The organism is Ruegeria sp. CE9 (assembly GCF_056537425.1).
Window position 1 is genome coordinate 1 of sequence record NZ_JBQFRO010000008.1, and the last position, 57,529, is coordinate 57,529.

General features: G+C 57.4%; 52 protein-coding genes and 1 tRNA gene (1 of these 53 cut by a window edge). 30 read left to right on the top strand and 23 right to left on the bottom strand.

What is annotated here, in order from left to right; translation table 11 throughout:
- Positions 1-14 precede the first annotated feature (14 nt).
- A tRNA-Met gene (locus ACR0B3_RS15220) sits at positions 15-91 on the top strand.
- Positions 92-396: 305 nt separating this feature from the next.
- Complete coding sequence (locus ACR0B3_RS15225; RefSeq protein ID WP_480809836.1) at positions 397-3,234, top strand: hypothetical protein; 2,838 nt, start codon at positions 397-399, stop codon at positions 3,232-3,234.
- On the opposite strand, the gene ACR0B3_RS15230 is transcribed toward ACR0B3_RS15225, so the two are convergent.
- From ACR0B3_RS15230 to iolD, 8 genes are all read right to left on the bottom strand, one after another.
- Positions 3,227-4,573 carry a phosphatase PAP2 family protein gene (locus ACR0B3_RS15230; protein ID WP_480809837.1) on the bottom strand — a complete coding sequence of 449 codons (1,347 nt, stop codon included), beginning with the start codon at positions 4,571-4,573 and terminating at the stop codon, positions 3,227-3,229. The two genes, ACR0B3_RS15225 and ACR0B3_RS15230, sit on opposite strands and share 8 nt — an antisense overlap.
- A gap of 55 nt (positions 4,574-4,628) precedes the next feature.
- Positions 4,629-6,512, bottom strand: a complete 1,884-nt coding sequence (locus tag ACR0B3_RS15235; protein ID WP_480809838.1) for an adenylate/guanylate cyclase domain-containing protein — start codon at positions 6,510-6,512, stop codon at positions 4,629-4,631.
- Between the two features lie 1,247 nt (positions 6,513-7,759).
- Positions 7,760-8,749 carry an inositol 2-dehydrogenase gene (iolG, locus tag ACR0B3_RS15240; protein WP_480809839.1) on the bottom strand — a complete coding sequence of 330 codons (990 nt, stop codon included), beginning with the start codon at positions 8,747-8,749 and terminating at the stop codon, positions 7,760-7,762.
- 1 nt (position 8,750) lies between these two features.
- A complete protein-coding gene (locus tag ACR0B3_RS15245) occupies positions 8,751-9,581 on the bottom strand; it encodes a class II fructose-bisphosphate aldolase (RefSeq protein ID WP_480809840.1) in 831 nt (276 codons plus the stop codon).
- The gene (locus ACR0B3_RS15250) at positions 9,578-10,435 is read right to left on the bottom strand and encodes a 5-deoxy-glucuronate isomerase (RefSeq protein ID WP_480809841.1); all 858 of its coding nucleotides are present in this window, start codon (positions 10,433-10,435) and stop codon (positions 9,578-9,580) included. The genes ACR0B3_RS15245 and ACR0B3_RS15250 overlap by 4 nt, the downstream gene beginning before the upstream one ends.
- 12 nt (positions 10,436-10,447) lie before the next feature.
- Positions 10,448-11,425 carry a 5-dehydro-2-deoxygluconokinase gene (gene iolC, locus ACR0B3_RS15255; protein WP_480809842.1) on the bottom strand — a complete coding sequence of 326 codons (978 nt, stop codon included), beginning with the start codon at positions 11,423-11,425 and terminating at the stop codon, positions 10,448-10,450.
- Positions 11,422-12,261, bottom strand: coding sequence for a phytanoyl-CoA dioxygenase family protein (locus ACR0B3_RS15260; RefSeq protein WP_480809843.1), 840 nt, complete (start codon positions 12,259-12,261; stop codon positions 11,422-11,424). The genes iolC and ACR0B3_RS15260 overlap by 4 nt, the downstream gene beginning before the upstream one ends.
- Positions 12,261-14,129, bottom strand: coding sequence for a 3D-(3,5/4)-trihydroxycyclohexane-1,2-dione acylhydrolase (decyclizing) (gene iolD / locus ACR0B3_RS15265; RefSeq protein WP_480809844.1), 1,869 nt, complete (start codon positions 14,127-14,129; stop codon positions 12,261-12,263). Before iolD ends, ACR0B3_RS15260 begins: the two co-directional genes overlap by 1 nt.
- A gap of 129 nt (positions 14,130-14,258) precedes the next feature.
- Between iolD and ACR0B3_RS15270 the strand changes: the two genes are divergently transcribed.
- Genes ACR0B3_RS15270 through ACR0B3_RS15280 form a run of 3 tightly spaced genes read left to right on the top strand, consistent with a single transcriptional unit; the run spans position 14,259 to position 17,422 of the window.
- Positions 14,259-15,362 carry a Gfo/Idh/MocA family protein gene (locus ACR0B3_RS15270; RefSeq protein WP_480809845.1) on the top strand — a complete coding sequence of 368 codons (1,104 nt, stop codon included), beginning with the start codon at positions 14,259-14,261 and terminating at the stop codon, positions 15,360-15,362.
- A gap of 19 nt (positions 15,363-15,381) precedes the next feature.
- Entirely contained in the window at positions 15,382-16,275 is an 894-nt protein-coding gene (locus tag ACR0B3_RS15275) for a TIM barrel protein (protein WP_480809846.1), read from the top strand.
- A gap of 13 nt (positions 16,276-16,288) precedes the next feature.
- Positions 16,289-17,422, top strand: coding sequence for a Gfo/Idh/MocA family protein (locus ACR0B3_RS15280; RefSeq protein WP_480809847.1), 1,134 nt, complete (start codon positions 16,289-16,291; stop codon positions 17,420-17,422).
- 2 nt (positions 17,423-17,424) lie between these two features.
- On the opposite strand, the gene ACR0B3_RS15285 is transcribed toward ACR0B3_RS15280, so the two are convergent.
- Positions 17,425-18,423: a LacI family DNA-binding transcriptional regulator gene (locus ACR0B3_RS15285; RefSeq protein WP_480809848.1), complete on the bottom strand. Its 999-nt coding sequence runs from the start codon at positions 18,421-18,423 to the stop codon at positions 17,425-17,427.
- Positions 18,424-18,610: 187 nt separating this feature from the next.
- Between ACR0B3_RS15285 and ACR0B3_RS15290 the strand changes: the two genes are divergently transcribed.
- From ACR0B3_RS15290 to ACR0B3_RS15300, 3 genes are all read left to right on the top strand, one after another.
- The gene (locus tag ACR0B3_RS15290; protein ID WP_170587586.1) at positions 18,611-19,561 is read left to right on the top strand and encodes a sugar ABC transporter substrate-binding protein; all 951 of its coding nucleotides are present in this window, start codon (positions 18,611-18,613) and stop codon (positions 19,559-19,561) included.
- An 87-nt stretch (positions 19,562-19,648) separates the two neighbouring features.
- Complete coding sequence (locus ACR0B3_RS15295) at positions 19,649-20,773, top strand: ABC transporter permease (RefSeq protein ID WP_170693400.1); 1,125 nt, start codon at positions 19,649-19,651, stop codon at positions 20,771-20,773.
- Position 20,774: 1 nt separating this feature from the next.
- Complete coding sequence (locus ACR0B3_RS15300) at positions 20,775-21,563, top strand: ATP-binding cassette domain-containing protein (protein WP_480809849.1); 789 nt, start codon at positions 20,775-20,777, stop codon at positions 21,561-21,563.
- A 36-nt stretch (positions 21,564-21,599) separates the two neighbouring features.
- Here ACR0B3_RS15300 and ACR0B3_RS15305 read toward each other — a convergent pair whose 3' ends face one another.
- From ACR0B3_RS15305 to ACR0B3_RS15325, 5 genes are read right to left on the bottom strand one after another with little or no spacing between them, the layout of a single operon-like run.
- Positions 21,600-22,142: a DUF3833 domain-containing protein gene (locus ACR0B3_RS15305; protein ID WP_480809850.1), complete on the bottom strand. Its 543-nt coding sequence runs from the start codon at positions 22,140-22,142 to the stop codon at positions 21,600-21,602.
- The gene (locus ACR0B3_RS15310) at positions 22,139-22,756 is read right to left on the bottom strand and encodes a DUF3833 domain-containing protein (protein WP_480809851.1); all 618 of its coding nucleotides are present in this window, start codon (positions 22,754-22,756) and stop codon (positions 22,139-22,141) included. The genes ACR0B3_RS15305 and ACR0B3_RS15310 overlap by 4 nt, the downstream gene beginning before the upstream one ends.
- On the bottom strand, positions 22,753-23,976 hold the full coding sequence (locus tag ACR0B3_RS15315) for an MFS transporter (protein WP_480809852.1): 1,224 nt from the start codon (positions 23,974-23,976) through the stop codon (positions 22,753-22,755). Before ACR0B3_RS15315 ends, ACR0B3_RS15310 begins: the two co-directional genes overlap by 4 nt.
- The gene (locus ACR0B3_RS15320; protein ID WP_480809853.1) at positions 23,976-24,515 is read right to left on the bottom strand and encodes a hypothetical protein; all 540 of its coding nucleotides are present in this window, start codon (positions 24,513-24,515) and stop codon (positions 23,976-23,978) included. Before ACR0B3_RS15320 ends, ACR0B3_RS15315 begins: the two co-directional genes overlap by 1 nt.
- The gene (locus ACR0B3_RS15325; RefSeq protein ID WP_480809854.1) at positions 24,472-25,800 is read right to left on the bottom strand and encodes an NAD(P)/FAD-dependent oxidoreductase; all 1,329 of its coding nucleotides are present in this window, start codon (positions 25,798-25,800) and stop codon (positions 24,472-24,474) included. The genes ACR0B3_RS15320 and ACR0B3_RS15325 overlap by 44 nt, the downstream gene beginning before the upstream one ends.
- Positions 25,801-25,984: 184 nt before the next feature.
- On the opposite strand from ACR0B3_RS15325, the gene ACR0B3_RS15330 reads away from it, so the two are divergent.
- Complete coding sequence (locus ACR0B3_RS15330) at positions 25,985-26,710, top strand: SDR family NAD(P)-dependent oxidoreductase (RefSeq protein WP_480809855.1); 726 nt, start codon at positions 25,985-25,987, stop codon at positions 26,708-26,710.
- Positions 26,711-26,712: 2 nt separating this feature from the next.
- On the opposite strand, the gene ACR0B3_RS15335 is transcribed toward ACR0B3_RS15330, so the two are convergent.
- Complete coding sequence (locus tag ACR0B3_RS15335) at positions 26,713-27,000, bottom strand: I78 family peptidase inhibitor (protein ID WP_480809856.1); 288 nt, start codon at positions 26,998-27,000, stop codon at positions 26,713-26,715.
- Positions 27,001-27,129: 129 nt separating this feature from the next.
- Here ACR0B3_RS15335 and ACR0B3_RS15340 point away from each other — a divergent pair, with 129 nt between their 5' ends.
- On the top strand, positions 27,130-28,242 hold the full coding sequence (locus ACR0B3_RS15340; RefSeq protein WP_480809857.1) for an S-(hydroxymethyl)glutathione dehydrogenase/class III alcohol dehydrogenase: 1,113 nt from the start codon (positions 27,130-27,132) through the stop codon (positions 28,240-28,242).
- A gap of 54 nt (positions 28,243-28,296) precedes the next feature.
- On the opposite strand, the gene ACR0B3_RS15345 is transcribed toward ACR0B3_RS15340, so the two are convergent.
- Positions 28,297-29,235: a DMT family transporter gene (locus ACR0B3_RS15345; protein WP_480809858.1), complete on the bottom strand. Its 939-nt coding sequence runs from the start codon at positions 29,233-29,235 to the stop codon at positions 28,297-28,299.
- A gap of 196 nt (positions 29,236-29,431) precedes the next feature.
- On the opposite strand from ACR0B3_RS15345, the gene ACR0B3_RS15350 reads away from it, so the two are divergent.
- On the top strand, positions 29,432-29,899 hold the full coding sequence (locus ACR0B3_RS15350; protein WP_480809859.1) for a DUF1203 domain-containing protein: 468 nt from the start codon (positions 29,432-29,434) through the stop codon (positions 29,897-29,899).
- Here the strand turns inward: ACR0B3_RS15350 and ACR0B3_RS15355 are convergent.
- Complete coding sequence (locus ACR0B3_RS15355; RefSeq protein ID WP_480809989.1) at positions 29,896-30,888, bottom strand: ABC transporter ATP-binding protein; 993 nt, start codon at positions 30,886-30,888, stop codon at positions 29,896-29,898. The two genes, ACR0B3_RS15350 and ACR0B3_RS15355, sit on opposite strands and share 4 nt — an antisense overlap.
- A gap of 87 nt (positions 30,889-30,975) precedes the next feature.
- Here ACR0B3_RS15355 and ACR0B3_RS15360 point away from each other — a divergent pair, with 87 nt between their 5' ends.
- The 3 genes from ACR0B3_RS15360 (at position 30,976) to polA (ending at position 34,777) form a co-directional block, all read left to right on the top strand.
- Complete coding sequence (locus ACR0B3_RS15360; RefSeq protein ID WP_480809860.1) at positions 30,976-31,161, top strand: zinc-finger domain-containing protein; 186 nt, start codon at positions 30,976-30,978, stop codon at positions 31,159-31,161.
- Positions 31,162-31,206: 45 nt separating this feature from the next.
- Entirely contained in the window at positions 31,207-31,869 is a 663-nt protein-coding gene (locus ACR0B3_RS15365; RefSeq protein WP_480809861.1) for a YrbL family protein, read from the top strand.
- Between the two features lie 103 nt (positions 31,870-31,972).
- Positions 31,973-34,777 carry a DNA polymerase I gene (gene polA / locus ACR0B3_RS15370; RefSeq protein ID WP_480809862.1) on the top strand — a complete coding sequence of 935 codons (2,805 nt, stop codon included), beginning with the start codon at positions 31,973-31,975 and terminating at the stop codon, positions 34,775-34,777.
- A 45-nt stretch (positions 34,778-34,822) separates the two neighbouring features.
- Here the strand turns inward: polA and ACR0B3_RS15375 are convergent, their stop codons facing one another.
- Positions 34,823-35,053, bottom strand: a complete 231-nt coding sequence (locus tag ACR0B3_RS15375; protein WP_480809863.1) for a DUF2798 domain-containing protein — start codon at positions 35,051-35,053, stop codon at positions 34,823-34,825.
- A 73-nt stretch (positions 35,054-35,126) separates the two neighbouring features.
- Positions 35,127-35,882, bottom strand: coding sequence for a hydroxypyruvate isomerase family protein (locus tag ACR0B3_RS15380; protein WP_480809864.1), 756 nt, complete (start codon positions 35,880-35,882; stop codon positions 35,127-35,129).
- A gap of 179 nt (positions 35,883-36,061) precedes the next feature.
- Here ACR0B3_RS15380 and ACR0B3_RS15385 point away from each other — a divergent pair, with 179 nt between their 5' ends.
- On the top strand, positions 36,062-36,997 hold the full coding sequence (locus ACR0B3_RS15385) for a DMT family transporter (protein ID WP_480809865.1): 936 nt from the start codon (positions 36,062-36,064) through the stop codon (positions 36,995-36,997).
- Here ACR0B3_RS15385 and ACR0B3_RS15390 read toward each other — a convergent pair.
- Positions 36,994-37,572, bottom strand: coding sequence for a DUF1285 domain-containing protein (locus tag ACR0B3_RS15390; protein WP_480809866.1), 579 nt, complete (start codon positions 37,570-37,572; stop codon positions 36,994-36,996). The two genes, ACR0B3_RS15385 and ACR0B3_RS15390, sit on opposite strands and share 4 nt — an antisense overlap.
- Positions 37,573-37,636: 64 nt before the next feature.
- Between ACR0B3_RS15390 and ACR0B3_RS15395 the strand changes: the two genes are divergently transcribed.
- The 6 genes from ACR0B3_RS15395 to ACR0B3_RS15420 all read left to right on the top strand — a co-directional run bounded on the left by ACR0B3_RS15395 (position 37,637) and on the right by ACR0B3_RS15420 (position 47,050).
- A complete protein-coding gene (locus tag ACR0B3_RS15395; RefSeq protein ID WP_480809867.1) occupies positions 37,637-38,644 on the top strand; it encodes an AAA family ATPase in 1,008 nt (335 codons plus the stop codon).
- Complete coding sequence (locus tag ACR0B3_RS15400) at positions 38,641-39,516, top strand: DUF58 domain-containing protein (RefSeq protein WP_480809868.1); 876 nt, start codon at positions 38,641-38,643, stop codon at positions 39,514-39,516. Before ACR0B3_RS15395 ends, ACR0B3_RS15400 begins: the two co-directional genes overlap by 4 nt.
- The gene (locus ACR0B3_RS15405; protein WP_480809869.1) at positions 39,513-42,275 is read left to right on the top strand and encodes a DUF4159 domain-containing protein; all 2,763 of its coding nucleotides are present in this window, start codon (positions 39,513-39,515) and stop codon (positions 42,273-42,275) included. The genes ACR0B3_RS15400 and ACR0B3_RS15405 overlap by 4 nt, the downstream gene beginning before the upstream one ends.
- Positions 42,272-44,314, top strand: coding sequence for a hypothetical protein (locus ACR0B3_RS15410; protein ID WP_480809870.1), 2,043 nt, complete (start codon positions 42,272-42,274; stop codon positions 44,312-44,314). Before ACR0B3_RS15405 ends, ACR0B3_RS15410 begins: the two co-directional genes overlap by 4 nt.
- A gap of 66 nt (positions 44,315-44,380) precedes the next feature.
- A complete protein-coding gene (locus tag ACR0B3_RS15415) occupies positions 44,381-46,594 on the top strand; it encodes a response regulator (RefSeq protein ID WP_480809871.1) in 2,214 nt (737 codons plus the stop codon).
- A gap of 9 nt (positions 46,595-46,603) precedes the next feature.
- Positions 46,604-47,050, top strand: coding sequence for a VOC family protein (locus tag ACR0B3_RS15420; protein ID WP_480809872.1), 447 nt, complete (start codon positions 46,604-46,606; stop codon positions 47,048-47,050).
- Here the strand turns inward: ACR0B3_RS15420 and yaaA are convergent.
- The 3 genes from yaaA to ACR0B3_RS15435 all read right to left on the bottom strand — a co-directional run bounded on the left by yaaA (position 47,041) and on the right by ACR0B3_RS15435 (position 50,250).
- A complete protein-coding gene (gene yaaA / locus ACR0B3_RS15425) occupies positions 47,041-47,811 on the bottom strand; it encodes a peroxide stress protein YaaA (protein ID WP_480809873.1) in 771 nt (256 codons plus the stop codon). The two genes, ACR0B3_RS15420 and yaaA, sit on opposite strands and share 10 nt — an antisense overlap.
- A 33-nt stretch (positions 47,812-47,844) precedes the next feature.
- On the bottom strand, positions 47,845-49,884 hold the full coding sequence (gene recQ / locus ACR0B3_RS15430) for a DNA helicase RecQ (RefSeq protein WP_480809874.1): 2,040 nt from the start codon (positions 49,882-49,884) through the stop codon (positions 47,845-47,847).
- 78 nt (positions 49,885-49,962) lie between these two features.
- Positions 49,963-50,250 (bottom strand): YggT family protein, encoded by a 288-nt coding sequence (locus ACR0B3_RS15435; protein ID WP_117871642.1) that lies wholly within the window; start codon positions 50,248-50,250, stop codon positions 49,963-49,965.
- Positions 50,251-50,380: 130 nt separating this feature from the next.
- Between ACR0B3_RS15435 and ACR0B3_RS15440 the strand changes: the two genes are divergently transcribed.
- The 9 genes from ACR0B3_RS15440 to idi all read left to right on the top strand — a co-directional run.
- Positions 50,381-51,748, top strand: coding sequence for an MFS transporter (locus ACR0B3_RS15440; RefSeq protein WP_480809875.1), 1,368 nt, complete (start codon positions 50,381-50,383; stop codon positions 51,746-51,748).
- The gene (gene mepA, locus ACR0B3_RS15445; protein WP_480809876.1) at positions 51,745-52,608 is read left to right on the top strand and encodes a penicillin-insensitive murein endopeptidase; all 864 of its coding nucleotides are present in this window, start codon (positions 51,745-51,747) and stop codon (positions 52,606-52,608) included. Before ACR0B3_RS15440 ends, mepA begins: the two co-directional genes overlap by 4 nt.
- Positions 52,581-53,465 carry an esterase-like activity of phytase family protein gene (locus ACR0B3_RS15450; RefSeq protein ID WP_480809877.1) on the top strand — a complete coding sequence of 295 codons (885 nt, stop codon included), beginning with the start codon at positions 52,581-52,583 and terminating at the stop codon, positions 53,463-53,465. The genes mepA and ACR0B3_RS15450 overlap by 28 nt, the downstream gene beginning before the upstream one ends.
- A 91-nt stretch (positions 53,466-53,556) precedes the next feature.
- Entirely contained in the window at positions 53,557-54,204 is a 648-nt protein-coding gene (locus tag ACR0B3_RS15455) for a queuosine precursor transporter (RefSeq protein WP_480809878.1), read from the top strand.
- A gap of 264 nt (positions 54,205-54,468) precedes the next feature.
- Complete coding sequence (arfB, locus tag ACR0B3_RS15460; RefSeq protein ID WP_480809879.1) at positions 54,469-54,888, top strand: alternative ribosome rescue aminoacyl-tRNA hydrolase ArfB; 420 nt, start codon at positions 54,469-54,471, stop codon at positions 54,886-54,888.
- A gap of 60 nt (positions 54,889-54,948) precedes the next feature.
- Positions 54,949-55,695 carry an SDR family oxidoreductase gene (locus ACR0B3_RS15465; protein ID WP_480809880.1) on the top strand — a complete coding sequence of 249 codons (747 nt, stop codon included), beginning with the start codon at positions 54,949-54,951 and terminating at the stop codon, positions 55,693-55,695.
- Positions 55,696-55,777: 82 nt separating this feature from the next.
- Positions 55,778-56,791 carry a P1 family peptidase gene (locus tag ACR0B3_RS15470; RefSeq protein ID WP_480809881.1) on the top strand — a complete coding sequence of 338 codons (1,014 nt, stop codon included), beginning with the start codon at positions 55,778-55,780 and terminating at the stop codon, positions 56,789-56,791.
- Between the two features lie 114 nt (positions 56,792-56,905).
- Positions 56,906-57,319: a c-type cytochrome gene (locus ACR0B3_RS15475; protein ID WP_480809882.1), complete on the top strand. Its 414-nt coding sequence runs from the start codon at positions 56,906-56,908 to the stop codon at positions 57,317-57,319.
- A gap of 145 nt (positions 57,320-57,464) precedes the next feature.
- A protein-coding gene (gene idi, locus ACR0B3_RS15480; RefSeq protein WP_480809883.1) for an isopentenyl-diphosphate Delta-isomerase crosses the window boundary here: on the top strand, positions 57,465-57,529 show its 5' portion. It continues 478 nt past the right edge of the window; 65 of the gene's 543 nt are visible here — the first part of the coding sequence; the start codon lies at positions 57,465-57,467; its stop codon lies beyond the right edge, outside the window.

A 57,529-nucleotide genomic window follows, 5' to 3' on the forward strand; every position in this document is an offset into this window, starting at 1 on the left:
CCAACGCTAAGTGTCGCGGGATGGAGCAGCCCGGTAGCTCGTCAGGCTCATAACCTGAAGGTCGTAGGTTCAAATCCTACTCCCGCAACCAAATCCCAAACAAAACGTTCGATCTACAAACAGTCCACTGGATCAATGGTTTAACGTAGTCAACTCAGCAGAAGCATCACTGCGAGCAACAAAATTTTAATCCCTAATCACCGACTTCAAATGAGAGCAGCAGCTGTCTACCGCGTTGCGGTGTTGAGTTGGAACCATAAACTTCTGGTGGTGCTCGTCGGATTTCCGAGCCAGCCCATTGGCCAACTTACTATCGGAAACTCAAAATTTCGGCTACTTTAGATGTGCGTGCCCCATCTCGATCCAACCTGTTTCTGAAGGAAAGGGAGCATAGTTTTGTCTATTGATTTTCCAAATTGGCCGCCGGAACCTTACAACTCAGGCAGTTGGCCACCACCGTGGCTAAGATTTGAGCGCGAGTATCCAAATTCGCAACGGCGCTCACGACTAATATCGCATTCCGATGCGCCGTATATCGCCATCGCAACGGATGAAGAGACTGATCGGGAAACACTTGGAGCTATTGCTTCGGACTATTTGGATAAAGTTGAAGATTATCTAACAAGTCATGGGCAATCGTTGAATTGGCCTGAAGGCTGGGGCGGAAATCAGTTCAATGACAACGCCAACGCTGGAAGCTGGGACTTGGTACACTGGCTGGATATCTGGCCTCCGGTTGATAGTGGTTCGAATGACAACCCACCTCAAATTGCGTCTTGGAACCTGTCTCGTAATGAACTCCACGGTTTGCCAGCAACAATTGTCATGGTGGCGACGGAGTTCATAAATGATCAGGGGGAACCTGCCGAATTCTCAATCGGTGTCAGCGTTCCTATGCTGGTTGAGAAAACTGATGGCGGTAAACTCCGTGTCATCATTCGCTCGTTCACAGCAGAATACCCGGTTGTATCGCATCAGAGTTGGTCGACCGTGGATGCCAAGGCTGCTTTTCCGTCTCGAGAGGAACGCCAGATCGAACTTGGGGCGCTTACTAATGATTTGGTAAACTACCCATCTGATATCTTGAATCAAATTGGGGCCGCGGCTTCCGTTGAACCGAGATCCATTGATCTAGAGCAAATCTTTGTCTTGTCCGATGTTGACCCGGATTTTCTGGAAGAACCGGTTGTGATCGAAACAGTTTCGAAAGCGCTTGGGTCAATCGAGCGATTTCCAAATCGCTTGAGCTATTCGGTGACCAACAAGATCAAGGCGATACCAATTGGCGGTGCGCAACAGCGACAATTCCACTTCGAATTGTTATCCACTGAATCCTGCCCACTGATCACCCATATAGGTGAGGGCGAAGCAAAATTTTGGACTCAAGTTCCGCCTGCTTCGAAACTACCTTTTGATCCTACAAATCCCGCATTGCCTTACGATTGGGATCGAAGGCGACCCACTCGTACAGATGATTTCCTCAATCGCTTCAGAGAGTTGGGGAAACTGACGAACGGAGTTGAATTGACGCTGGAAGATATGGGGTTTCGTGTTCGCCGATGTCCAGATTTTGTTCCGGGAGACCAGGATGGACTTGGCAATCCCGGACCGACCAAAGTTTTGAGACTATCTGCGAACAAGGAGATTCTACTTCGAAGTAATGAGTATTCAGCGTTACTTGCCTACGTTAACTGCGTTGAATTTTTCGAATTGTTGAGATCGTTTGGAATTATCTTGGACGATTTCGTTGTTCGGGCAGAAAGGGACATCCAGATCTTTTATCGGTACGGTATTGCTCCGGGACCTGGCAAAGATGGGCGAACGGTGAACGCACAGGTCGCTTATGACTGCAAATCTGATGCTGCGACGCTGCCGACAATTCGAATGAACCTCGCTCTGGCGGAACTAACGCGTTGGGACCGGCCATTGAACAGCGACGGAGAGCGTACCTGGGCGCAACCCCTCGGCCTCGCGACTGACAAGCGCTGGATGCTTCATGAGTTTGGGCATTATTTGTTGGCTGCGCGTCTTGGGAAGCTTGAGTTTGATTTTGCGCACAGCGCCGGTGACGCAATGGCCGCTATTGTTTGTGATCCGGAGTCCAGGCTGGCTGACCCGCGAAATGGTGTCGCTGAAAGCTATCGTGGAATCACATTCCCATTTGTGTTTTCGACGCGTCGCCACGACAGATCCCCCACGTTAGGTTGGGCGTGGTACGGAGAGTTGAACCGGTCTGTTATTGAATCGCCGCCAACTGGTTGTGACGACCTGAAGGGTTATTTGACAGAACAAATTCTTTCGACAACGCTCTTCCGGCTTTATCGTGCGCTGGGTGGAGACTCGATGGATGCGGACGCACCGGATGTTTACCTGCGCCAACGTGCCTCCTTTCTGACGATGTACTTGTTGGTAAGGGCAATTCAATCATTCGGGCAATCGCCATCTAGGGCAGAAATGCTGGAGCTTGCGATTGAGCAAATTGACCGTTTGCAGGCTGGAGTGATCGAAATGCCTCCTATCCCGGACCTACCAAACAATCTACCCCAACCGGATGGTTGGAAAGGTGGCATGGTCCACAAAGTGGTTCGATGGTCATTCGAAACGCAAGGCATGTTTGTCGAAAACCTTGAAGAGACACACAACGGCATGGGCAAAGCGCCTGACGTCGATGTCTATGTCGAAGATTCTCGCCCGCTTAGAGAGATGGTGAACGGAAGTTGGTTCAATTACGGCGTAGGCAGTTATTGTCCGGTCTCGCTAGATTGGCGTGATGATGCGCAATGGATAATGCCGGATGAGGTGATTTTCGGGAATCGTGGATCGGTCACTGCTGAGGGTTGCAAGCTTCGCCGGTGGTATGGGGTGGTATTTAATCCAGAAGAGGATTGGGGCCTTTCCTCCATTATTATCTGGCTTCCGCTCTTTTCACAGGAAGACATTTTGCCGGACATTGGAGCAGGCGACAGGCGGGTTCTGCCGTTCAACGATGAGGGCGAAGCCCTGGCTGAGATTGAGCAGATAGTGAACGCCGACCGGCCGCAAGGTAGCACAGCATATGGTCTGGCACTTTATGAAATCACCTGTCCAGACGATCGCGCTAATACAGATCCGCTGCAAAGCCTTGGGGTGGCTGTCGGGACAACACCCAGCAACCTACCCAAAACACCCCGAGCGTTGACCGATCTCGTAACTAATGACAACAATCTTGGGTTGCGGGTTATTCAGTTTATATGACTTCCGGCACAGGATCACTGTCCCATGGCGTAGGCCATTCGACTTTTGACGCCTCCAGCACCGTCATCAACGTCGGACAATCGATACCCGCTATTGGATTTCCATCGACGTCTGTGTCGTTGGCTCTGTCAAACAGGGCATCCCAAATACCTGCAGCCAGATGGCGACTGGCCGTACTGTCGGTCGGGTAGTGCACGCCAATACGTTCTCGGTTCACTGCTATTCGATGCGCAATTGAGAGCAGTGGTGACTTTATGGGCGCGGTCCCGCGCAAGTCACTCCATCTTGGTTTCCGAAGCAGGTGCCCATCCTCCGGACTTGGAACAATATCCGCACCATCAATTGAAACTTTATCTTTCAGCACACCGTAGCGATAATAAATTCCCGGTATTTCAAGCAAAAGAAGCGAAATGAAATGCGCAAGAAATGAATGTCCGCTTGGGAATGCCGGATGTGCGGGTGGGCCGAACGGTACAGTTAGGCCGGGGCGGAGGATCGATGGTCGCACTCTTTTGTAATATGCTTTGTAAGCCATGTAGATCACGTTACCGATTGCCAGCCCGACGTTTATCAGGTCGAGCGTATTGGGGTGATCAAACGAATTGATGCCCAGAAAATGAATGAGATAATCCGGTAGACCATCTGCCTGGACGTCGCTTTCCACAAGATAGTTCCACCGATCGTCCTCCATATAGATTTTAAGTTTCTCCAACTCGCCCTTGATAAAAAGGAACGCGGCCAAATTCTCGGCGGCTGTATTTCCGGGTTGCCATTTCAGGTCGTTTGCTTCCAGCCAACGCAGCTTAATCGGGTCGATACCTGGCGGGATGCGGCCAGGGGAAATCGGTAACCATTTCCCGAATTGCCCAGCGATCTCGAGGGCTGCGAGCGTCCCGGGCTCACTCCGGTCAGCGGCGCGCAGCCACTCACCCAATTGTGGATCAAACGGAAGTGTCCAGAAACGCAAATCCGGATCCCAGTCGGCGGTCGTCCATTCCAGCGGGTCACTATTAGGTTGGTAGGGATTGATTATGAATTCGAGCGGAAATGGAGTTTCACCGGAATTGTCCGGTGTGAAGTTAAGCGACCAAGGCAATAGCGCCAGTTCAATGGGAGTAGCATAGTAGCTGCGGATAAAGCCGATGCCACCGTCGGCTCCGACCGGGATCGCCCCCATGCCCATGCCCATGCCGTTACCCATGCCCATGCCCATGCCGTTACCCATGCCCATGCCCATGCCGTTACCCATGCCCATGCCCATGCCGCGACCCATGCCCATGCCCATGCCACTACCCATGCCACTACCCATTCCGTTGGCTGTGTCCTTTCTAGAAGTCATTGGAAATCCCCCTATCGAATAATATGGACTTGAGATTTCGTCGGCTCAAAGTCCTCTAACGCGGCAAACCCGCAATAAATAACCCACTTTTTAGGGCTAATTTGTCTTCTCTACGTACAAATGGATACCACGAAACAAACCGATCCACCGAGAAATCTTTGTCGAGCCTTAGAATCTCGGCACCAACGGCCCGCGCCCTTTCCTCTTGACCGTTCATTGCAAGACTGGCCGCCAGAATTCTCAAGGTCGCAATAAAGCGAGAGTTGACCTGACGCGCCTTCTGCAACCAGGAAATTGCTTCAGCATAATTTCCCGAGGAAAACTCGGCGATTCCAACCCCGGTCCACCAAGTAAAATTCAAGGTATCAAACGGGCTTAGTTTAAATGCATTCTGAAATCGGGGTATCGCCTCGTCTCTTCGGCCTAAATACGACAATGTCACTCCACTGGTCGCCCAGCCGAGTGCATTATTCTGATCGAGGGACAGGGCCAGATCAAACATCGACATCGCTTGATGCGGATCACCCTCAATGAGGCTTGTCAGATGCCCAGCGACCACTTGGCAGAAAGGATCATCAGGATCCAATGCGATGGAATGTCTGGCATGCTCAACAGCCAGCCGTTTGTCGCGTTCAGGATTGTCAGAGCGCTCCTCGCCAACGAGGTAATTCAATCGCCAAGCGGAGTAAGCATAGGCCCTGGCATAGGTAGGATCCAGTTCCATAGCCCTTTGCAGCGCTATTCCGGATTGATGATATCCCTCATCCGTGAATCGATATAGTTCTGATGCAGCCTTGAGAACGCAGTCATACGCATCAAGGCTGTGGGTAGAACGATTTCGAACGCGTTCAATTCCATGCGCGTTCAGACGGGGCTCGAATGAACCGACAACTGAGGCAACTATTGTGTCTTGAAAATCGAATAGATCTTCGGCGGTCCCGTCGAACGACTCGGACCAGATTGATCGGTTCAAGGCAACATCAACCAACTCCGCTGTAATCCGAAGCCGATTGCCCTGTCGGCGTACGCTTCCATCCATTACATAGTTTACGCCCAACTGCGCCGCGATCTCCTGGAGATCAATCGAGCGTTTGGCGAAACGCAATGTGGAGGCGCGGGCGATTACGTGAAATGCATGGCTGCGGGATAGGCCGCTGATAATGTCTTCGGTGATCCCTGATCCAAAATACTCTTCCATTTCATGTCCAGAAGACGCGCGAAACGGCAAGACGGCCACTGTAGGTCGCGATGTCCATTCAATGAAAGGTTGGTGCAGGCTCGCGCTTTCTGAGGAAGAAGATTCCAATGGCACGACCTGAAACAAGTGAATAATTCGATTGATGTTTTTTAGCCGTGGCGTCCCAATATCTCTGAAGCGGACGTTGATCTTACTGCCTGCCAGCTCTCGAACCAGCCCTGTCGCAACAATTTGACCCGGCGCTGCAGCGTCATGAATACGTGAGGCAATGTTGACGCCGTCACCCAATATGTTTCCGTGGCTCACCAAAACATCTTCGACATTTACTGCAATCCTTAGTTGCAGATTTTCACGTGTGCCCCTTTGCGCTTCTGGATGTGGTTTCTTCTGAGCGTCGACAGCCCATTTCAAGGCAGCAACCACACTGCTGAATTCAACGAGGATCGCGTCTCCGACAGTTTCGACCAATCGGCCATCATATTGCTTAAGCAATGGCAGCAGCAACTCTTCTCTGAGCGATTTCCACTGGTTGCTTGTCCAAACATCGTCTTCTGCCATTAGGCGGGAAAAACCGGCAACATCTGCGAACGCGACAACTGCAAGCCTGCGCGTTTCAGAAACTGGAGTTTCGTTTTCATTCGCCATTAAAGGTCTTTCTGAAGAATCCTGTTCTCTGTTTGGGGATGTTAACCTGAAAGCAGAGTAACGGTTGGATTGTCTTCGGTCTATTGCCTCATCCAATGATGAGAGTCCTCAAGCGCCTCTGATATGAGCGAAATGGTTCTATCACTGAACATTTCGGCTTGTCCGACTTCGTGTTCAGTCATGAGATCAATCAGCCTAGGGTGGAGGATAGCCTCAACTATACGCGCCATGGCAGTGCGATCCGCGTTGACCAGGGTGCTGCCGCGAATGCAAGTGGCCGCTGATTCTGGGATTGGATGCCCCGAACCAGACATTGCTGCTAGTTTCAGCAAAGGTCGTTGCGCCCTCCTGAAACCAGCGCCAAGCCATAGCTGACAACAAGGTTGCATGCTTGGCGCAGTTAAGTATCAAGCGAAAGGCAGAGACCGGAGAGGTACCATCGCAGCGGAGCAATTAATCAGCGAAGAACAACACAGTGGACCACGGGCTCAGCACATCTCAATAGTAGGTGATTACCGATAGCCAAGCGCAAGCGAATAAACGACGAGAATTTGGCGATGCAGTTGAGCAACAGGTCAAGCCGTATTTCTGACTATGTTGGCTTCGAAAGCACATTGAAAATGATGTTTAAGCAATCTAGCGCTTCCGCGAGAGCAAGTTTCCGCTAAGTAAACGCGCGCGCACTTTCAGCACTATCAATCTTGATCTATGTCGAGCAAAGCAAATCGGTGAGGATCAAAATGAAACTCAGTGCATTGGAAATCGTTTGCGTCGTTTTGGCCAGCGCTGTGGCAGTTGCGGGATTTGCTGGTGCTGTAAGCGCGCTCGTCTCGGCAATTTGATACCTAGGGTAACGCCAACAGAGCTAGCTGCAACGTGTTACGCCCTTGCAGTTTTTGTTAGAATGTAAGTCGATAATCATTCTTCTAAGCAGTTGTAATAATTAGAAAAACCTTACTAGATTCGTGCTGCTGACTATTTAGTGTACTGGCCCCGTGCTTAGTGAAACGGCCCTGAGGTAGTTTCGTTCTACACAACATAGGTCGATGCCTTGAAGGTATGGTTCCACCTGGCAGAGGGGTTGGTGAGGGGGTCAAGACCAACCCCTCTGTAGGGGGAATAACGGATCAGTGAAAGTGGCCCGTTGAATACAAGCTAAACGATCCCGACCAACGCGCATATTGGGGGTTCCCCGTAGTCGGAATTTAATCTTTCCGACATATTCCGGACACGTGATGCATTTATTGAAAACGAGCGGCGCGCCTAGAAGATGTCTGATGATTTCTTGAGGGGGTACGAGTTTGGCGCGTCGTACCTTGACCCTCATTCAATTTCCCAAAGCATTATATGAGGCTGATAGCAGCGCCTTGTTTCAAGGATGCATCTGCTGCATCGGCCAGAACCTGCGCGCGCAGCCCATCGATGATACTGGGTGCAAGCTGTTCTGATCCGGACACGGCGGCAACGAAGTGGGCCATCTCGGCCTGATAGGCGCCCTCATAACGTTCAAGAAAGAAATGCTGCGCGGGCGCTTTGCGAAAACCCGAAGGAGTCGCGACTTCAACCACATTTTCCAGCATGTTTTCAGCCCGCAACATGCCCTTTTCACCATGCACCTCGATGCGCTGATCATAGCCGTAGCTGGCGCGGCGCGAGTTGGAGATCTGGCAGATCTTGCCGCTGGCGGTGGTCAGGGTGACGGCTGCTGTGTCGACGTCTCCGGCCTTGCCGATCTCGGGATCGACCAGCGATGATCCGACGGCATAGACGCTGACCGGTTCTTCGCCCAGCAAGAACCGCGCCATATCCAGATCGTGGATCATCATATCGCGGAACAACCCGCCCGAGCTTTCGATATAGCTGATGGGTGGCGGCGAGGGGTCGCGGGACAGGATGGTGACAATCTCGACCGCGCCGATCTCGCCTGCCGCAATGCGGGACTGGATGTTGGCAAAGCTGGGATCGAAACGGCGGTTGAAGGCCGTCATGAAGGGCACGCCGGTGGCCTCGATCACTTTGACGCAGTCGCGGATGCGGTCGGCGGACATGTCAACCGGTTTCTCGCAAAAGATCGCTTTGCCTGCCTTGGCCGCTTTGTGGATCAGGTCGTAATGGGTGTCGGTGGGGGTGCCGATGACCACCGCGTCGACATCAGCGCTGTCGATCATTTCTTCTGCCGACAGAACCATCGCGCCCGTTTTGGCGGCCAGCATCTGCGCGGGCTCTTCGAAGGCGTCCGCCACGGCTGCGACACGTGCGCCGTCGATTTGCCCGATGGACCGTGCATGGACCTGGCCAATGCGACCACAGCCCAGTAATCCGATATTCAGCATCTCATGCCCCTTTGAAGGCTTGTAGAACCCGGCGGGTCGCCTCGACCACCGGCTCGTGTGTATCTTTCAGTATTTGAACGCGGTCGAACCTGTCCGGATCGGCATTCACGGCCGTTCGCAGGGCATTCCCAAAGGCCATCCGCAGTTCGGTTCCGATGTTGAATTTGCAGATCTTCGATCCGCGCGCCAGAGCAGTACGCTGCGCGACGGGTACGCCCGAACCGCCGTGGATCACCAGAGGTATCTCGGTCACAGCTTCGATGGCGCGGATGCGGGCCTCGTCCAGGCCGCCTTCTTTGTTCTGTTGCAGATGGACATTGCCGACCGAGATCGCCATCGCGTCGACGCCGGTTTCCCGGGCGAATTGCGCGGCCTCATCCGGATCGGTTCCGTCCGAACCTTCGCCGCCGGAATAGCCAACAAAACCGATTTCTCCTTCGCAAGAGACACCGGCAGAATGGGCCATTTCGGCAATCGCTGCGGTCTCGGCGATGTTCTGCGCCAAAGGCTTTCGCGAGCCGTCGAACATGACCGATGTGAAACCGCTGTCGATGGCGATGCGGCAGTCTTCATGGGTGTAGCCATGGTCCAGATGGGCCACGACCGGAACGCTGGCCCCCTCGGCCAGATGGCGGAACATCTTGCCCAGAATCGGCAGCGGCGTGTGTTCGCGACAGGATGGGCCGGCTTGCAGGATGATGGGCACGTCTTCGGCTTCGGCGGCGGCCACATAGGCGCGCATATCCTCCCAGCCCAGCGTCACCAGCCCGGCCACGGCGTAGCCGTCGCGCAGCGCCGGCTGCAGCACGTCCGATAATGTCACAAGGCTCATTTGAACTTGGCCACCATATCCATGATGCCGGGGATCGTATGCAGCTGATCTGCATGGGTCGGCTGGAAATACTGCTTCAGCGAGCGTTGGCTGAGACCACCGAGAATGGTGAAATAGTACATCTCGTACCCGGGCAGCACGGCACAGGGGTGATAGCCCTTGTCGATCATAATCGTTGAGCCATCCATGATGTGATAGGCGTCGCCCGGTTTGTTATCCTCGCGTTGCAGCATCTGGATGCCTGAGCCGTAATTGGGCCGGAAGCGGAAATTGTAGGTTTCGTCATGGCGGGTCTCGATCATCTCGCCATCGTCACCGTTGCGATCAGTGTCGTGCTTGTGGCTGGGGAACCCGGACCAGCCGCCCTGACCGACCGTGAACAGCTCGGACACCAATAGACGCCCGACTTTGTCATGGTGATTTGCACCCAGGATGTGCTTGATCTTGCGATGGGTCTTGGTGTCGTCCGAGCCATACTGCACTAGGTCAAGCTCGGGTACGCGAACGTCGAAGGGTTCCAGCACACGGTCGAACTTTGCACCTGCAATGAAGGTTTCGGTTTCGTCCGTCACGCAGGTGATGCGAACCTTGGCTCCAACCGGAACGTAAACGCCTTCGGGGTCGCCATCCCAGACATCAATGGTGCGGTTGCCGAGATTGGTGAACTCGGCGCCATCCACGTCTACATCCACAGTTCCGGTGGCGGGAACAATGCAGGTCTCGTACCCCGGCACGGCATATTCGAACACTTCGCCCTTTTTCAGTTTGACGATGTTGAAATAGTTTAGCGGCACCAGATCATGTTCGGCATCAACGATGGGTTTGTTCTGGTTGTCATGGGGCGCGATATGCATCTGCGTCTCCTTTCAGGTATCCGTTGGGCCCGGGTGCCGAGCCAGAAAATCGTCAAGCTGAGGGGTCGTTGGCATGGCTCCGGCGCAACCGGGTTTCGACACGACGATCGACGCGCAGGCCGAGCCGCGCAGCACTGCATCGCGCAGGTCATGCCCTGCAGCGATCGAGGCCAAGAGACCAGCCAGGAAACTGTCGCCTGCGCCATTGGGCTTTACGGCGGTCACCGGGTAGATGCCGGTGCGAATTTCTTGCCCCTCGGTTAATGTGATGGCCCCTTCGTGGCCCATCTTGTAGATCACCATTTTGCCGTTGGCGGCAAGTTCGCGGGCTTTGTCCAAACCCTTGTCGATTCCCCCAGCCATAAAGCCGAATTCTTCGTCATTGCCGACGATCAGATCGCTTTCGTGGCCCGCGCGGGTCAAGACTTCTGAGGCGACTTCGGGCGACGGCCAGCTATAGGGCCGATAATCGATGTCAAAGATCACCGGCAACCCGGCGGCGCGTGCGTTTTCAAACGCGCGGAACGTGGCCGAGCGGGAAGGCTCGGCTGCAAACACCGTACCCGCCGTTATCAGGCCCGAGAACGCGCTGAAATCGACCGCGTCCATATCCGCCTCGGTCACTTGAAAATCGGCAGCGCCATTGCGGTAGATAACGTTCTGAAAATCCTCGATGCAGCTTTCATAGACGGCCAGAGAGGTTCGCGCTTCACCCCCCACAGCGCGGATATACCGTGTCTCCACGCCATAATCCCGCAGCCGGTTCACGCAGAACCGCCCCACAGCATCATCAGAGACCGAGGTGACCAGCGCCGCTTGTGACCCGAGTTTTACCAGTCCGGCGCAGATATTGGCGCTCGACCCGCCCAGATCGGCGCGAAACACTTGTGCATCCTCGCTTTTCGTCCCGACCGGATCGGCAAACATGTCCATGCCTGCCCGACCAAAAACAGCAAAGCGGTTGCCTTTTATGCCTTCGATGAGTGTCACTTGCGCCCCTCGGTATTGCCTGCCCGTGCAGCGTCCAAAACCTCGGGGTAGGGATAGTTCAGACCCAGCAATTGCCGCAGGTCGGAGCTGGCCTGATCAATAAATTCCTGAGGCAAGGCTGCAGGCATGTCTTCCATCGGTTTGACCCATTTGGGCAGGTATTGGATCAGAATCGCGCTGCGGTCGTGATCTGCATTGTTCGGCATCGCGCAATGCCAGGTCACGCCATAAAACAAGGCGACATCGCCGGGCTCGCCCGTCATGCGTTCGCATTTGTCGTAGAAATTGTCTTCGGGTGTGGGATACCGCAGCTCTTTTTGCGACCCCGGAACATAGCCGGTCGCGCCGCTTTCCTCGGTGAACGGGTCCAGCAGGATCGAGACCTGTGCATTCATCGGAAAGGATCCGTTCAGACCCACAGGATGTGTTTCGGGGCTGTGAAAATCCCAATAGGGATAATCGACATGTGGCTCTTGCCCGGGGCCACCCGGCAGCAGGCGGTTGGCGGCGATCGAGCCCATGATGAACTCGGTCCCAAGAAACTTGCGTAAGACTTTCATCAGAACCGGATGCGCGGCCATGCGGGAAAACACATCGCCCTTCGCCAGCAGGTTCCAGACCCTCCGCTGCAGGTTCAATTTACCGTCTTCCTCGGCAGCACCTTGAAAATGCGTCACCTTCTCGGCCGCTTCTTCGGAATGCTCCATGATGATGGCGCGCGCCTCGGCGATCTCCTCGGGCGAGAAGAGGCCCGAGATGGCAACGGCTCCGCCGCCATTCAGCAGTTCATCGACGATAACGTCAGGATCAGCGGTTTCTGCGGTGAACCGTTTCATCAGATGCCCTTACGCTGCTTTTCACGAGTGGTTTCCCACTCGACATGCGCATCGCGGACCTTCTCGTCGGCAGAGGTGTGGGGTGTGCCAACCTCCCACCACGTATGGCCTTCGGTGGTCCAGCCTTCGTAGGCGTCCACATCCATCACGATCACATAAGTCTTGTCGCTGGCCTTGGCGCGCGCGAACGCCTCAGCCAGCTCCGCCGGATTTGCGACCTTTTCGCTGGTCGCCCCCATCGAGGCCGCGTGGGCCGCGAAATCAACGCCAAAGGCTTCGGGGATGGTCGGGCAGTCTGCCAGCAGGTTGTTGAAGCTTTCATTGCCGGTGTTGTTCTGCAGCTTGTTGATGACCGCAAAGCCGCCATTGTCCAGCACCAGAACGATCAGCTTCTTACGGCTCAGAACCGAGGAGTAGATATCCGAGTTCAGCATCAGGTAAGAGCCGTCACCGCAAAAAGTGATCGTGTCCTTCTCGGACTCGCGCTCGGATTGGGCAATGCGCGCGCCCCAAGCGCCTGCGATCTCGTAGCCCATGCAGGAAAAGCCAAACTCGACATCGACTGTGCCGATATCCAGGGTGCGCCAATTGGCAGTGACCTCGGCGGGCAAACCTCCGGCAGCGGCGACTACACGGTCGCGCGGGTCGCAAAGCTCGTTCACAACGCCGATGGCTTGCGCGTAAGAACTCGGACGATTCCCGTACGCGACATTCTCGGCCACATAGGCATCCCATTTACGCCGTTCGTCCTTCGCCAGAGATACCCAATCGGATGGCGCAGTGTAATCAATCGCCTGTGTTAGAGCCTGTATTGACAGTTTTGCATCCCCGACAACCGGCAATGACATATGCTTGCCCGCATCATGTCGCGCGGCGTTGATCGAGATGAACTGGGCGTCCTTGGAAAAGGCCGTCCATGATCCTGTCGTGAAATCCTGCAGTCGGGTTCCAATGGCAACGATCACATCGGCCTGTTCCGCAATCGCGTTGGCACTGTCCGATCCAGTGACGCCGATCGGGCCAATGTTCAGCGGATGGGTCGCCAGCATATTCGCGCGGCCAGCGATGGTTTCGACCACCGGAATCTGGTGCTTTTCAACTAATTCGGTCAGTTCAGCCGCGGCTTGCGAATATTGCACACCGCCACCTGCGATGATCATAGGGCGTTTCGCACCGGCCAGAGCGGTTGCCGCATCGGCAATCTCATCCGCATCGGGCGACTGGCGGCGAATGCGGTGCACTTTTTTCTCGAAGAACTTCACCGGGTAGTCATAGGTCCAACCCTGCACATCTTGCGGCAACCCGAGGAACGCAGGCCCGCAATCGCCGGGATCCAGCATAGTCGCAACGGCGGCGGGCAGAGACTGAATCACCTGCGCCGGATGGGTGATGCGGTCCCAATAGCGGCTGACCGGTTTGAACGCGTCATTCAGGCCGAAGGTCGGATCGTTGAAATTCTCCATCTGCTGTAGAACAGGATCGGGCAGGCGGGTGATGAAGGTATCCCCGCACAGCATCAGCATCGGTAGGCGGTTGGCATGGGCCAGTCCAGCAGCCGTCAGCAGATTCGCGGTGCCAGGCCCCGCACTGGCAGTGCAGAACATGAATCGCTGACGTAGCCATTGCTTGGCATAGCCCGAAGCGGCGAATCCCATGCTTTGTTCGTTCTGCCCACGATACAGCGGCAGCTCATCCCGCACTGTGTTCAGGGCTTCACCCAGGCAGGTCACGTTGCCATGGCCAAAAATCCCGAAACCCCCGCCACATAGGCGATATTCTTGCCCGTCGATCTCGATGAACTGGTTCGACAGCCAGCGAATGATCGCCTGCGCTGTTGTCAGGTAAACAGTGTCGTGTTGCGCGGACATGTCTGCGGGCTCCTTTAGGAAAATTGCGGTGCTGTGCCGAATGCAGCTTGCGAGAGTCCTATTCTCACGATACAAGTTTTGCAACCGGTTGCAAATGGTTTTCAAGAAAAAGCGGAGGAGGGCGTCGGAATGGCAGAAATCGGCATTGGCATTCTGGGCGGCGGATATATGGGCAAGGCCCATGCGGTGGCGATGTCCTCGGTCGGTGCTGTGTTCAACACCGCGTTGCGCCCGCGTCTTGAGATGGTGTGCGCCTCTTTGCCAGACAGCGCCGAGCGATACCGCAAGGCTTATGGCTTCGCGCGTTCGACCGATGATTGGCGGGTGCTGGTGAATGATCCCAAGGTCGAGGCCATTGTCATTGCAACACCTCAGGAGACCCATCGTGAGATTGCGTTGGCCGCGTTTGCGCTGGGCAAGCCTGTACTATGCGAAAAACCTCTGGGCGCATCGATGGAAGATGGCGCTGCAATGGTGGCCGCTGCCGCTGAGTCCGGCCTGCCGAATATGGTTGGCTTCAACTACATTCGTACGCCTGCCACACAATTCGCCCGCCAGCTGATCGCGGATGGAGAGATTGGTGATGTCACTTGGTTCCGGGGTGAACATACGGAAGATTTCTATGCCGACCCGTACGCACCGGCCACGTGGCGCACCACGGGTATGTCTAACGGTACGATGGGTGATCTGGCACCACATATGATCAACGCCGCAATCGCCCTGATCGGCCCGATCACGCGCGTCATGGCCGAGGTTGAAACCGTTCATGTAGCGCGACCCGGTGGGGAGGTTGACAATGACGACCACGCCCAAATGATGGTGCGGTTTGACAGCGGCGCCATGGGGTCGATGTATTTCAGCCGCATCGCAACCGGGCGCAAGATGGGTTACGCCTATGAGATCAACGGCACCAAAGGCGCGATCCGCTTCGATCAGGAAGATCAAAACGCCCTGTGGCTTTATCGTATGGAGGGCCCGGAGGCCGAGCGCGGGTTCCGCAAAATCCTGACCGGTCCGGCCCACCCGGACTATGAGCCCTTCTGTCAGGGCCCCGGCCACGGCACCGGATATCAGGATCAGATCATCATCGAAGCGCGTGATTTCCTGCACGCGATCGAGACAGGCAAACCGGTTTGGCCAACCTTCAATGACGGGCATGAGGTCAACCGGATCGTCGCGGCAGCGTTGGCATCGGCGGCGGCGGAAAGCTGGAAAAACATCGAAGATTTCTGAGCATCGGAGACAAGACAAGATGAGCATCAGAATTGGCAATGCGCCCTGTTCATGGGGCGTGGAATTTGCGGAGGACCCGCGCAATCCGCATTGGAAATCCGTCCTCAGCGAATGTGCTGAGGCCGGGTATAAGGGCATTGAACTTGGTCCCGTGGGCTTCATGCCTGAGGACCCCGCGGCTCTGGCCGATGCGCTGGCCGAGCATGATCTGGAGTTGATCGGCGGCGTGGTGTTCCGCAATTATCACAACCCCGACGATTGGGAGGATGTGCTGGACGCCACCCACCGCACCGCGCGCGCGTTGAAGGCACACGGAGCGCAGCACCTGGTTCTGATCGACGCAATCTCTCCGCGCCGGGCACCTACAGCGGGCCGCGTTGACGAGGCCGAGCAGATGGACAAGGCAGAATGGACCGCCTATCGCGACCGTATCGCCGACAGCGCGCGTATCGGGTCCGAAGAATACGGGCTGACCGTTGGGATGCACGCTCATGCAGCGGGCTTTATGGATTTTGAGCCGGAACTCATTCGACTTCTGGATGAAGTGGATGAAAACCTGCTGAAAATCTGCTTTGACACAGGCCATCATTCCTATGCCGGTTTCGACCCCGTGAATTTCATGCAGCGTTACGTCGACCGGATCTCGTACATGCACTTCAAAGATATCTCGCCGACGGTAAAGGCGGATGTCATCGCCAACCGAACGGGCTTCTACGATGCCTGCGGGCAGGGGATTTTCTGCAATCTGGGTGAGGGAGATGTTGATTTCCCAACCGTGCGGCAGGTGCTGATGGATGCAGGTTTCACCGGCTGGTGCACGGTAGAACAGGATTGCGACCCGACGCTTGACCCCGACCCGGTTGGTGATGCGCGAATAAACCGTGAATACCTTGAATCCATTGGTTTCAGTTGAGGAGGTCCAAACCATGACCAAGCTGAGATGGGGCATGATTGGCGGCGGCGAAGGCAGCCAGATCGGACCCGCGCACCGGCTGGGTGCGCTGGCAGACGGGCACTTTGAATTCACAGCTGGGGCGCTTGATCATAGGCCCGATGTTGGTCGCGAATACGCGCAGCGATTGGGTATCGCGGCAAACCGGGCTTATGGCGACTGGACCGAGATGCTGGCCGGAGAGCGCAACCGCGAGGACCGGATTGATCTGGTCACAGTCGCCACTCCAAACGCAACGCATTTCGAGATCACCAAGGCTTTCCTTGAGGCCGGGTTCAACGTGCTGTGCGAAAAGCCAATGACCATGACCGTGGAAGAGGGTGAAGAGATCGTCAAAGTCGCCGAGAAATCCGGGAAGATTTGCGCGGTCAACTACTGCTATTCCGCCTATCCTATGGTGCGGCAGGCCCGTGCGATGGTGCGCGCTGGTGAGATTGGCAAAATCCGTCTGGTCGTTACCAATTTCAGCCACGGCCATCATGGAGATGCCACTGATGCCGACAATCCCCGAGTCCGCTGGCGCTATGATCCGGCGATGGCAGGCGTGTCCGGGCAGTTCGCCGATTGTGGCATCCACGCGATGCACATGGCTGGGTTCATTGCGGATGATGAGGTTGAGACCCTGTCTGCAGATTTCGCTTCCACCATCGGAAGCCGCGAGCTGGAAGATGACGCCATGGTCAATTTCCGAACGCAAAAAGGCGCAGTGGGCAGACTGTGGACATCGTCTGTCGCCATCGGTCGGCAGCACGGGTTCGACATTCAGGTGTTTGGCGAAACCGGTGGCTTGCGCTGGGCGTCCGAGCAGCCAAATCAGTTGATCTATACCCCCGTTGGCGGTCGCATGCAGATCATCGAAAAAGGTGAGGGCGGTTTGCACGAAGAGGCTCAGCGCCTAAGCCGCGTTGCGATTGCACATCCCGAAGGGTTCCCGCTGGCGGTTGCGAATATCTATTGTGATTTGGCAGATGCGATTGCTGGCGAACCCCGCGACGGGTTGCCCAACGCCGCAGACGGTGTGCGGTCGATGGCGGCGGTCCATACAGCCGTTGAGTCCGCAAAACAGGGCAGCGCGTGGATGGACGCGCGTCCGCCAATGTTCCGTTAACACTAGGGGGTGGGGCGTAATGTGCCCCGCTCAACCACCGAGCAGGGGAAGATCCGCGCCTCTGGATATCGATCAGGCTCGTTCAAAGTCGCCACCATCAACTCGATCGAGGAGCTGACGATTTGCCGGATCGGCTGGTGGATGGTTGTGAGGTCAATATTTTCCCACCGCGCCATTTCCATATCGTTCAGGCCGATCAGGCCAATATCCTCGGGCACCTTCAGGCCGCTGTCACGAACGGCCGACAAAGCGCCGATCGACAGCACGTCATCGCCGCAGAAATACGCCTGCGCGGGTTCCGATTTTAGCAAACGCAACATTTCGCGGCGTCCTGCATCAAAGGAATAGGCGTCGGCAAAGGAATACGATGTTCGGATGCTGGGGTGCTTCGACATCTCGGACATGAAGCCAGAATACCGGTCCTGGGTCGAAGTAGCGGCCTCGGGCCCGCCCAGAAACGCAATGTTTTCATAACCGCGTGCGACGAGTTGTTGCGCCGCCATCCGTCCACATTCGGTGTTGTCGATTCCGACCACATGGACTTGAGGTGAAGATGAATAGCGCCCGAAACTGTGAACTACCGGCACACCTGCATCGCGGAATGCCTTGGAGAACCCGGGTGGCAGTGTTGAAGAGGCCACGACCACCCCATCCACTGAATACTGGCGCAACATCCGCACCGAATTGGCCGGGTCGATCTCATCCGTCAGATTGACCAGCAAGGGGCGAAGGCCCCGATCCTGCAGGCCCCTGGTAAAAAGGTCGAAAACTTCAAGAAAGATCGGGTTGTGGAAGTTGTTCGAGACCAGCCCGATCAGCTTGGTCCGCCCGGTCGTCAGTGAAGAGGCCAGCGCGTTCGGGCTGTATCCCAGTTCATGCGCGGCCTTCTCAACCTTGCGGCGCATTTTGTCGGAAACCGAGGCCCCATCGGTGAAAGTGCGCGATACAGCGGACCGGGAAACACCCGCGCGTTCTGCAACCTCTTTCAATGTGACAGCCATATTTCGTCCGACCTTTCTGAATTCTGTGGCAGTCCTTTTACCGATATTCTTTGGTAGATACAGTATGAAACACATCTGATATCTTTTGCAACCGGTTGCAAAATGTGAGCAGATATGCTCTAACTCGAGTCGGAGAGGTGCAAAGGACAACCTCAATCCGCGATAACATGAGTTTTGGGAGGACATCATGACTTCACTGACGAAGAAGCTGGCGCTGGCGGCGGTGGTTGCTGCGACGCCGCTGATCGCAGCCACAAGCGCTGCGGCGGAAGGTGAGAAATATATTCTGGTCAGCCACGCACCGGACAGCGACAGTTGGTGGAATACCATCAAGAACGGCATCGCGCTGGCGGGTGAGCAGATGGGTGTTGAGGTCGAATACCGCAATCCACCCACTGGCGATCTGGCTGACATGGCGCGGATCATTGATCAGGCAGCGGCGTCGGGGCCGAACGGGATTATCACTACATTGGCGGACTACGATGTGCTGAGCGGTCCGATCAAATCAGCCGTGGATGCGGGCGTGGATGTGATCATCATGAATACCGGCAGCCCGGATCAAGCCCGCGAAGTTGGCGCGCTGATGTATGTGGGTCAGCCTGAATATGATGCCGGTTTCGCGGCAGGCCAGCGCGCCAAGGGTGATGGCATCGGCTCGTTCCTGTGTGTGAACCACTATATCGTTCAGCCTTCCAGCCAGGAACGGTGCCAAGGCTTTGCAGACGGTCTCGGCATTGAGCTGGGCGATCAGATGATCGATGCCGGTCAGGACCCTGCCGAAATCAAAAACCGCGTGCTGGCCTATCTGTCAGCGAATCCGGACACGGATGCGGTTCTGACACTGGGGCCGACCTCGGCTGATCCGACCATACTGGCGCTGGAAGAAAACGGCATGGCCGGCGACATCTATTTCGGCACCTTCGATCTGGGTGGTGAGATCGTCAAAGGCATCAAGTCCGGCGTGATCCAGTGGGGCATTGACCAGCAGCCCTTCCTGCAGGCCTACCTGCCGGTTGTTGTGATGGCGAACTATCATCGCTATGGCGTACTGCCCGGCAACAACATCAACTCGGGCCCTGGTTTCGTAACTGCTGATGGTCTGACCAAGATCGAAGAATTCGCCGGCGAGTACCGCTAATTCTTGTAACGCGGGCGCCTTGTTAGATAGGCGCCCGCTGACAGCTTTCTGACTCAAAATCACTGCTTAATTCGGAGGGGCGTTCTAATGAGCGAGTCTGCTCAAAACACGGCTGTAACCGACGAACGGATCAAAGAGATTTCACCACTGCGCAAGGCCTTGATTCGGCCTGAACTTGGCGGGATGGTCGGCACCGTTGCCGTCTTCACTTTCTTCCTTTTGTTCGCTTTCGACAGCGGCATGTTTAACGCACAGGGCATGATGAACTGGTCAGTTGTCTCGGCGCAGTTTATGATCATTGCCGTGGGTGCCTGCCTTCTGATGATCGCGGGTGAGTTTGACCTGTCAGTCGGGTCGATGATCGGCTTTTCGGGCATGATGATCGCTATTTTCTCGGTCACGCTGGCGTGGCCGGTCTGGATGGCCATTATCGTCACGTTTGCAATGGCGGTGGCAATTGGTGCGCTGAACGGCTGGATCGTGATCCGGACGGGTTTGCCCAGTTTCATCGTAACGCTGGCCTTCCTGTTCATCCTCCGCGGCTTCACCATCTTCCTGCCGCAGGTGATCGAGCGCAAAACTATCATTGGCGGCGTGAAGGACGCGGCCGAAGGGGATTGGCTAGCGCCGATCTTCGGCGGAAAAATCCTGCAAGGCCTGTTCCAGTGGATGGGTGATGCGGGGATCATTGCCGTGTTCGAACGTGGCACCCGCGCCGGACAGCCGGTGGTGGACGGTGTGCCGATGCTGATCGTCTGGGCGATCGCACTGATCATCTTTGGTCACGTGCTGCTGACTAAAACGCGGTTCGGCAACTGGATCTTCGCCTCGGGCGGGGATGCCGAGGCGGCACGCAACTCGGGTGTGCCTGTGAACCGGGTCAAGATACTGATGTTCATGTTCACGGCCTTCTGCGCCACCGTCTTTGCAGTCTGTCAGGTGATGGAGTTCGGATCGGCGGGTGCCGACCGGGGCCTGCTGAAAGAGTTCGAGGCGATCATCGCCGTGGTCATCGGCGGCGCGCTTCTGACCGGAGGATACGGCTCGGTACTTGGAGCGGCGCTGGGCGCGTTGATCTTTGGCGTGGTGCAACAGGGGTTGTTCTTTGCCGGTGTCGAAAGCTCGCTGTTCCGAGTGTTCCTGGGCGTGATCCTGCTGGGGGCTGTGATCCTCAACACATATATCCGCCGCATCATCACGGGAGAGCGTTGATATGAATCCCGAACATGAACCCATCATCCAGATGAAAAACATCGAAAAGCACTTCGGCAGCGTGATCGCGCTGGCGGGTGTCTCGGTGGACGTGTTTCCCGGTGAATGCCACTGCCTTCTCGGCGACAACGGTGCGGGCAAGTCGACCTTCATCAAAACCATGTCGGGCGTGCACCAGCCGACACACGGAGAGATTCTGTTCGAAGGCCACCCCATGCATTTCGCCGACCCGCGTGATGCCATCGAGGCCGGGATTGCAACCGTGCACCAGCATCTGGCCATGATCCCGCTGATGTCGGTCTCGCGCAACTTCTTCATGGGCAATGAGCCGGTAAAGAAGGTCGGACCTCTTCACTTCTTTGATCATGACTATGCCAACAAGGTCACGATGGAAGAAATGCGCAAAATGGGCATCAACCTGCGCGGACCGGATCAGGCGGTGGGCACCCTGTCAGGTGGTGAACGCCAGACGGTTGCTATCGCACGGGCGGTGCATTTTGGGGCCAAGGTTTTGATCCTGGACGAGCCGACCTCTGCCCTTGGTGTGCGTCAGACGGCCAATGTGTTGGCGACCATCGACAAGGTGCGCAAGCAGGGCATCGCGGTTGTCTTCATCACCCATAACGTTCGCCATGCCCTGGCGGTGGGGGATCGGTTCACGGTTCTGAACCGGGGTCAAACGCTGGGAACCGCGCAGCGTGGCCAGATAACTCCAGAAGAATTGCAGGACCTGATGGCCGGTGGTCAGGAAATGGTCGAGCTTGAGGGCAGCCTGGGCGGAACCGTTTAATATCCTTGCACCCCGCTGGCCACGCCGGTGGGGTGACTACCTTTTCTCAAAATACAGAATGACCTCACCCAGCCGCACGCCAAAGCGCGAGACATAGGCACGGTTCAGCAGCCGGTCATCTGACAAGAGCCACATCCAGTCATCGAAATTCACCCGCATGGTGCCATCTTTGACTGGCAGGTCGATCTTGTATTTCCAGTTGAACGTATCGCCCCGCTCAATCCCCGTGGCCTCACCCAACACGCCCGGTGCCGTACCGGTCCAGGTGTCCTCACTGGTCTTAGTCAGCGTCCAGATGCGCTGTTCTGTGGCGCCGTCGTCATACACGAAATCCTCAACCAGTGTGAGCGTTTTACCATTCCATGTCCCGTCAATATCGACCTTAAAGCGGCGCGGGACGTTGCCCAGAGCATCCTGAAACTGACCATAGGCGACAGTTTTGCCTTCAAAGAACTCTTCAAGGTTCAACTGGCGATCGGACAGGAACGTCTTGGGGATGCGCGGTTTGGCCGAGCAGGCGGCCAACACCGCGAGCCCTGCGACGGCGACTACCGCGATCAGAGTGCGGCGGGCAATCATTGCAGAGGCCTCAGTTCAGAGTCTGTATCGTGGCCATTTGCTCCGTGCAGATGGGCCGTTTTGACTTCGGGCGCGGGGCGCATTGTGGCGACCAGTTCAGCGACCTTGATACCGAACTTGCGCATCTCGGACCGGTTCATGATCGCTCCGTTTTCTGTCAGGTACATCCAGTCGGTTACATCCAGCGTATGCCCGCCCGCATCTTCAGGCAAAATAATCCGATAAGTCAGCTTAACGGTCGCGCCCGAGATTTCCCCTTTGCCCTCGCCGACAATGTCGTCTGCTGTCGCGATGAACGTGTTGCCGGTGCCCAGCGTCAGATACCATTTGCGGGTCATCTGTTTGCCGTTGGAATAGGTAAAGTATTCGGACAGCGTGCCGGTATTGCCATCCCATTCACCTACCATGCGTGCGACAAAGCTGTTCGACATCTTGCCGTTGGGACCATAGATCAGCCCCTCTGACAGGATCTCTCCGTTCAGGTTCTTTTTCAGCGAAAACTCTGGCCCGGTTCCGCTGTAGTCGGAGGGAGATTGCGAGCGGAAGCTGAGGAACCGGTTCTTCACAGCAAACAGCGCGAAGAGAGCGAGCAGACAGATCAGGAGCGTTGTCATTTGGCGGAGACCTCCGTCGGGAGCGTCAGGACCATGCCAAACGCTCCGAGTTTCAAGATGCAGGGCAGCACCGCATAGGCGAGGGTGAGCGTGTTCAAAGCCTCAGCCGAATTGGCTTGTCCTGGCGTAAAGCCGCTGCGTTCCAGCAGGGGTAGTGTAAAAAAGGCAGCCAGCGCGAGCCCCAGCTTGCCAGCGAAGGACCAGATACCGAACGCGGCTGAGGCGTTGAGTCCCGCGCGGGTCAGAACGACCGAGAACATCGCTGGCAGCACCACCATGTCCGCGCCCAAAGCAGCGCCGGATGCAAGGCAGATAAGGGCGAACCCCGCCAAATTACCGGGCGCCAGTAGGGCGGCGCCAACAAATCCAAGAATGGCCAGCGGCATTGCGATTATCAGAGTCTGTTTCGGGCCAATTCGGTTGCTGAGTTTTGCCCAGAACGGAACGCTGAGCCCGGCGCTAAGGAAGAACAAGATCAGCAGTGGCCCGGCTTTGCCCGGGAGCTGCAGACGATCTTCGACGAAGAATAGAAACAGGGTCGAAGTGATGGCGACGGGCAAGCTGTTAACTAGTGCCAGCGCGAGCAGACGCAGTGCTCCGGCTTGTCCTAGCCCTGCAAAGGATAACCCTTGCCCGGTGATCGGGGTGCGTTGCCATATCGGCAGCGTGACGGCCAGAGTCACAACGGACAAAACGCCAAGAAACAGCCCAAACGCTGGATACCCTTGGGCGCTAGCTCCCAACGTAACGAACAATGCGGGGGCGGCGGCGGCGATGATCACACCGGTCAGTTGCCCGCCTTCGCGAAAGGCCGCCAGTGTCATCAGTTCTTTGGCGCTGGCTTGTTTGGCTAAAGTGGCGCTGCGGCCATAGAGCAGGATGGTCCCAAGGCTGTAGGCCGAGAATAACAGGATCAGAATAAACACTAATGCAGCGATACTTGCCCCGTTCGGCAAACCAAATAAAAGGGGGAACCCAATCGCCAGACCCAGCGCAGCGGCGGCGGCAAACAGCATCTGCCCTCTGGGCCAGCGATCAATCGCCCAGCCGATCAACGGGTCCTGCACCAGATCGATCAGCCGAATGACCAGCAGTACGGTCCCGATCACCCCCAGCCCGATGCCGAGGTTCACAGCGGCAAAACGCGGCAGGTGGATGTAAAGCGGAATACCCGCAGCAGCCAGCATCAACGCATAGAGACTGACACGGGGGTACAGCATCACTGCCCCTTCAACTGCTGTGTGAATGAGGCGGATCGTGTGTTGTCGCCCAGAAAGATCGACATGAAGCTGCGGGTGATGCCAGGATTGGTCAGGGTGCAGGTTTTGTTTCCATTGCGCCAGAAACTGACACTGTTGGGGCCCTGCGCGATAGCCAGATAGCTGTCGCCCTTGCTGACCGCCTGAAAACAGGTCTGTAACTGAGCTTCTGTCGGCGCGGGATTGTCCTGCCGGGCCATCTCTTCCAGCGTCGACTCGACCAGCGCTTTCTGTTTCAGGTTCTTTCGGTAGGTCAGTTGCAGGCCGAAATTCTCGTTCCAGCTGAATGCCGCACCGCCGGGAGTGTAGAGCTTGGCGTCGTAAAGCGGCAACCCCAGAAACCTGAAGGTCGAGCTGCCGCGCAGCTCAGGATCGCTGATCGCATCGGACAGGGGCGAGGCCGCCAGCCCGCCGGGGAGCAGCAACGCCAATGACAGCAACGCAGCGCGACAGGTTTTATGCACTGGCCGAAACAGCGAGGTCCGTATCCGGGATACCATTGTCAGCTCCGATGATCTGCGGGGTGCCGGTGAGGCGCTCGACAACATGCATCGCGCTGGCAATCCCGTCTTCGTGGAAACCATGCCGGTTATACGCCCCCGCAAACCAGGTCCGGTTCTGCCCCTGCATCTCGCGAATTTGCCCTTGTGCACGCAGGGCGGCTTTGTCGAATACCGGATGGGCGAATTCGACCTCGTCATAGATTTTATCCGAGGGAATGTCGGATGAGGCGTTCAGAGACACAAACAGCGGGTCGGAGTCGGGGATATTCTGAAGCCGGTTCATCCAATATGTGACCCCAACATCGCCCTTTTGCGAGCGATAGGTCCAACTGGACCAACAGGCGCGGCGGCGCGGCATTTGGCCAGGATCGCAATGAAGGATGGCTTTGTTCGGTTGATATCTGATCGCACCCAACGCTGTTTTTTCCGCCTCGGTTGCTGCATCGCCCAGGACGGCGAGGGATTGATCGGAGTGGGTGGCCAATATGATCTCATCAAACAAAGCAGCCTCGCCACCTGCATGTATCGTCACGCCCAGATCATGACGCTCGATACGCTGAACGGGCGACGCCAGACGGATATCTGACCCACGCGCCCGCAGCGCGGCTTCGATACGACGGACATATTCAATGCTGCCGCCTTTCACGGTGTACCACTGGTGCTGATTGGCACGGCCCGAGGCCAGCAGCGCGTGATTGCGGAAGAACTGCACCAGTGAGCGGGCGGGGAATTGATCCACAAACTCGACCGGTGTTGACCAGATCGCACCGCACATGGGCATCAGGTAGTTGTGCCGGAACCAGTGGCCGAGGCGCAGCTGATCCACCAGCTCTCCGATCGTGGTGTCATCGTCCTGCGCGGCTTCGGGGGCCTCTTTGGCGAAGCGCAGAATGTCGGCGATCATCTTGTAATAGGCTGGACGCGCGAGGTTGCGTTTCTGCGCGGTCAACGTGCGCAAGTTGTTCAGCCCGTATTCGATGCGGCCATTATCAATGGTTGCGCCAAAGCTCATTTCGCTTTTGGTGACCGGCACGTTCAGCTCATCAAACAGACGGGTCAGATAGGGATAGGTGACATAGTTGAAGACGATGAACCCGGTATCCACCGGTTGATCACCATTCTTACCGGCCATCACGGTGCGGGCATGACCGCCAAGTCTCGGCTCGGCCTCGAACACGGTGATATCATGATCTTCGGAAAGATAATAAGCTGCGGAGAGACCTGAAATGCCTGCGCCTATGACTGCGATTTTCTTGCGTACGCCCCGGGTTTCGTCGAACATTCCAACCTCGTTATTCGGTATTTACAACAGGATACGCAGGGAATGGGCGTTTGGATCAACCGGATTAGAAGTTTTTTTCAAACGCACTATGTTGTGATGTCTGGCCAGATGTTTCGAACACCGGGCGTGATCCATTGCGACCATCTGATCGTATTGGTTTCAGGAGCACAAAAAAGACATTGGCATGAGCAGATTTGACGGAAAAACCTATTGGATCATCGGCGCCAGCGAAGGGCTGGGCCGCAGCTTGGCTGAAAAGTTGAGCAGCGAGGGCGCGCATCTGATCCTGTCTGCCCGCAATGCTGAGCGGTTGACTGAGATCTGCAGCGCCTTGCCAAGTGCGCGTGCCGTGCCGATGGATGTGACCGATCTCAACACCGTGCGCCGCGCGGTGGCAGATGCTGATGCGTTTGACGCTTTGGTCTACAACGCGGGCGCTTATGAGCCGATCAACACGTCGGATTGGGATACCGAGGCCGCGCTGGCCATAAGTGATGTCAATTATTCCGGCGCGCTGCGGGTGTTGGGTGAAACAGTTCCCTCCCTTGTCGACAAGGGTCGCGGAGATATCACGCTGATTGGATCGCTAGCCGGATATCATGGGCTACCCAATGCAATTTCATACGGGGCCAGCAAAGCGGCGCTGATCTCGCTGGCCGAGACGATGCGGCATGATCTGGCGGGCTCTGGCGTCACTGTCCGGATCGTAAATCCCGGCTTTATCAAGACTCGGCTGACCGACAAGAACAGCTTCAAGATGCCGATGTTGATGACACCCGATGATGCAGCCGATCGGGTGGTTCGGGCCATGTCGCGCCGTAGGTTCCGCACGGATTTCCCGGCACCTTTTTCATGGGTGGTGCGCCTGATCGACTATCTGCCCGATATCCTTGTCTATCGGGGCAAGTGAGCTTAGCCGCAGGTCAGTCTCTGAATAGTGCCCGCGCCATTCACATACACATTCAACCGGTCGATGCGATAATCTTGTGTTGCGATGTCATCCGGGCCTAGAACGCGTGACCGTTCAGGCAGGTCGGCTTGAATGTTTGAGACAGGCTGACCAATCTTGTCCGCAAAAGGCTCGCCCTTGCAAAAGGCCAAATCTACGGGCGCGTTATCCGTATCAAGTGCTGTGTCTTGAGCCGTTGGGGTTTCTGTACAGGCGACTAATAGCATAAGGATCGGGAAAAAACGGTACATTGGCGCAGGACTTTCTGGTGATGTCGTTTCTGAAATATCAAAGATTTAGCCAACCTGTCATGAAAGCGCAGTTGAAAAAACCCTGTATTTGACGCAGGGTCGGGCAAAACAGACAGGGAGAAAAGCTAGATGCGTACCCGTGCCGCCGTTGCCGTTCAGGCAGGCAAACCTTTGGAAGTGATGGACGTGAACCTTGAAGGCCCCAAAGCGGGCGAGGTTCTGGTTGAGATCAAAGCAACCGGCATCTGCCACACAGATGAATTTACCCTGTCAGGCGCAGATCCCGAAGGTCTGTTCCCCGCCATTTTGGGACATGAAGGCGCGGGCGTTGTGATGGAAGTCGGCCCAGGCGTCACCAGCCTTAAACCCGGTGATCACGTGATCCCGCTTTATACACCCGAATGTCGTGAATGCGAATATTGCCTGCACCCCAAGACCAACCTGTGTCAGGCGATCCGCGAAACGCAAGGGCAGGGCCTGATGCCCGATGGCACCTCGCGCTTCTCGACTCTGGATGGGGATCCGATCCTGCACTACATGGGCTGTTCGACCTTCTCGAACCACACTGTCCTGCCAGAGATCGCGCTGGCCAAAGTGCGTGAGGACGCCCCATTCGACAAGATCTGCTATATCGGCTGCGGCGTAACCACCGGCATCGGTGCGGTGATCAACACAGCCAAAGTCGAAATTGGTAGTCGCGCCATCGTCTTTGGTTTGGGCGGCATAGGCCTGAACGTGATTCAGGGTCTACGTCTCGCCGGAGCCGACCAGATCGTTGGCGTTGACCTGAACCCGTCTAAGGTGGAAATGGCCACCAAGTTTGGCATGACCGATTTCGTGAACCCTTCCGAGGTGGAAGGTGATTTGGTGCCTTATCTGGTCAATCTGACAAAGGGTGGCGCAGATTATACCTTTGACGCGACTGGCAATGTCGGTGTGATGCGCGCCGCGCTGGAATCGGCGCATAAGGGTTGGGGTGAATCGATCATCATCGGTGTGGCCCCAGCGGGCGCTGAAATCTCAACCCGGCCGTTCCAACTGGTCACCGGTCGTTCATGGCGTGGTACTGCCTTTGGCGGCGCGCGTGGTCGGACTGATGTACCAAAGATCGTCGATTGGTACATGGATGGCAAAATCGAGATCGACCCGATGATCACCCACACCATGGGCCTGGACGATATCAACCACGGTTTCGACCTGATGCATAAGGGAGAGAGTATCCGGTCGGTGGTCGTCTACTAAGGCTCTATACCGGCTGAAATGGATTGCACGGCGCGCTGAAATGCGCGCCGTTTCTTATTCTCCGGGCCTCGTCGCTCCGGTATCCGACCGGGGCGACCTGACGCGCAGCACGGGCGTATTGACAGAGGTGGTGTTGGACCGGCTCTCGCGCCAGACCACAAAGACGCCAGATGCGATGATGACGCTCGCACCAACCGCGACCCAGATATCCGGATGCTCGCCAAAGAAAATCACACCAAAAATCGTGGCCCAGATGATCTGGCTGTATTGGCTGGGGGCGACTACCCCGGCGGGGGCAGCACGATAGGCGAGAATGATCAGGTGCTGCGCGATTACCGAGAACACGCCGACAAGCGCCATCATCGCGAGATGCAGCAGAGAGGGCGGTTGATAAACCGCCGGTTGGGCAATGCTCATAACCGCGATGGCCAGCAGCATCGGATAAAGGATCAACACGGCAGAGCGCTCTTCGCTCCCGATCTTGCGGACAAGAACCGACGCAAATGCGCTGCAAAACGCTGCAGTTAGAGCCGCCAAATGACCCAACGTGATATCTGTTGCTCCCGGGCGCAGGACGATCAGGACACCGATCAGACCGACACCCACGGCGGCCCACCTCTGCGCGCGGACCACTTCACCCAGAATCGGGATCGACAGGACGGTCACAATCAGCGGGAACGAAAACAGCAGCGAATAGACCTGTGCCAGCGGCAGAACCGAAAAGGCATAGAAGGCGCACGACATGGCCGTGAGCATGGCCCCTGATCGCAACAACACCAGCCAAGGATGCCGCGGCAGGAAATTCCCGGTCGTTCTGTCCGCCAGAATGGTCACGGCCATTGGAACAAAGGAAAACAGCGTCGCAAAAAAGATGATCTGCAACACCGAATAGGTGCCACCCAGCACTTTGATCAGCACGTCATGGGTTGCGAAAACAGCAAAGCCCAGAAACGCGAAGGCAAGCCCACGAAGGGTGGTGTTCTGAGCGCTCATGACAAAAGCCTCAATCATCGGTGGATCGTTTGGGGTGTTTGATGCTTGCTTAGACCCAAATTGATCCGACGGGTAGCCCTTATTTTACCGCTAACATTCTTTGGCAGGCAGGGTTGCAGATTTTGCAATGCGCAGGAATCGGGTCGAGTTCGAATTCAGCGATTGTCATGATCACTTCAATTCAAGGAGATACATCATGCACAGAATATCAGCCCTTTCGACAGAGCAGGTTCAGGCCTATCGCGCAGGCGCGCCCGATGGATACGGTAACGCGCCAGAGCGCGTGATTTCCAATGGGGCAGGTAATCCCTGCCGCCATTGCATGACATACATTCCAGAGGGTAAAGAAATGTTGGTTCTGGCGCATCGGCCATTCCCGGAACCACAGCCATATGCGGAAACTGGCCCGATCTTCCTGTGTGCCGACGACTGCAGGCGCTATGAAGATAAGGATACGTTGCCCGAGGCACTGACCGACTCGCCCAACTACCTGATCAAAGGCTATGGTGCGGACGATCGGATCGTCTATGGAACCGGGGTTATCACCCCGCAAGCCCAGTTACAGGAGGCGGCTGAAAACATCTTTTCCCGCGCTGACGTTGCTTATATCCACATCCGGTCCGCTCTGAATAATTGTTACCACGCGCGGATCGATCGCGCCTAAAGCTTGACGCGGTGCATCCCACGTCGGGGCTGGTTCGGGTCATCGACAGATACATCATCGGCTCGGCTCGAGGTGAGGGCAAGGAACACATCCTCTAGGTCGGCCTCTTCGGTGCGCACATCCCGAATGCGGATACCGGCTTGGCGCACCGCCTCTAATACTTGTTCGGCGGTGGTCAGGGTGCTGCGGTACTGCAGCACCAGATCGCCATTCTCTCGCTGTGTTGTGGTTACATTGTTGGTTTCAGGCAGTGTCTGAACCGGGCCATCCGGCACGATCACCATGGTCCGGCTGTCCATCCGGCCCAGCAGGTTGGCCGTGCTGTCCTGAGCGATCTTTTCACCATGATTGATGATGGCGATCTCGTCGCACATCTCTTGCGCTTCTTCCAGATAGTGCGTGGTCAGGATGATGGTCATGCCCTGTTCGTTCAGTTTGCGCACATTGGCCCACAGCATCTGCCGCAGCTCGATATCCACACCGGCAGTGGGTTCGTCCAGCACTAGAATCTTGGGATGATGCACCAACGCCTTGGCCAGCAGCAGACGCCGCCGCATCCCGCCCGAGAGGGTGCGCGCATAAGCCTCGGCCTTATCGGCAAGGCCGACGAGTTCAAGAATCTCATCGCTCCGCCGGTTCGAATTGGGAACACCATACAGGCCGGCCTGAACCTCCAGCGCGCCGCGCGGCGTAAAGAAGGGGTCGAGGTTCAACTCTTGTGGCATCACGCCAATGGCGGCACGGGATTGACGCGGGTTTCGATCCTGATCGAAGCCCCAGATCGAGACGCTGCCGGATGTTTTTACAACCAGCCCCGCCAGAATGTTGATCAGCGTCGACTTACCTGCGCCGTTGGGGCCAAGCAGGCCAAACACAGACCCACGCGGCACGGTCAGATCAATGCCTTTCAGCGCTTGTTTCTCGGGTTGCCCCTTGGCCCCGCGATAGGTCTTGCGCAGTGAATTGATTGTGATTGCCGCATCGGACATGTGGCCCTTGCCCCCGGATTGCTCATCGCCCATAAACGCACCTATTACATGCCCGCGAGGCCGACAACCAAAGAAGGATCGCCAGCCGTGACCATCGAAGCGCCGGAAACCAAGATTGTCGATTCAACCCGCGTCGCCTGCGATGGCGGAGAGGGGGCTCTGGGCCATCCGCGCGTCTGGCTGCAGATCCCCGAAAGCACCGGTTGGGTCGAATGCCCCTATTGTGACTGCAAATATGTGCTGCGCGGCGCGGTTACTGAACAGGACGCTTGAAGGGCAGACAGGGCGGCAAGCGGTCGGTATTGGCGAGTATTGAGAATGCTGTTCACGGCCAAAACGATCGATCTTTCGGACAGCCAGCCAATCGCAAATGGTACCGTGCGCAGTGTCTTTGACTTTCCGGGCCACCCCGACCTGTTGATCAAGGTTTTCACCCGCTCTGGCGATCGCGTCTCGCATCGGCTTGGGAAACGTTTGGCGTGGAAGCTGTTCCCCGAGGCGCAATATCGCAGCACCTTGAAAGAGCTGGAATGCGAGCTTCGCGTGTCGTTGAAACTCGGGGCCGATATCGAACATTCTCCCTTGTCAAGAATGCTGGGTGTGGTCCAGACCACCCGTGGGGCAGGGGTTGTTGTCGAGCGTATCGCAGGTCTTGAAGGCGGGCTTGCTCCAAAGCTCTACGAAGTCATTCGTAGCGGTCTGGATGCACAGGCTTTGGATGCGCTGAACAGATTTGTCGGGCAGATGTTCGACCTTCATATCGTCGCGCGTGACGTCAAAAGCTCGAATATCGTTTACGGAACACGAGGTGCAGGCCCGGCCTGTTTTCTGATTGATGGGTATGGAGAGCGGAACCTGGTCCCGTTACGCAGCCTGTCGCGTCGTTTGAATGATCGCTCGCTGAACAAACAGTTCGCGTTGATCGCTGAAAAAGCCGGTTTGGCATGGAATGCAGATCAGCGCTCTTTTTCGAATGGCTGAGGCCAGACCTCGGGCCAATCCGTCGTAACGAATTGGATAAGCGGCCTCGTCTTTCGTTCTGCGCTTCGGTACAACTTGGCGCAACACAGCGCAGGAGCCTCACATGACCACGACCCAATTCGGAAAAGGCTGCCATCTGCACCTGATTGATGGATCAGCCTTTATTTTCCGCGCCTATCACGCGCTGCCGCCACTGACGCGGAAATCGGATGGGCTGCCGATTGGGGCTGTTTCAGGGTTCTGCAATATGTTGCAGAAATACGTTGAAGGGAACGCCGGGCCGGATGCGCCGACCCATGTGGCGGTGATCTTTGATAAGGGATCACACACCTTCCGCAATGACATGTACGATCTCTACAAAGCCAATCGTGAGGCGATGCCTGAAGACCTGCGCCCGCAGATGCCGCTGACCCGAGAGGCGACCAAAGCCTTCAATATCGCCTGCAAAGAGTTGGAGGGGTATGAGGCCGACGACATCATCGCCACCCTCGCCGTTCAGGCGCGTGAGGCCGGTGGGCGGGTAACCATTGTGAGCTCGGACAAAGACCTGATGCAGCTGGTGGGCGGTGGTGTTGAAATGCTTGATGCGATGAAGAACAAGCGCATCGACCGCGATGGGGTTTTCGAGAAATTCGGTGTAGGGCCTGAGCGTGTGGTTGATGTGCAGGCGCTGGCGGGGGATTCGGTTGATAACGTTCCCGGGGCACCGGGCATTGGGGTGAAGACTGCGGCGCTGCTGATCAATGAATACGGCGATCTGGAAACCTTGTTGGACCGTGCCGAAGAGATCAAACAGCCCAAGCGCCGCCAGACACTTATCGAAAAGCGCGATCAGATCGAATTGTCGAAAAAGCTGGTGCAGCTGGACGAGAACACACCACTGGATTTCACTCTGGACGATCTTGAGGTGAAAGACCCTGATGCCGATACCTTGCTGGGTTTTCTGGCTGAGATGGAATTCCGCACCCTCACGAAACGTATTGCCGATAAGCTGGGGGCCGAAGCGCCTGTTATCGCTGATGCACCTGCTCCGGCGGTCGAGGAGGCAGAGGTTGAGGTACTGCCTTTCGATGCATCGAAATACGAATGCGTGCGCGACGCGTCCGCCCTGCAGAAATGGATTGATCAGGCGTATGAGCGGGGTTGGGTGGCCGTCGATACAGAGACCACCGGCTTGAATGAAATGATCGCCGATCTGGTGGGGATTTCGCTTTGTGTCGAGGCTGGTGAGGCCTGTTATATCCCCCTTACCCATCGGGATGGATCGGCAGATGATTTATTCGGTTCAGACGCATTGGCTGAGGGGCAGATGCCACTGGATGAGGCTCTAAACCTGCTGAAACCGATATTTGAGGATTCGTCGATCCTGAAGATCGGGCAGAATATGAAATACGATGCCAAGATATTCAGACGCTATGGTGTAAATGTCTCTCCGATAGATGACACGATGCTCATGTCTTACGCGATGCACGGCGGTGAGCATGGGCACGGGATGGATACGTTGTCTGAACGCTATCTCAGCCATACGCCGATTCCGATCAAACCGCTGCTGGGCTCGGGCAAGTCGGCGATCACGTTTGACAAAGTGCCGATAGACGAAGCGACTGCTTACGCGGCCGAGGACGCGGATATCACGCTGCGCCTTTGGAAGCTGTTCAAGCCGCAGCTGCACCAGGTGCAGGTGACGACGGTTTACGAAACGCTTGAACGCCCACTGGTACCGGTGCTGACCGAGATGGAGATGCATGGTATCAAGGTTGACCGTGATGTTCTCAGCCGCATGTCAAACGCGTTTGCGCAGAAAATGGCCGGGTTAGAGGCTGAAATTCACGAGTTGGCGGGCGAAAGTTTCAATGTTGGCTCACCCGCCCAGTTGGGTGAAATCCTGTTTGACAAGATGGGGCTTGAGGGCGGCAAGAAAGGTAAAACCGGCAAATATTCGACTGGGGCTGATATTCTTGAGGACTTGGCAACCGAACATGAATTGCCGCGCCGGGTGCTGGACTGGCGGCAGCTTTCGAAATTGAAATCGACCTACACCGACGCGTTGCAGACCCATATCAACCCAGACACGGGTCGGGTGCATACGTCGTATTCGATCACTGGGGCGAATACCGGCCGTCTGGCCTCGACCGATCCGAACCTGCAGAACATTCCAGTGCGGACCGAAGAAGGCCGCCGTATTCGCGAGGCGTTCATAGCCGAGCCGGGCAATGTGCTGGTCAGTCTCGACTATAGCCAGATTGAGCTGCGGATATTGGCCCATATCGCGGATATTCCGACCCTGAAACAGGCCTTTGCCGATGGTTTGGACATTCACGCGATGACCGCGTCCGAAATGTTTGACGTACCGCTGGACGAGATGACGCCTGATATCCGCCGTCAGGCCAAGGCGATCAACTTTGGTGTGATCTATGGCATTTCGGGCTTTGGCCTTGCGCGCAATCTGCGCATTCCGCGCGCGGATGCGCAGGGCTTTATTGATCGCTACTTTGAACGTTTCCCCGGTATTCGTCGCTATATGGATGACACGATCGCCTTTGCGAAAGAGAACGGGTATGTCCAGACTCTGTTCGGGCGCAAAATCCATACGCCCGAGATCAATGCCAAGGGGCCGCATGCCGGGTTCTCGCGTCGCGCGGCGATCAATGCGCCGATCCAAGGCACGGCGGCGGATGTGATCCGGCGCGCGATGGTGAGGATGCCCGATGCAATCAACAGTCTGCCTGCCAAGATGCTGCTGCAGGTGCATGACGAATTGCTGTTTGAGGTGGCTGAGGATGCGGTGGATCAGACCATCTCGGTTGCGCGCACGGTGATGGAAGGGGCGGCTGATCCGGCGGTGAAGCTGGATATCAGGCTGGTTGCTGATGCTGGGCAGGGCGCGAACTGGGCGGAGGCGCACTAGGGGCAACGCTGCTCATCAAGCCCTACGGGCCCTCTTTGCAGCGGGTCAGGCGTCGGGCCTGACCAGGCGGGCGATCAGTCGTTTCACGGACGGACCCAGTGTTAGGATCACAGTGAAAGCAATGGGCCAGCAAAAGGCCCAGGATGCCATCCAATCTAAAAACGTACTCGGGCCAAGACCGATTGCTTTGAGCGTGGCGATGCCAGTGACGATGCAGGACATCAGGCCGGACATGATCAGGGAAAACAGAGCATTGGCATAGCGGGCAGGGATCATGCAGGGCGTCCTTGGTGTGGCGATGCCCCCAATTGCGCGATTTTGGCCCAAAAATCCAGCGTTCATCCCGACGCTATTGCTGCATCCACGCCAATGAGTCCTGGGTCCGCCGGGTTGAGGGCGTGTATTCTGCACTAACCCAACCGTCATACCCGGAATGGTCCATCGCAGCGAAGAGCGCTGGGAAATCCATCTCACCTCGCCCGGGTTCCGAGCGATCCGGCGCGGCCCCGATCTGAGCATGCACGATGCGAGGCTGAAAGCGGTGCCAGACTGCCAGCGCGTCCCCATGGATCATCTGTGCATGAAAGCTGTCATATTGCAGCCCGACATTTGCTCGGTTCACACGATCCAGCACTTTGGCGGCCAGATCATAATCTTTCAGATAATAGTCCGGCTGCGAAATCGGGTTCAGTGGTTCGATGGTAAACTGTTGATCTGGCGCGAAATCTGCGGCCCATTGCAGGTTCTCGACAAAGCAGGCGAGTGCCTCAGGGCCAGAAGAATACCCTGACATAATGTGAATCATGCGCGGCCTGAGGACACTGGCATAGCGCAAGACGCGGCGAATGTCGGACTGAAACCGAGGGCCACCACCTGGAACTGCTGCATAACCCGGATGGCCGCCAGTATAATTCGGGGGTGGGGCGTTGATCAGGACCAGATCAAGTCCGCTTGATAACAGCGCCCGGCGGGTCTCTTTAGCCGCCAGATCGTAGGGGAATAGGATTTCAACCGCGGTAAAACCGGCCTGTGCCGCGGCAGTAAATCGGTCGAGATAGGGTAATTCAGCAAACAGAAGCGAAAGATTGGCGGCGAATCTGGGCATTGGTCATCCGGTGTCGAGCTTTGCGGAACCTAGCGATCACAACTGTCCTGTGAAAGGGCCTGAAAACGACAGATTGTCGAAAATCGGCCAGATAAAGAATTTCGAATCAGGAAGCATCTGACCCAAGCGGCGCTTCATTGCGAGGGCCGTGCCAACAAGAAGGTTTGATGACGATGGCCATGAGCCCTGAACCCGCGCGCGGGCACGCTCTTGCTGTAGCCGAAAGCCGACAGGCCGCGTTCACCGGCAATACGCTTGCTGTGGCTTCGATGTTGACGTGGGCGGCGGGGTTTCCTGCGGCTGAGGTGTTGTTGCAAAGCTGGCCACCCATCGCGCTGTTTGCAGCGCGGATGACTTTGGCCGTGCTAGTCTTGGTGCCGATCTGGCTGATACTAGATGGGCCGGATCAGGTGTTGCGTGCCCGTTGGGGGCATGCCTTTCTGGTCGGAGGTCTGGGACTTGGGTTGGGGATGTTCCTGATACTTGTGGCGCAGAAGCTGACAGACCCTGTGACAGTCGTAATCATTGCTTCGTGCGCGCCTTTGATTGCGACGCTGCTGGAACTGGCCGCTGGAACACGCCGATTACGCTGGAACTTTGTGCTGGGAATGGTGATTTCTATCATTGGCGGGCTGATTGCCACCAGCGCCGTGGCCCCGGCTCAGTTAGGGTTGGGCGCGGCACTTGCAGTGGTTTCAACCGCGCTGTTCTGCTGGGCCAGTATGGCGACTGCGCGCGACTTCCCCGAGCTCAGCCAATTGGGCCGCGGCACCGTTACCTTGGCGGGCGGACTGTTGACCGCCGCTGTTCTGGTGCCGGTTGCCGGTCTTCTGGGGCTGCAGGTCATGCCTTCTCAGCCCGTTGATACGGCGCAGATGGGAATGCTGGTATTCTATGCCCTGTTCTCATTGGGCCTGAGCCAAGTGTTCTTCATCGCATCGGTAGGGAAACTGGGTGTGGCGCTTGCGTCATTCCACATCAACACCGCACCGTTTTATGTGATGGTGATCATGATGGCGCTGGGTGAGGACTGGAACTGGACCCGCGCGCTGGGCGCCGCGATTGTGGCGCTGGCGGTGGTGTTGGCACAAGACCGAAAGCCGCGACCGGTTTAATCCATCAGCGCGTCAGACGCGATCAGCGGGAAAAACAGGCCCTCGGACCAAACACCGAACCAGCCATCGTGATGGCTACCGATCTCGACCAGCCGATAAAAGCTTTTGCGATCAATACGCGCTTCGAGGTTCGCGCGAACCAGTATGTAGGGGGACGGCTCATCTGTTTCCGCATCAAAGACAATGTGGATCGGATGCTCAGGCCCGGCGATGGCGGTATCGCCCATCTGTGTCGTAAAGGTCAGACGCTGAGACTCACCTTCGCTGTCCTGCTCAAAGTCGACGGCAATGAACGGCGCATCCTCGACGGTGATTCCCACCTTTTCGACCGGGGTGACGAGGTAATATTTGTCCTCTTCTTTCTTAAGAATTGAGGAAAATAGCTTAACAAGCTCGAACCGGGTGATCGGTGAGCCTAAATAACTCCAGGTACCATCTTTTGCGATCTTGATGTCCAGATCGCCGCAAAACGGAGGATTCCATAGATGAACCGGCGGTAAACCCTGCGTTTTGGCCGCTTTGACCGAAGCCGCCAGACCATCTGGAGAAGGGGTCACGGGTTTTTGTCCGCTCATTGCTTTTGCCATTTCCTCTCAGCGCGATACACTTCAATCATAACAGTCCACGGAAGGGAACCTCATGTCCGAACCTACCGACCTCGTGTCCGAGATCGAAGCGCTGGAAAACAAGCTGCAAGAGGCCAAGTCCTCGATCACCCGCCGCTTTATCGGGCAGGAGAGGGTCGTGGACCTGACCTTGACCGCGCTTTTGTGCGGCGGTCACGCTTTGTTGATCGGTTTGCCGGGTCTGGGAAAAACGCGGCTGGTCGAGACGTTGTCGACCGTGATGGGTCTGCATGGCAATCGCATCCAATTCACACCTGACCTGATGCCTGCCGATATTCTGGGCTCCGAGGTTCTGGACACCGCCGAAGATGGCAGCCGCCATTTCCGTTTCATCTCAGGTCCGATTTTTTGCGAATTGTTGATGGCGGATGAAATCAACCGCGCCAGCCCACGGACCCAATCGGCGCTGCTGCAGGCGATGCAGGAACGCACGGTGACGGTCGCGGGTGAAGATCGGGAGTTGGGTGTTCCGTTCCACGTACTGGCCACGCAGAACCCGATTGAGCAGGAGGGGACCTATCCACTGCCCGAAGCGCAATTGGACCGTTTCCTGGTGCAGGTTGACGTGGAGTATCCAGATCGCCAGACCGAACGTGACATTCTGCTGGCCACAACAGGTGTCGAAGAAGCCGAAGCGCATCAGATTTTCACCAAAGAGGAATTGCTGGCCGCGCAGGTCCTGCTGCGCCGGATGCCTGTTGGAGAGTCAGTTGTGGAACTGATCCTTGATCTGGTCCGTGCCTTCCGCCCGGATGAGGCGGGCGTGTCTGAGCGGGTCAAGGAAACGGTCGCCTGGGGCCCCGGCCCGCGGGCGGCGCAGGCGTTGATGATGACCGTGCGAGCCAATGCAATGCTGCAGGGGCGCTTGGCCCCGAATGCTGAAGATGTTCTGGAGATGGCCCGCCCGGTCCTCAGCCACCGGATGGCGCTAAACTTTGCGGCGCGTGCACGCGGCGACAGCTTGTCTGAACTGATCGAGTCAACTGCCGCCGGTCTGGTCCGCACCGAGGCTGCGGCGTGAACGCCGCCCAGACCCTACGCGAACGCTCCGAGGCCGAAGCGTCTCGGCTGCCGCCTCTTTTGGCGCGCGCCGAACATTTGGCCGGAACCGTGTTGTTGGGCGATCACGGGCGCAGACGCTCGGGTCTGGGGGATGATTTCTGGCAATATCGACCCGCACAGATCGGTGACAGCCGCCGGATGATTGATCACCGGCGTTCGGCCCGTGGCGATCAGCAGTTTGTGCGCGAGCGGGAATGGCAGATTGCGCAGTCAATCATGCTTTGGGTCGATCAGGGCGCATCGATGCGGTTTGCATCGGACAAGACTCTGCCAACCAAGGCCGACCGTGCCCGCCTTTTGGGGTTGGCAACCGCCATTCTGCTGGTGCGCGGTGGTGAGCGGGTTGGTCTAACCGGCACAACCTTACCTCCACGCCGGGGCAACGCGCAGATCATTCGGCTGGCGCAGGCATGGTCCGAAGATGCACAAACCGATTACGCCCCGCCCGAACACCGGGCCATGATCCCGCATGCGCGCGCGGTGTTCATCTCGGATTTCCTTGGATCTCTGGATGAGGTCGAGCTGGCCCTGACCAAGGCTGCTGACCGTGGGGTCCGCGGCATGTTGCTGCAGGTGCTGGACCCCAGTGAAGAATCATTTCCCTATTCCGGGCGCACTATCTTTGAAAGTGTCGGCGGCACCGCCCGACATGAGACATTGAAAGCCGCAGACCTGCGGGATCGTTATCTGGATCGCCTTGCGGCGCGCAAGGATGCGCTGACTCAGCTGTGCCGCGCGACCGGATGGCAGATGGGGCTGCACCACACGGGCGACAGCGCGCAATCGGCTCTATTATGGCTCTATCGCGCCTTGGATGGAGGTGCGCAATGACGGTTCTGGCGGGCATCGGCTTTACCGCGCCGTGGATTTTGCTGGGTCTTCTGACCCTGCCGATCTTATGGCTGATCCTGCGCGCCGTCCCACCTGCGCCGATCCATCGCCTGTTCCCAGCGGTTACCTTGCTGCTGGGCCTGAAGGATGACGAAAGTGTCTCGGACCGGACCCCATGGTGGCTGCTTCTGCTGCGAATGCTGGCAGCGGCGGCGATTATCATCGGGCTGGCAGGGCCGGTACTGAACCCCTCGCGCGATGAAACCGGATCCGGGCCGCTGCTGCTGGTGCTGGATGCGAGCTGGGCGGGTGCGACACGCTGGTCATCAACGCTGGATCAGATCGACGCACAACTGACCGAGGCCGGACGTGCGGGTCGCCCCGTTTCGATCCTGCGCCTGACCGAGCCAGAGGTCCCAGTGTTTCAGGCCGCCGAGGCATGGCGTGGGCGTTTGCCGGGCCTCACACCGATGCCGTGGCAGCCAACCGATGCGCAGATTGACCAAACACTGGCCGTTCTGGAACAGGTCGAGGGCGGCTTCGATACCCACTGGTTCAGTGACCGCCTGTCTTATGATGGCCATGAGCGTCTGACATCCGCTCTGCAAGCGCGTGGGGATGTGATCGTTTACCAATCCTCTGCACCTGTAACGGCGATCCTGCCCGCCACTTATCAGGACGGTGCCATCCAGCTCAGCGTTCTGCGCGCCAATCCGGGGCCTGCCGAAAGCGTCACTGTTCTGGCGCAAGGGCGCGACCCGGCCGGTGCGATGCGCGTGTTGCAATCCACGCCGCTTGAGTTCGAAAGCGGCTCTACTCTGGCGCAAATCGATTTGGCGTTGCCTTCTGAATTGCGCGCCCGGATCAGTCGGTTCGAGCTTCAGGGCCAGCGCTCGGCCGGCGCGGTGACGCTCACCGATGACAGCCTGCGCCGACGCGAAGTTGCTTTGATCGCCGGGACATTGAACCGTGAGGGGTTAGAACTGCTCTCGCCGCTGCACTACCTGACCCAGGTTCTGATCCCGACTGCAGATTTTGTCGAAGGTGGTCTGGCCGAAGTCCTGCCCGCCAACCCGGATGTGATTGTACTGGCGGATGTGGCCAAACTGTCCGACTCCGAACAGGCCGGTGTAATCGAATGGGTCGAACAGGGCGGTTTGTTGTTGCGTTTTGCCGGTCCTCGCATGGCTGCCAGTGATCTCGGTCGCGATGCTGAGGATGCCTTGCTGCCAGTCCGCCTGCGCAGCGGTGGTCGTTCGGTCGGCGGCGCCATGAGCTGGGGTGAGGCCAAGGGGCTTGCGCCCTTCCCCGAAGCATCGCCATTCTATGGTTTAGAGATCCCAGAAGATGTCTCAGTGACCACGCAGGTCATGGCACAACCAGACCCTAATTTGGCGGATCGGGTGATTGCGTCGCTCTCTGATGGCACGCCACTGGTGACTCGCAAACCACTGGGTTTGGGACAGGTGGTTCTGTTCCACGTCACCGCGGATGCCGAATGGTCCAGCCTGCCTTTGTCGGGTCTTTTTGTTGAGATGCTGGATCGCCTCGCCGTCGCCTCAGCTGCCAAATCACGGCAAGAGGCGCAGATGCAAGGCACCGTATGGGAGCCGGTTCAGATATTGGACGGCTTTGGTACTTTGACAGACGCGGGAACAATGCCCGGCGTCGATGGGGTCGAGCTGGTTTCTGGCCAGATCGGGCCAGACCTGCGCCCGGGGCATTATGAAAGCGGCAAACAGAAACTGGCGCGGAACGTTCTGGCCGAGGATGCTGTGCTGTCGCCGGTGGCATGGCCCGCTGATGTCCCGATCCGGGGTCAGGAAATCAGCACCGAGACCCCGTTGGAAGGGCTGTTGCTTGGCCTTGCGTTATTGCTGCTGACGGTGGATGTGATTGCGTCTTTGGCGCTGTCTGGGCGATTGGCCAAGGCCACCCCTGTCGCCTTTGCGCTTGCAGCCATGTTCCTTGCCCCTGAGGTTCAGGCGCAGAACCCCGATGACACCGATTTCGCGCTGAGCGCGACGCATGAGCTTGTGCTGGCGCATGTGCTAACCGGGAATGCCGAGGTCGACGATATCGCATTGGCTGGGTTGCGTGGGCTTGTGCAGACGCTGCATTTCCGCACATCGGTTGAGCCTGCAGACCCGATCGGCGTTGATCTGGAGCGCGACGAGCTGGCGTTCTTCCCGCTGCTCTACTGGCCGATTACGCCTGATCAACCGCAACCCTCGGTCGAGGCCTACGCTAAACTGAACGCCTATCTACGCTCGGGCGGGATGATCCTGTTTGATACGCGTGATGCTGATATCGCTGGGTTCGGGGCATCCAGTCCCAACGGGCGCAAACTGCAACAATTGGCGGCACCGCTGAATATCCCCTCGTTAGAGCCTGTTCCGCGTGACCACGTGCTGACTCGGGCCTTCTATCTGTTACAGGATTTCCCCGGGCGCTATTCCGGCACCGAGGTCTGGGTCGAGGCTGCACCGCCCGATGCCGAACAGATCGAAGGGATGCCTTTCCGAAATCTCAATGACAACGTCACACCCGTGGTGATCGGCGGCAATGACTGGGCCGGGGCCTGGGCTGTGGATCGCAACGGGCAATCTTTGCTGCCTGTGGGCCGTGGCTATGCTGGGGAACGGCAGAGAGAGCTGGCCAATCGTTTTGGTGTTAATCTGGTGATGCATGTTCTGACCGGGAATTACAAATCCGATCAGGTCCACGTGCCCGCCCTTCTGGACAGGCTGGGACAATGACCGGAACCATCATCTTTGACCCGCTGATCCCATGGCCGATTCTGGCGGTTGTGGCATTGATTGCCTTGTCAGGCGTGGTTCTGGCACTCTTGCGCGGCCTTTCGGGCTGGGCCTTGCGCGGGTTGGCAGCCCTGGTTGTGCTCGCCGCCCTCAGCGGCCCTGTTTATCAGGTCGAGGATCGCGCACCGCTAACCGATATCGTGCTGATGATCGAAGATGAGAGCGCCAGCCAAACACTGTCGGATCGCGCCGAACAGACCGCCCAGACCGCCAATGACCTCGCCGCCGAGATCGAAGCCCGCGACAACACCGAGCTGCGCCGGATTCGGGTTGGGGACGGCGATGGGGATGAGGGCACGCAAGTGATGGCTGCCCTGAATGCAGCGTTAGCCGAAGAGCCCCGGGCACGGATTGCTGGCATCATCGTCATCTCGGACGGTATCGTCCATGACGTAGTCCAAGCGCCCGATCTGCCAGCGCCAATGCATTTGCTACAAACCGGGCGCGAGGGCGATTGGGATCGCCGCCTGATCGTTCGCAACGCCCCTGCCTTTGCCATCATCGGAGAGCCCGTGACACTGACCCTTCGGGTCGAGGACACCGGGGCCGCGCCCGTCGGCGTTGCGAATGCACCGCTGGAGATTTCGGTCGATGGGGGCGAGCCCGAGCAATTCACCATTCCCATCGGACTGGATGTCGAGCTGCCGATCACGCTGCCGCATGGCGGGCGAAATGTTATCCAGTTTACGGTGCCGCAGGCCGAGGGCGAACTGACCGATCGCAACAACACAGCCCTGATCCAGATGAACGGCGTGCGCGATCGTCTGCGCGTCCTGCTCGTATCGGGTGAGCCACATCCGGGCGGGCGCACTTGGCGCAACCTGTTGAAATCTGACAGTTCGGTTGATCTAGTCCATTTCACCATTCTGCGGCCACCTGAAAAGCAGGACGGCGTGCCGGTGGATGAACTTTCGTTGATCGCCTTTCCCACGCGTGAGCTGTTTCTGGAAAAGATCAATGATTTCGATCTGATCATCTTCGACCGCTACAAGCGGCGGGGAATTCTGCCGGCAATTTATCTGGACAATGTTGGCGATTATATCGTCAACGGCGGCGCAGTTCTGGTTGCTGCGGGCCCTGATTTCGCCACAGCCGACAGCCTGTTCCGTTCACCACTGGGGCCGGTTCTTCCGGCAAAACCCAGCGCGCGCGTCTATGAGGAGCGTTATGTGCCAATGGTCTCAGAACTGGGCCAGCGGCACCCGGTGACCACCAATCTGGGCGATGCTGAGACATGGGGCGCGTGGTTGCGCCAGATCGACGTCAGCCAATTGTCTGGTGACATGCTGATGACCGGAGTCGATGACCGCCCGCTGCTGGTGTTGGATCGTGTGGGTGAGGGCCGTGTGGCCCTGATGGCCTCAGATCACGCATGGCTGTGGAGTCGCGGCTTTGAGGGCGGTGGCCCGCAATTGGAACTTCTGCGCAGGCTGGCGCACTGGATGATGAAAGAACCCGAGCTTGAGGAAGAGGCCTTGTGGGCCGAGGCAAACGGCCAGTCGATGCGTATCATCCGTCAAACGCTGGAGGATGATGTTGGCCCTGTCACCGTCACCCGCCCCAACGGCGAGACTTTGGAGATCACGCTGAACGAAGTCTCCCCAGGTCGGTTTGAGGCACAATATTTCGGCCCCGAGATTGGCCTCTATCGTCTGGAAGAGGGCGAGCATTCTGCGGTGATTGGTCTTGGCCCCGCCGCACCCAAGGAGTTTGAGCGCACAATCGCGACTGATGAGATCCTTAACCCGGTTCTCGCCAGCCTGCGAGGGGGTACGATCCGCGTAGAAGAGGGCCTGCCCTCAATCCGAAATGTTCGCGCTGGTCGACCCGCAGCAGGTCGCGGCTGGATCGGTCTGACCCCGCGCGACGCCTATGAAACCCGCGACGTCACCCAAGCCGGGTTGCTTCCGCCATGGCTGGTCCTGTTGTTGGCCGGTGGGTTCCTGCTGGGCGGATGGTTGCGCGAAGGGCGTCGCTAGACCGCTTAAGCACTTTTTCATGCTCTCCCGCGATGCTCGGCGCAAAGTATCGCGGGAACACGATTCATGAGCCTTGCAGAAAAACTGGCACAAGAGCGTCGCGCACGTTTGGCCGCCGAACGGCTTTTGCACCTGAAACAGGCCGAGCTGTCTGCCGCCAATCGCAAACTAGGCCGCCATGCCATCGCGCTTACGCGCCAGATCGATGAGACCCAGGCCGAAGTTGCGACCGTTCGGGATGAGAATGAAAAGGTCAAATCAGACCTGACCGTGGCCCATGCCAAGGTCGAAGTGGCCGAGCGTCGTTTGTGGCATTCGGTCCAGACCATCCCCGACGGTTTTGCCTTTTTCGATGGCAACAACACATTGGTCGGTGCGAATGCTGCCTATCTGAGTGTGTTCGATGGGTTGGAGGAGGTTGCGCCGGGAATTTCTTACACGCGTATTCTCGAAATTCTGACCCATGAAGGGATCGTGGATATCGGTGCGGAGAAGATCGAGGATTGGCAAGCCCGCATGCTTGCACGCTGGGGGCAACCTCATCCTGAGCCAGAAGTAATCCAGCTGTGGAATGGTCAATATATCCGGCTGATCGATCAGCGCGGCCACGGGGGCGACGTGCTGAGCCTTGCGCTGAACATCACAGCCTCGGTCCGGCATGAGGCTGAATTGAATGCCGCGCGTGAACGGGCTGAAGCGGCCAACCGGGCCAAATCCGCCTTTCTGGCCAATATGAGCCATGAGATTCGCACCCCGATGAACGGCATCGTCGGCATGACTGAGTTGCTGACCGAGACGCCGATGAACGAAGAACAAAGGCTCTATGTAAGTACAATTCGCAACTCGGGTGAGGCCTTGCTGGTCATCATCAACGATGTTCTGGACTATTCCAAGATCGAAGCCGACAAGCTTACGCTGCACCCCGAGCAGTTCGATCTGGAACGCTGCATTCTTGAGGTCGCGATGCTGTTGCAGCCCAGTGTGCGCGATAAGGGACTGACCTTGCTGGTGGACTATGACTTGTTCCTGCCAACGCTCTTTGTGGGCGATCCTGGACGGATTCGTCAGATTCTGACCAACCTTGTCGGCAACGCTGTCAAATTTACCACGCAGGGTCATGTCCTGATCCGGGTGACAGGTGTGCCCGATGCAACGACCGAGAGCTGCGATATTCACGTGGCCATTGAGGATACGGGCATTGGGATCGAGGCTGACAAGGTTCCGCATATCTTTGGGGAGTTCAATCAGGTCGAGGATGCCCAGAACCGCCAGTTCGAAGGCACGGGCCTTGGTCTCGCGATCACCAAACGTCTGATCACCATGATGGGGGGCACGGTTTGGGTCGAAAGCGAACTGGATAAGGGATCATGCTTTGGCTTTCGTATATCGATGCCAACCGCAGAAGGCCCGCAACCGGCACCACCCGATTTGGCCGGGCGGTTGGGGCGTGTTCTGGTGGTCGAGGATATGGCCGTCAACCGTGCGATCCTGACCAAGCAATTGGACCGGCTCGGGTCTCAGGCGCTCACGTGCTCGACCGGGGCCCAGGCGTTATCTGCGATGGATAAATCCATTGATCTGGTTCTGTGCGATCACGATTTGCCGGATATGGACGGGTTAGAGCTTGCGACTACGCTGCGCGAAAAGGGCTGGGGTGACCTACCCATCGTGGTGATGTCGGCCAATCCCGGTGTGATTCACGCCGACCCAGCCCATCGCTTGATTGACGGCGTGTTGCAAAAGCCCATTCCCCGGGCCGAGTTGTATTCCCGACTGATGGCGATGGGCGCGCCCGTATTCAAACCGAATCGCAGTGACGACCGGGCGCCTGATGGCCCGTCGAAACCCAAAGTTTCGCAGGATCAGAGACTGATGCGTGTCTTGGCAGCCGAGGATAATCGGACCAATCAGTTGATACTTAGAAAGATGACGAAGGATCTGAACATCGATCTCAAATTTGTCTCGAACGGGCTGGAGGCGGTTGAGGCCTATTCCAGCTTTGACCCGGATTTGATTTTCATGGACATCTCGATGCCCAAAATGGACGGCAAAGAGGCCACGGGTGAGATCCGACGTCGTGAAATCGGGACCGATCGTCATGTTCCTATCGTCGCGCTAACTGCGCATGCGATGGCAGGCGATGACCAAGGTATCCTTGCGGCGGGGCTGGATCACTATTTGACCAAACCGTTGCATAAGACACTGATTCACAAGATGATACTGGAACACCAACCCGCTGACGTCCGCGTGGTTGGTGCGGATGATGAACGGGTGGAATAGGACAATCCGATGACGGATCAGCGTGGTTTTCAGCCCAGAGGGTTGGGTGAGATTGCAATTCGATGTGCCGATATGGGCGCGATGGTGCAATTCTACGAGTCGGTGATCGGATTGCAGCGTCTGCAAGGCGATCACAACTCTGCCATCACATTCTTCAAAATCGCCGAAGGGTTCGGGGGACACACGCAGGTGCTTGCCCTGTTTCATCATTCGGTTGGATCAGAGACACCGAACAAAGCCCCAGTGACAGGATGTGCCTCGGCGTTGCACCATATCGCACTGTCCGTGCCCTTTGCAGAGCAAGAGGCTGTCATCCGTTGGTACGAACAAATCGGTCAGCCCTATCGCGTTGAACAGTTCGGCTGGATCGGCTGGCGCGGAATTTTCACTCAGGACCCCGAAGGCAACACGGTCGAGCTTGTGGCTTACGATCCGTCGATGCTGAATCAGGCCTGATAGGGGCGCACGAAAACAGGCCTCTCTTCCGAGGATAAATCTGCCCGGTATTCGTATCCCCCGCTGTCGAAATCAAGCAGACCTTTGGGATCAGTTAGGCGGTGTTGGATGACATAACGCGCCATTGCGCCACGTGCCTTTTTGGCAAAGAAGCTGACGATTTTAGGCGCGCTGCCTTTGTCTTCCATAAAGATAGGTGTCACAACGGGCATCTTCAGCGCTTTCAGATCGACCGCGCCGAAGTATTCCTGGCTGGCGCAGTTTACCAGAACATTGCTCTCGGTTTCGGCTGCTTGTGCATTCAGTGCTTTGCTCAACTGATCGCGCCAATATTCATACAGGTTCTTGCCGCGCCGGGTTTTCAACTTGCTGCCCATCTCAAGCCGATAGGCCTGAATGGCATCCAGCGGGCGCAATACGCCGTAGAGGCCGGATAAGATGCGCAGGTGATCTTGCGCCCAGGCCATTTCATCCGCGTCCAGCGACGCGGCTTCAAGGCCCTGATACGTATCACCCGCAAAGGCCAAGGCGGCGGGGCGTGTCGCATCTGCCGCGGGTGCATCTGAAAACACGCGATATCTGTCACGGTTCAGGCGGGCCAGATCATCGCTCAGGTCCATCAGCTTTTTCAGATCACCCAACGTCAAGTTGCGCGCGGTTTTCGACAGGCGGATTGCGTCGTCTTGAAAAGCGGGTTGGGTCACGTCGACATTTCGTTCCGCCCAATCCAGCCGTTTGGCCGGGGAAATCACTACCAGCATATCCGCCCTCGTTTCTTGCCTGTCGTTGGGTATCTAGCCCGCTTGTTGCAGCACGTCCAGAAACGCCTCTCCAAACCTTTCGTGTCGGCGGTCACCCAGCACTTGCTCCATCCCGCGTGGATCGTCCGGGCGTAATTGCGCCACCTTGGCCAGTTGCGAGGCGGTGCAGCTGAGCGGTTTGTCAATGCCGTCGGGCCCCCGAGACAACTCGGACTGCACCTTGAGCAACTGATCATAAATGTCGCCCTGATCGCGACCTGCCAGCTTGCGCCTTGCGGGGTGAAGCTCTTCCACCGCGCCGGTCAAAACCTCAAGGAACGTCGCGCCATAGCGCTCCAGCTTCTTAGCGCCGATACCGCTGATCCGGGCCATATCGTCCAGATTTGCGGGGCGGGTCTCGGCCATTTCGATCAGGGTACGGTCGGGAAAGATAACATAGGCTGGAACCCGTGCAGCCTCGGCCAATGCGCGGCGTTTGGCTTTGAGCGCCGAAAGCAGCGGCGCGTCTTCCTCGGACACCATCGCCTTAACGGCGGGCCGTCGCGAGGCTTTGCGGATCGTGTCCTTTCGCAGATCGATCTGCGCCTCGCCCTTCAGGATCGGTTTGGCGGTTTCGGTCATGCGCAGTGCGCCGTGGCGCTCGGGGTCGGGGCGCACCAGATCGTGGCCCATCATCTGACGAAAGATTGCCTGCCATTGCGGGCGCGACCAGTCCTTGCCGATGCCCCAAGTGGACAGCGTGTCATGCCGCCGCGCCCGGATCTTGTCGGTCTCATTGGCCAGTAGAATGTCGATCAGGTGGCCCGCGCCAAACCATTCCTCGGTACGCAGGATTGCGGACAAAGCCATTCGAACAGGCGTGGTGCCATCGAAGACCTCGGGCGGGTTGTCGCAAAGATCGCACTTACCACAGGCTTCAGCCAGTTCCCCGAAATATCCCAATAGGGTCTGACGACGGCATTTCAGGGCCTCAGCCAAACCCAGTAACGCGTTAAGGCGCGCATGATCCGCCATGCGCCGCTCGGGCGGGGCCAAACCTTCGTCGATCTGGGACCGGCGCAAACGAATGTCATCGGGCCCGAATAAGGTCAGTGTTTCAGCAGGGGCCCCATCGCGGCCCGCACGGCCGATTTCCTGATAATAGGCCTCAATCGATTTGGGCAGGTCCGCATGCGCAACCCAGCGGATATCGGGTTTGTCGATGCCCATGCCAAAGGCGACCGTGGCGACGACAATCAGCCCATCCTCTCGGGCAAAACGAGTTTCGACAATGCGGCGATCTTCGGCCTCCATCCCGCCATGATAGTGACAGGCCGTGTGGCCTTCGGCGCGCAGGGCTTGAGCCAGCACTTCGGTCTTGTTGCGGGTCCCACAATAGACGATGCCGGATTGCCCTGTGCGCGCAGAGGCAAAGTCGAGGATCTGTTTGCGCGGCCCGTCCTTGGCGGCAAAGGCCAGATGGATATTGGGTCGGTCGAACCCGCGCAGGAATTTGCGCGGCTCAGAGCCGTCAAACAATTTCTGAACGATCTCATCCTGCGTTTCCGCATCCGCCGTTGCGGTGAACGCGGCCAGAGGCACATCCAAGGCGCGCCGCAGCTCTCCGATCCGCAGGTAATCGGGGCGGAAGTCGTGGCCCCATTGGCTGACGCAATGCGCCTCATCCACCGCGATCAGGCTGACGTTGATCCTGCGCAGCATTCCCAGCGCTGACCCAGCCGCCAGACGTTCCGGTGCCATATAAAGCAGTTTCAGCCGCCCGGCCTCTAACGCCTCCCAGACAGCATCGGTTTCTTCGGGGGTGTTGCCTGACGTGAGCGCCCCGGCCTCAACCCCAGCCTCTTGCAATCCGCGCACCTGATCCCGCATCAGTGCGATGAGAGGTGAGATCACGACAGTCACGCCGTCTCGCAACAGTGCAGGCAATTGGAAACACAGGGATTTACCACCGCCCGTGGGCATAATCGCCAGCACGTTCTCACCCGCTGTCACGGCATCAACAATCTCTTCCTGCCCGGGGCGGAAGGCGTCGAATCCAAAGACATCGCGCAGCAAGGGTGCGGAGTCGAACATCTGCGGGGTGGCCCTGTTTTATGGTTTATCTGCTCTTAAGACAGGACCATCACATACTAAGATTCGGTGAACAAGAGGTCAGTAGAAATAGACCGCATTGTTGATCAGGATTATCCGCAGCGCATAAACCCCGATCAGTACCACCAAAGGCGTCAGATCAAGCCCGCCCATATTGGGCAGGATGCGGCGGATGGGGCCATAGATCGGCTCTAATATGCGGTTCAGGCCGTACCAGATTTGCGCGACAAGCTGTTGATGCAGGTTCAACACCTGAAAGTTGATCAGCCAGCTCATGATCACATGGGCCAGGATGATGAACCAGACGATGTCCAGGATCAGCAGCAAGATTTGGATCAGCGACAGCATGGGCACTTCCTTTTTCGCGTTTGCAGAGACCTAAGCGCAGAGGTCGCAAAGAGCAAGCCTGTCCCAACACAACCCTTGCGAAAAAGCCCAAAGCCCCGTCTTATGAAAACAACGAAAAACAGAGGCATCGATGGCAGTAATATCCAAGCGCAAGCGTATTTGGGGCTGGTGGTTCTTTGACTGGGCAAGCCAGCCGTACCATTCGCTATTGGTGACTTTTGTCTTTGGTCCTTATTTCGCGGGTGTTGCCGCTGGATATTTTGCCGGAACCGGGCTGGACGCGCAGGCCGCCGCCGCGCGGGCGCAAACGGTTTGGGCCAATTGCCTGACCATCACCGGATTGATCATCGCCTTTGGAGCGCCTTTGCTGGGCGCGATGGCAGATGTCTCAGGCCGCCGCATCCCCTGGATATTTGGATTTTCGGTCATGTATGTCGTTGGCTCGGCGGCGTTGTGGTACACGATGCCCGACGGCTCGAACATGTGGCTGATGCTATCGGCATTTGGTCTGGGCTTTGTGGGCGCGGAATACGCTTTGATTTTCATCAACTCGCAGCTGCCCGATTTGGGGGACGATGAAGAAGTTGGCGAGATTTCTGGATCGGGCTTTGCCTTTGGCTATTTCGGCGGGCTGATCTCACTGGCGATCATGCTGCTGTTGTTTGTCGAGCAACCCAACGGCAAGACGCTAATCGGGATTGAACCTGCCCTTGGGCTGGACGCTGCTGCGCAGGAAGGCACCCGCTTCGTCGGACCGTTTACCGCAGGATGGTTCATCTTGTTCATGGTGCCCTATTTCTTGTGGGTTCGAGATGATCCTGACAGCGGCAAACATGGCGGCGTGGGCGAGGCACTGCGCCTGTTGGGCAAATCCATCTCGGACCTGCGCCACCGGGTCAGTCTGGCGACCTATCTTGGCTCGTCCATGTTCTATCGTGACGCGTTGAACGGGCTTTACAGCTTTGGCGGGGTCTATGCGCGGCTGGTGCTGGAGTGGGACCTGATCAAGATCGGCGTATTCGGCATTGTCAGCGTTTTGGCCTCGGCCATATTCGCATGGATCGGTGGCAAGATGGATCGGAAATTCGGCCCTAAACCGGTGATTTTGATCGCTATCTGGGTGCTGATCTTTGTCTGCGTCACCATTGTGTCGATGGATCGAACTCAGATTTATGGCATCGCCTTACCCGAAGGCTCGGGCCTGCCGGATATGGTGTTCTTTGGCTGCGGTATCCTGATCGGCGGCATGGGCGGCGTGCTGCAATCGGCCAGCCGGTCGATGATGGTACGCCACACTGATCCCGAAGCCCCGGTCGAGAGCTTTGGCCTGTACGGTCTGTCGGGCCGCGCCACCGCCTTCGTGGCACCTTTGCTGATCGGGATTGCAACAACCGTAGCCGGGAATGCGCGATTGGGGGTGTCGCCGATCATCGGGTTGTTTATTCTGGGGTTATTCCTGATGCGCTGGGTGAAACCGGAAGGGGATCAGAGCAGATGATTTTATTACGCTTTTTGGCCATTCTGGCCGTAACAGTACTGGCAGGCACAGCTGGGGCACAGCCCTTGGCCAAGCAGTTGTTTGGAGCCCAAAAGGTTGGGTCACAGCAAAAATCAGCGGCATTCGGCAGTTATTCGCGCGGATGTGCAGCCGGGTCAGTGCAATTGCCCGAAACCGGTCCAACTTGGCAGGCCATGCGCCTGTCTCGTAATCGCAACTGGGGGCACCCCGAGGCGATCGACTATGTGCAAGACCTCAGCCGGTTTGCCGCCAAGCAACCGGGGTGGAACGGTCTCTATATCGGCGATATCAGCCAGCCGCGTGGGGGGCCAATGACTTCGGGCCATCGCTCGCATCAACTCGGGTTGGATATCGACATCTGGATGTTGCCCGGGGACAATATGCGCCTCAGCCGCAAGGCGCGCGAGAATATCTCGTCAATTTCATTGCGTCGCTCGAACGGAGCCTATGTGAACGGCAACTGGACCAAGCAGCATCATGCGGTTCTCCGCGAGGCTGCAAAGGACAAGCGCGTCGCCCGGATATTTGTTTTCCCCGGCGCCAAGGTGCAGATGTGTAATGATGAGAAGGGCAACAAGGCTTACTTGCGCAAAATCAGACCATGGTGGGGGCATCACTATCATTTCCATGTACGTCTGAAATGCCCAAGAGGCTCGAAAGGATGCGTCAATCAGGACCCGCCGCCAAAGGGCGATGGCTGCGCCGAGGCGCAACAATGGGTGCGCAATATTCTGAACCCGCCACCACCAGATCCAAACGCGCCTGCGCCAAAAAAACGTCGCGAGTATCGCTTGGCTGATTTGCCCCAGCAATGCACCACCGTCTTGCAATCCAACTGATCGCGGCGCTGCTTTTGATTGGATCAGCCTGGGCGGTCGATCTCAAGCGTGCTTCGCTGCTTGAAAGCTATGATTGGCGCGATAGTGCCGACTGGTTTGGCGGGTTTTCGGCGATCCATATCTCAAAGAATGGTCGCCATATGATGGCCGTTAGCGATCGATCGCGACTGGTGACGGCGCGGATCGAGCGGGAAGGCACTCAAATCCGCAACATCCAACTCCTTGAGAACTGGCCGATCCTGTCCAGCAAAGGACGGGTTCTAAGGGGCAGGGCAGGGGATTCCGAGGGGATCGCGATTGCGCCGGATGGCAGCTTCTATATCTCGTTCGAGGGGGTCCACCGCATAGCGCACTACTCCGCCCCCGGTGCCAAGGCGCGGGTTCTGCCGCGCCCGCGAGAGTTTCAGAACCTCGATGGTAACGGCTCATTCGAGGGGTTGGCGATTGATGATCTAGGTCGGCTTTATACTCTGACCGAAAAGAGCCGGACCCAGCGCGGCGACATCCCCGTCTATCGCTGGGATGGCAGCCGCTGGTCGATGCCTTTCGTATTGCCACCGCGTGGAAAGTTCCTGCCGGTTGCCGCAGATTTCGGCCCGGATGGGCGGTTCTATGTTCTTGAGCGGGCTGTCGCGTTCATCGGCTTCCGTTCACGTTTGCGGCGTTGGGAGATCGCGAACGATATTCCGCAAGCCGAAGAAATTCTATTCGAGACAGACACGGGGACCCATGACAATCTCGAAGGTCTGTCGGTTTGGCGTGATACGGAAGGTCGATTGCGCGCTACCATGGTGTCGGATGACAATTTCCTTGCCCTGCAGCGTACCGAGTTGGTGGAATATATGCTGCCCGATTGACAGGCCCAACACAAAGGTCTAAACGCACGGCCTGCCTTGGGATGAGCCCGGGGCCAAGTCGCCGCTACCTTGTCAAAACGGGCATCTGAAAATGCAACGCAGCTATATTCCCGGCATTATTGCCATGGCCTCGATCGTCGTGGCCTCAAACATTCTGGTCCAGTTCCTGATCTTTGACGGGCTGTTGACCTGGGGTGCATTCACCTATCCGCTGGCCTTTCTGGTCACCGACATTATGAACCGTGTTTACGGCGTGGGTCCGGCCCGCAAGGTCGTGTTTGCCGGGTTTGTCACCGGTATCATCTGCTCGCTGATCGGCAGCCAGATCATGCTGCAGGGCGACGGCTTCACCTATGCTGCCGTACCGCTGCGGATTGCCGTTGCGTCGGGCACCGCGTTCCTGATCGCACAGCTGACCGATGTTACCGTGTTCAATTCGCTGCGCGGAGGCCGCTGGTGGCGCGCGCCTCTGGTCTCAACTCTTGTAGGGTCGGCACTGGACACTGCGATCTTCTTTACTCTGGCCTTCTCGGCCTCGGTTACCTTCTTCGGTGCCAACGCGGACGCTGCGATCAACTGGGCGTGGGAGCCTGTGCCGTTCATGCTGTCTGGCCCGACGGCGCCGCTTTGGGTCACGCTCGCATTCGCGGATTGGTTGGTGAAGCTGTCGCTGGCCCTGATCGCCCTGATCCCGTTCAAGGTGATCGTTGCCCGTCTGACTGCCGCGCAGCCCGCATAAAAAAAGTTCTTTGAGATTGGCACAACTTGTGTCACGCTCCTTTTCAACCGCAACAGATAGAAAAGGAGGTGATCCAGTGTCGAGAAAGAGATTGGAGAGAGGTGTCGGAACAACCGGGGGGATCGCCTGCTAGGGCAGCCCTTGGCGGAGCGCGCGCTCCGGCTGGTCGATTGATCTAACCGACCCAACCTCCTGAACTTTCGAAGGGCCGTCCCGCCGGGGCGGCCCTTTCTGTTTCGTCCGCCAACTTGTAAGGTCCGCCTCATGTTGCACATCACCGACGATATCATCCTGCAGGACTGGGAAATGACCGAGAGCTTTGTGCGGTCCTCTGGCCCTGGCGGACAGAACGTCAACAAGGTCTCCACGGCAGTTGAGCTGAGGTTCGAAGCTGCGCGCTCACCCTCTCTGCCGGACCCGGTCAAGAACCGGCTGAAACGTCTTGCCGGGCGGCGCTGGACTAAAGATGGCGCGATCATCATCCAATGCGAAGAAACCCGCAGCCAGGCCCGAAATCGTGAAATCGCCCGCGCAAGACTGGCTGAGTTGATTACGCGTGCGCTGGTCAAACCCAAGCGGCGCATTGCCACCAAGCCCACCTATGGATCGGTCAAACGACGGCTCGCGGCGAAGAAGGCGCGCGGCGATGTCAAAGCCCTGAGGGGCAAAGTCTCTGAAGATTGATCTGGCAGTTTCCGCCCGCCTTGCTACTCTGCCGAGGTAATACGCAGGGGAGGTAACGCCATGAGGCTTGACGGAAAAACCGCGATTGTGACCGGCGGTGCATCCGGATTTGGTGCGGGGATCGTGCAGAAGTTTCTGGCAGAAGGCGCCCGCGTGATGATTGCCGATATCAACGGCGACGCGGCACAAGACTTGGCGGCGCAACTTGGACCGAACGCGTTGGCGCGACATGTGGATGTAGGTGATGGAGCTTCTGTTCAAACCATGGCGGACGCGGCTTATGCCGAATTCGGTCAGCTTGACATATTGGTGAATAATGCCGGCGTAACCCATTTGCCAACACCGCTTGAAGAAGTCAGTGAGGCAGACTTCGACCGCGTTTTTGCCGTGAACATGAAATCCGTTTACCTCACCGCGCGCGCCTTTGTTCCGCAGATGAAGGCCAACGGCGTAGGCGCGATCCTAAATGTTGCCTCAACGGCCGGATTATCACCGCGCCCCAACCTCAATTGGTACAACGCGTCCAAAGGCTGGATGATCACCGCAACCAAAACGATGGCGGTTGAACTTGCTCCCTCGGGTATACGCGTCAACGCAATCTGCCCGGTCGCTGGTGAAACGCCACTGCTGAAATCCTTCATGGGGGAAGACACGCCTGAAATTCGCGCCAAATTCCTGTCGACCATCCCACTGGGGCGCTTCTCTACACCTGAAGACATGGCCAATGCGGCCTGCTTCCTGTGCTCGGACGAGGCCAGCATGATCACCGGCACAGCCCTCGAAGTGGATGGCGGCCGATGCATCTGATCCGCCTCTTCATCTGGCCATAAATATCCCCGCCGGAGGCAGCGCGCCTCAGCGCGCTCTGCCCACAACATCCGAGACGAAAATGACACCCGGACCCAGAAACCTGATCACTGATGTCCCCGGCCTTAAGGTCGGCAATGCGCAAGACGACACGCTGAAATCGGGCACAACTGTCTTGACGGCGGACCAGCCTTTCACCGCCTCGGTGCACGTGATGGGAGGAGCGCCGGGCACGCGCGAAACCGATCTGTTGGCACCCGACAAATCCGTCGACCGCGTGGACGCGATTGCCTTGTCCGGTGGATCTGCCTTTGGACTGGATGCCTGTTCGGGCGTGTCAGATGCGCTGCACGCAGCGGGGCGCGGGTTCAAGGTGGGCTCGGCTATCGTTCCCATTGTCCCTGGGGCGATTCTGTTCGATCTGCTCAATGGCGGCGATAAGAACTGGGCCGAGAACCCCTATCGCGCGTTGGGGAGAGCCGCGTTTCAGGCCGCTTCACCAGAATTTGAACTGGGCACGGCGGGTGCCGGAACTGGCGCATTAGCCGCGATGCACAAGGGTGGTCTGGGCTCGGCTTCGCTTAAATTTGAGGATGGAACAACCGTCGGCGCATTGGTTGCTGCGAACCCGCTTGGCAGTGTGACGACCCCAGGTGATCGTCACTTTTGGGCCGCGCCGTTTGAGTTGGATGGCGAGTTTGGTGGGCTCGGGCCAGACCCCGCATCAGGCCTAGGCAGGGCGCATGTCAGCCGCAAGGCTCAGGCGATGCACTCGGCCCCGGCAGATCGCGCAAATACAACGATAGCAATTGTCGCAACCGATGCTGCATTGACCAAACCGCAATGTCAGCGGATGGCCGTCGCTGCCCATGACGGCATCGCTCGTGCCATTGTTCCAGCACACACACCCGGAGATGGAGACCTTGTGTTTGGCCTCAGTACGGGCGCGCGCGGAGTCGCGCCCGAGGCGGTGGAAATGATTGGAAACGCGGCATCGATTTGTCTGGCGCGGGCGATCGCGCGAGCGATTTTTCTGGCCACGCCCAGCACCAATGACCTTCTGCCCTGCTGGTCACAGTTACATGACTTTGGTTAAGGACAGTGCCAGCGCGGCTGTGACACAGTGCCATCGCGCGGCAATCTGCGCGTTGACTCTCTGCTGTGCCAGCGGTCCATTCGGTGCAGCCAATTCGTATCGGAGCAAAAAGCTATGAATCGTATCCTTGCCACCGCAGTTGCCGGTCTGCTGGCCCTTCCTGTTTACGCAGAAGGCGACGCCGAAGCGGGTAAGAAAACCTTCAACAAATGCAAATCCTGCCACATGATCGCTGATCCTGCGGGCGAGGTGATTGTCAAAGGCGGCAAGACAGGTCCGAACCTTTACGGTATCGCGGGCCGTACCGCCGGAACCGAAGAAGGTTTCAGATATGGCGACAGTCTTGTAGCAGCTGGTGAGAATGGTTTGGTTTGGGATGAAGAGACTTTTGTGGCCTATGCTCAAGACCCCAAAGCGTTCCTGAAGGATTATCTGGGTGAAACCTCGGCCAAGTCGAAAATGACCTTCAAGTTGAAGAAGGGCGGCGAAGACGTCTACGCCTATATCGTGAGTGTTTCTGGCGAATAAAGCAGTCAGCAAAATCTCGGACGAAACAAGAAAGGCCGCAGCCCCTGCGGCCTTTCGTGCGATTGATTGATGTCGCCATCCGCGTCACTTTGGGAGAAAACCGGCAAAACCGCACGGACTGGCAATCGCCAGCAGGAGACAACAGATGGGAATCTTGATCCCGGCCTGGGTTGAGGGTGAACTGACACCTGTCGACAAGTTGGAGGCCCA

Coding starts and splice junctions, on each gene's coding strand:
- ACR0B3_RS15230 (WP_480809837.1), bottom strand. CDS start 4,573: ATGACTTCTAGAAAGGACACAGCCAACGGAATGGGTAGTGGCATGGGT.
- iolG (WP_480809839.1), bottom strand. CDS start 8,749: ATGCTGAATATCGGATTACTGGGCTGTGGTCGCATTGGCCAGGTCCAT.
- ACR0B3_RS15245 (WP_480809840.1), bottom strand. CDS start 9,581: ATGAGCCTTGTGACATTATCGGACGTGCTGCAGCCGGCGCTGCGCGAC.
- ACR0B3_RS15250 (WP_480809841.1), bottom strand. CDS start 10,435: ATGCATATCGCGCCCCATGACAACCAGAACAAACCCATCGTTGATGCC.
- ACR0B3_RS15260 (WP_480809843.1), bottom strand. CDS start 12,261: ATGAAACGGTTCACCGCAGAAACCGCTGATCCTGACGTTATCGTCGAT.
- iolD (WP_480809844.1), bottom strand. CDS start 14,129: ATGTCCGCGCAACACGACACTGTTTACCTGACAACAGCGCAGGCGATC.
- ACR0B3_RS15270 (WP_480809845.1), top strand. CDS start 14,259: ATGGCAGAAATCGGCATTGGCATTCTGGGCGGCGGATATATGGGCAAG.
- ACR0B3_RS15275 (WP_480809846.1), top strand. CDS start 15,382: ATGAGCATCAGAATTGGCAATGCGCCCTGTTCATGGGGCGTGGAATTT.
- ACR0B3_RS15280 (WP_480809847.1), top strand. CDS start 16,289: ATGACCAAGCTGAGATGGGGCATGATTGGCGGCGGCGAAGGCAGCCAG.
- ACR0B3_RS15285 (WP_480809848.1), bottom strand. CDS start 18,423: ATGGCTGTCACATTGAAAGAGGTTGCAGAACGCGCGGGTGTTTCCCGG.
- ACR0B3_RS15290 (WP_170587586.1), top strand. CDS start 18,611: ATGACTTCACTGACGAAGAAGCTGGCGCTGGCGGCGGTGGTTGCTGCG.
- ACR0B3_RS15295 (WP_170693400.1), top strand. CDS start 19,649: ATGAGCGAGTCTGCTCAAAACACGGCTGTAACCGACGAACGGATCAAA.
- ACR0B3_RS15300 (WP_480809849.1), top strand. CDS start 20,775: ATGAATCCCGAACATGAACCCATCATCCAGATGAAAAACATCGAAAAG.
- ACR0B3_RS15305 (WP_480809850.1), bottom strand. CDS start 22,142: ATGATTGCCCGCCGCACTCTGATCGCGGTAGTCGCCGTCGCAGGGCTC.
- ACR0B3_RS15310 (WP_480809851.1), bottom strand. CDS start 22,756: ATGACAACGCTCCTGATCTGTCTGCTCGCTCTCTTCGCGCTGTTTGCT.
- ACR0B3_RS15315 (WP_480809852.1), bottom strand. CDS start 23,976: ATGCTGTACCCCCGTGTCAGTCTCTATGCGTTGATGCTGGCTGCTGCG.
- ACR0B3_RS15320 (WP_480809853.1), bottom strand. CDS start 24,515: ATGGTATCCCGGATACGGACCTCGCTGTTTCGGCCAGTGCATAAAACC.
- ACR0B3_RS15325 (WP_480809854.1), bottom strand. CDS start 25,800: ATGTTCGACGAAACCCGGGGCGTACGCAAGAAAATCGCAGTCATAGGC.
- ACR0B3_RS15330 (WP_480809855.1), top strand. CDS start 25,985: ATGAGCAGATTTGACGGAAAAACCTATTGGATCATCGGCGCCAGCGAA.
- ACR0B3_RS15335 (WP_480809856.1), bottom strand. CDS start 27,000: ATGTACCGTTTTTTCCCGATCCTTATGCTATTAGTCGCCTGTACAGAA.
- ACR0B3_RS15340 (WP_480809857.1), top strand. CDS start 27,130: ATGCGTACCCGTGCCGCCGTTGCCGTTCAGGCAGGCAAACCTTTGGAA.
- ACR0B3_RS15345 (WP_480809858.1), bottom strand. CDS start 29,235: ATGAGCGCTCAGAACACCACCCTTCGTGGGCTTGCCTTCGCGTTTCTG.
- ACR0B3_RS15350 (WP_480809859.1), top strand. CDS start 29,432: ATGCACAGAATATCAGCCCTTTCGACAGAGCAGGTTCAGGCCTATCGC.
- ACR0B3_RS15355 (WP_480809989.1), bottom strand. CDS start 30,888: ATGTCCGATGCGGCAATCACAATCAATTCACTGCGCAAGACCTATCGC.
- ACR0B3_RS15365 (WP_480809861.1), top strand. CDS start 31,207: ATGCTGTTCACGGCCAAAACGATCGATCTTTCGGACAGCCAGCCAATC.
- polA (WP_480809862.1), top strand. CDS start 31,973: ATGACCACGACCCAATTCGGAAAAGGCTGCCATCTGCACCTGATTGAT.
- ACR0B3_RS15375 (WP_480809863.1), bottom strand. CDS start 35,053: ATGATCCCTGCCCGCTATGCCAATGCTCTGTTTTCCCTGATCATGTCC.
- ACR0B3_RS15380 (WP_480809864.1), bottom strand. CDS start 35,882: ATGCCCAGATTCGCCGCCAATCTTTCGCTTCTGTTTGCTGAATTACCC.
- ACR0B3_RS15385 (WP_480809865.1), top strand. CDS start 36,062: ATGAGCCCTGAACCCGCGCGCGGGCACGCTCTTGCTGTAGCCGAAAGC.
- ACR0B3_RS15390 (WP_480809866.1), bottom strand. CDS start 37,572: ATGAGCGGACAAAAACCCGTGACCCCTTCTCCAGATGGTCTGGCGGCT.
- ACR0B3_RS15395 (WP_480809867.1), top strand. CDS start 37,637: ATGTCCGAACCTACCGACCTCGTGTCCGAGATCGAAGCGCTGGAAAAC.
- ACR0B3_RS15405 (WP_480809869.1), top strand. CDS start 39,513: ATGACGGTTCTGGCGGGCATCGGCTTTACCGCGCCGTGGATTTTGCTG.
- ACR0B3_RS15410 (WP_480809870.1), top strand. CDS start 42,272: ATGACCGGAACCATCATCTTTGACCCGCTGATCCCATGGCCGATTCTG.
- ACR0B3_RS15415 (WP_480809871.1), top strand. CDS start 44,381: ATGAGCCTTGCAGAAAAACTGGCACAAGAGCGTCGCGCACGTTTGGCC.
- ACR0B3_RS15420 (WP_480809872.1), top strand. CDS start 46,604: ATGACGGATCAGCGTGGTTTTCAGCCCAGAGGGTTGGGTGAGATTGCA.
- yaaA (WP_480809873.1), bottom strand. CDS start 47,811: ATGCTGGTAGTGATTTCCCCGGCCAAACGGCTGGATTGGGCGGAACGA.
- recQ (WP_480809874.1), bottom strand. CDS start 49,884: ATGTTCGACTCCGCACCCTTGCTGCGCGATGTCTTTGGATTCGACGCC.
- ACR0B3_RS15435 (WP_117871642.1), bottom strand. CDS start 50,250: ATGCTGTCGCTGATCCAAATCTTGCTGCTGATCCTGGACATCGTCTGG.
- ACR0B3_RS15440 (WP_480809875.1), top strand. CDS start 50,381: ATGGCAGTAATATCCAAGCGCAAGCGTATTTGGGGCTGGTGGTTCTTT.
- mepA (WP_480809876.1), top strand. CDS start 51,745: ATGATTTTATTACGCTTTTTGGCCATTCTGGCCGTAACAGTACTGGCA.
- ACR0B3_RS15450 (WP_480809877.1), top strand. CDS start 52,581: ATGCACCACCGTCTTGCAATCCAACTGATCGCGGCGCTGCTTTTGATT.
- ACR0B3_RS15455 (WP_480809878.1), top strand. CDS start 53,557: ATGCAACGCAGCTATATTCCCGGCATTATTGCCATGGCCTCGATCGTC.
- arfB (WP_480809879.1), top strand. CDS start 54,469: ATGTTGCACATCACCGACGATATCATCCTGCAGGACTGGGAAATGACC.
- ACR0B3_RS15465 (WP_480809880.1), top strand. CDS start 54,949: ATGAGGCTTGACGGAAAAACCGCGATTGTGACCGGCGGTGCATCCGGA.
- ACR0B3_RS15470 (WP_480809881.1), top strand. CDS start 55,778: ATGACACCCGGACCCAGAAACCTGATCACTGATGTCCCCGGCCTTAAG.
- ACR0B3_RS15475 (WP_480809882.1), top strand. CDS start 56,906: ATGAATCGTATCCTTGCCACCGCAGTTGCCGGTCTGCTGGCCCTTCCT.